The organism is Martelella alba, assembly GCF_005217455.1.
Taxonomy (GTDB): Bacteria; Pseudomonadota; Gammaproteobacteria; order Enterobacterales; family Enterobacteriaceae; genus Acerihabitans.
This window is the reverse complement of the sequence record NZ_SZPQ01000015.1, coordinates 57,672-115,342: the sequence shown is the minus strand read 5'-3', so window position 1 is coordinate 115,342 and position 57,671 is coordinate 57,672. Positions and strand designations below refer to the sequence as shown.

The 57,671-nt window shown below is 58.0% G+C and carries 44 protein-coding genes (2 of these 44 cut by a window edge); 23 read left to right on the top strand and 21 right to left on the bottom strand.

The features are described 5' to 3' along the window. A protein-coding gene (gene dalD, locus FCN80_RS11475; protein WP_136990298.1) for a D-arabinitol 4-dehydrogenase crosses the window boundary here: on the bottom strand, positions 1-188 show its 5' portion. It extends 1,213 nt beyond the left edge of the window; the window shows 188 of its 1,401 coding nt (coding positions 1-188); its start codon is at positions 186-188; its stop codon lies off the left edge, out of view. Positions 189-373: 185 nt separating this feature from the next. Here dalD and FCN80_RS11470 point away from each other — a divergent pair, with 185 nt between their 5' ends. The 3 genes from FCN80_RS11470 to surE all read left to right on the top strand — a co-directional run bounded on the left by FCN80_RS11470 (position 374) and on the right by surE (position 3,437). Next, positions 374-1,321: a sugar-binding transcriptional regulator gene (locus FCN80_RS11470; protein WP_136990297.1), complete on the top strand. Its 948-nt coding sequence runs from the start codon at positions 374-376 to the stop codon at positions 1,319-1,321. Between the two features lie 180 nt (positions 1,322-1,501). After that, positions 1,502-2,470, top strand: coding sequence for a helix-turn-helix domain-containing GNAT family N-acetyltransferase (locus FCN80_RS11465; protein ID WP_136990296.1), 969 nt, complete (start codon positions 1,502-1,504; stop codon positions 2,468-2,470). Positions 2,471-2,660: 190 nt separating this feature from the next. Then, on the top strand, positions 2,661-3,437 hold the full coding sequence (surE, locus tag FCN80_RS11460) for a 5'/3'-nucleotidase SurE (protein WP_136990295.1): 777 nt from the start codon (positions 2,661-2,663) through the stop codon (positions 3,435-3,437). 115 nt (positions 3,438-3,552) lie between these two features. On the opposite strand, the gene FCN80_RS11455 is transcribed toward surE, so the two are convergent. After that, complete coding sequence (locus FCN80_RS11455) at positions 3,553-4,305, bottom strand: glutamine amidotransferase (RefSeq protein ID WP_230492619.1); 753 nt, start codon at positions 4,303-4,305, stop codon at positions 3,553-3,555. 994 nt (positions 4,306-5,299) lie between these two features. On the opposite strand from FCN80_RS11455, the gene FCN80_RS11450 reads away from it, so the two are divergent. Further along, a complete protein-coding gene (locus FCN80_RS11450; RefSeq protein WP_136990294.1) occupies positions 5,300-6,172 on the top strand; it encodes an SIS domain-containing protein in 873 nt (290 codons plus the stop codon). Positions 6,173-7,097: 925 nt separating this feature from the next. After that, complete coding sequence (locus FCN80_RS11445; RefSeq protein ID WP_136990293.1) at positions 7,098-10,496, top strand: hypothetical protein; 3,399 nt, start codon at positions 7,098-7,100, stop codon at positions 10,494-10,496. Between the two features lie 229 nt (positions 10,497-10,725). On the opposite strand, the gene bhsA is transcribed toward FCN80_RS11445, so the two are convergent. Together bhsA and FCN80_RS11435 are read right to left on the bottom strand one after the other, a co-directional pair. Continuing rightward, entirely contained in the window at positions 10,726-10,983 is a 258-nt protein-coding gene (gene bhsA, locus FCN80_RS11440; RefSeq protein WP_136990292.1) for a multiple stress resistance protein BhsA, read from the bottom strand. Positions 10,984-11,254: 271 nt separating this feature from the next. Next, entirely contained in the window at positions 11,255-11,704 is a 450-nt protein-coding gene (locus tag FCN80_RS11435; RefSeq protein WP_136990291.1) for a MarR family winged helix-turn-helix transcriptional regulator, read from the bottom strand. 184 nt (positions 11,705-11,888) lie between these two features. Between FCN80_RS11435 and fepB the strand changes: the two genes are divergently transcribed. Genes fepB through FCN80_RS11415 form a run of 4 tightly spaced genes read left to right on the top strand, consistent with a single transcriptional unit; the run spans position 11,889 to position 15,704 of the window. Beyond that, a complete protein-coding gene (gene fepB / locus FCN80_RS11430; RefSeq protein WP_136990290.1) occupies positions 11,889-12,860 on the top strand; it encodes a Fe2+-enterobactin ABC transporter substrate-binding protein in 972 nt (323 codons plus the stop codon). Further along, positions 12,857-13,855 (top strand): Fe(3+)-siderophore ABC transporter permease, encoded by a 999-nt coding sequence (fepD, locus tag FCN80_RS11425; protein WP_136990289.1) that lies wholly within the window; start codon positions 12,857-12,859, stop codon positions 13,853-13,855. Before fepB ends, fepD begins: the two co-directional genes overlap by 4 nt. Then, positions 13,852-14,853, top strand: coding sequence for an iron-enterobactin ABC transporter permease (fepG, locus tag FCN80_RS26440; RefSeq protein ID WP_170975372.1), 1,002 nt, complete (start codon positions 13,852-13,854; stop codon positions 14,851-14,853). The genes fepD and fepG overlap by 4 nt, the downstream gene beginning before the upstream one ends. Further along, positions 14,850-15,704 carry an ATP-binding cassette domain-containing protein gene (locus FCN80_RS11415; RefSeq protein WP_170975371.1) on the top strand — a complete coding sequence of 285 codons (855 nt, stop codon included), beginning with the start codon at positions 14,850-14,852 and terminating at the stop codon, positions 15,702-15,704. Before fepG ends, FCN80_RS11415 begins: the two co-directional genes overlap by 4 nt. On the opposite strand, the gene fes is transcribed toward FCN80_RS11415, so the two are convergent. Next, entirely contained in the window at positions 15,656-16,972 is a 1,317-nt protein-coding gene (fes, locus tag FCN80_RS11410; RefSeq protein WP_136990286.1) for an enterochelin esterase, read from the bottom strand. The two genes, FCN80_RS11415 and fes, sit on opposite strands and share 49 nt — an antisense overlap. A gap of 265 nt (positions 16,973-17,237) precedes the next feature. On the opposite strand from fes, the gene FCN80_RS11405 reads away from it, so the two are divergent. Then, a complete protein-coding gene (locus FCN80_RS11405; protein ID WP_136990285.1) occupies positions 17,238-19,484 on the top strand; it encodes a TonB-dependent siderophore receptor in 2,247 nt (748 codons plus the stop codon). Between the two features lie 66 nt (positions 19,485-19,550). Here the strand turns inward: FCN80_RS11405 and ygjG are convergent, their stop codons facing one another. Further along, entirely contained in the window at positions 19,551-21,020 is a 1,470-nt protein-coding gene (gene ygjG / locus FCN80_RS11400) for a putrescine aminotransferase (RefSeq protein ID WP_136990284.1), read from the bottom strand. 1,048 nt (positions 21,021-22,068) lie between these two features. Between ygjG and FCN80_RS11395 the strand changes: the two genes are divergently transcribed. Next, on the top strand, positions 22,069-23,388 hold the full coding sequence (locus FCN80_RS11395) for a ferredoxin reductase family protein (RefSeq protein ID WP_136990283.1): 1,320 nt from the start codon (positions 22,069-22,071) through the stop codon (positions 23,386-23,388). A gap of 147 nt (positions 23,389-23,535) precedes the next feature. Here FCN80_RS11395 and FCN80_RS26785 read toward each other — a convergent pair whose 3' ends face one another. The 3 genes from FCN80_RS26785 to patD form a co-directional block, all read right to left on the bottom strand. Further along, positions 23,536-24,573 carry an HAD-IC family P-type ATPase gene (locus tag FCN80_RS26785; RefSeq protein ID WP_373880330.1) on the bottom strand — a complete coding sequence of 346 codons (1,038 nt, stop codon included), beginning with the start codon at positions 24,571-24,573 and terminating at the stop codon, positions 23,536-23,538. Beyond that, entirely contained in the window at positions 24,494-26,266 is a 1,773-nt protein-coding gene (locus FCN80_RS26780; RefSeq protein ID WP_230492617.1) for an HAD-IC family P-type ATPase, read from the bottom strand. Before FCN80_RS26780 ends, FCN80_RS26785 begins: the two co-directional genes overlap by 80 nt. A 748-nt stretch (positions 26,267-27,014) precedes the next feature. After that, positions 27,015-28,439 carry an aminobutyraldehyde dehydrogenase gene (patD, locus tag FCN80_RS11385; RefSeq protein WP_136990282.1) on the bottom strand — a complete coding sequence of 475 codons (1,425 nt, stop codon included), beginning with the start codon at positions 28,437-28,439 and terminating at the stop codon, positions 27,015-27,017. 501 nt (positions 28,440-28,940) lie between these two features. Between patD and FCN80_RS11380 the strand changes: the two genes are divergently transcribed. Further along, positions 28,941-29,438, top strand: coding sequence for a hypothetical protein (locus FCN80_RS11380; protein WP_136990281.1), 498 nt, complete (start codon positions 28,941-28,943; stop codon positions 29,436-29,438). 86 nt (positions 29,439-29,524) lie between these two features. Here the strand turns inward: FCN80_RS11380 and FCN80_RS11375 are convergent, their stop codons facing one another. Continuing rightward, positions 29,525-30,277: an AraC family transcriptional regulator gene (locus tag FCN80_RS11375; RefSeq protein WP_136990280.1), complete on the bottom strand. Its 753-nt coding sequence runs from the start codon at positions 30,275-30,277 to the stop codon at positions 29,525-29,527. Positions 30,278-30,437: 160 nt separating this feature from the next. Between FCN80_RS11375 and FCN80_RS11370 the strand changes: the two genes are divergently transcribed. The 6 genes from FCN80_RS11370 (at position 30,438) to FCN80_RS11345 (ending at position 33,941) form a co-directional block, all read left to right on the top strand. Next, a complete protein-coding gene (locus tag FCN80_RS11370) occupies positions 30,438-30,986 on the top strand; it encodes an NADPH-dependent FMN reductase (protein WP_136990279.1) in 549 nt (182 codons plus the stop codon). Between the two features lie 12 nt (positions 30,987-30,998). Beyond that, entirely contained in the window at positions 30,999-31,166 is a 168-nt protein-coding gene (locus FCN80_RS11365; RefSeq protein ID WP_136990278.1) for a XapX domain-containing protein, read from the top strand. 166 nt (positions 31,167-31,332) lie between these two features. Next, positions 31,333-32,202, top strand: a complete 870-nt coding sequence (locus tag FCN80_RS11360) for an aldo/keto reductase (protein ID WP_136990277.1) — start codon at positions 31,333-31,335, stop codon at positions 32,200-32,202. A 228-nt stretch (positions 32,203-32,430) separates the two neighbouring features. Continuing rightward, complete coding sequence (locus FCN80_RS26775) at positions 32,431-32,811, top strand: DUF2933 domain-containing protein (RefSeq protein ID WP_230492616.1); 381 nt, start codon at positions 32,431-32,433, stop codon at positions 32,809-32,811. A 209-nt stretch (positions 32,812-33,020) separates the two neighbouring features. Further along, positions 33,021-33,356, top strand: coding sequence for a hypothetical protein (locus FCN80_RS11350; protein WP_196239157.1), 336 nt, complete (start codon positions 33,021-33,023; stop codon positions 33,354-33,356). 42 nt (positions 33,357-33,398) lie between these two features. Continuing rightward, entirely contained in the window at positions 33,399-33,941 is a 543-nt protein-coding gene (locus FCN80_RS11345) for a glycine zipper family protein (protein WP_136990276.1), read from the top strand. Positions 33,942-33,984: 43 nt separating this feature from the next. Here FCN80_RS11345 and FCN80_RS11340 read toward each other — a convergent pair whose 3' ends face one another. From FCN80_RS11340 to FCN80_RS11325, 4 genes are read right to left on the bottom strand one after another with little or no spacing between them, the layout of a single operon-like run. Then, positions 33,985-37,146 (bottom strand): efflux RND transporter permease subunit, encoded by a 3,162-nt coding sequence (locus tag FCN80_RS11340; protein WP_136990275.1) that lies wholly within the window; start codon positions 37,144-37,146, stop codon positions 33,985-33,987. Then, on the bottom strand, positions 37,143-40,211 hold the full coding sequence (locus FCN80_RS11335) for an efflux RND transporter permease subunit (RefSeq protein WP_136990274.1): 3,069 nt from the start codon (positions 40,209-40,211) through the stop codon (positions 37,143-37,145). The genes FCN80_RS11340 and FCN80_RS11335 overlap by 4 nt, the downstream gene beginning before the upstream one ends. Further along, positions 40,208-41,344: an efflux RND transporter periplasmic adaptor subunit gene (locus FCN80_RS11330; protein ID WP_136990273.1), complete on the bottom strand. Its 1,137-nt coding sequence runs from the start codon at positions 41,342-41,344 to the stop codon at positions 40,208-40,210. Before FCN80_RS11330 ends, FCN80_RS11335 begins: the two co-directional genes overlap by 4 nt. 48 nt (positions 41,345-41,392) lie before the next feature. Then, positions 41,393-41,647 (bottom strand): EF-hand domain-containing protein, encoded by a 255-nt coding sequence (locus FCN80_RS11325; RefSeq protein WP_136990272.1) that lies wholly within the window; start codon positions 41,645-41,647, stop codon positions 41,393-41,395. A gap of 292 nt (positions 41,648-41,939) precedes the next feature. On the opposite strand from FCN80_RS11325, the gene FCN80_RS11320 reads away from it, so the two are divergent. Together FCN80_RS11320 and FCN80_RS11315 are read left to right on the top strand one after the other, a co-directional pair. After that, positions 41,940-42,659, top strand: a complete 720-nt coding sequence (locus FCN80_RS11320) for a response regulator (RefSeq protein ID WP_136990271.1) — start codon at positions 41,940-41,942, stop codon at positions 42,657-42,659. Further along, a complete protein-coding gene (locus FCN80_RS11315; protein ID WP_136990270.1) occupies positions 42,656-43,960 on the top strand; it encodes an ATP-binding protein in 1,305 nt (434 codons plus the stop codon). Before FCN80_RS11320 ends, FCN80_RS11315 begins: the two co-directional genes overlap by 4 nt. Before the next feature lie 132 nt (positions 43,961-44,092). Here FCN80_RS11315 and FCN80_RS11310 read toward each other — a convergent pair whose 3' ends face one another. The 3 genes from FCN80_RS11310 to xylA all read right to left on the bottom strand — a co-directional run bounded on the left by FCN80_RS11310 (position 44,093) and on the right by xylA (position 48,211). Beyond that, on the bottom strand, positions 44,093-45,298 hold the full coding sequence (locus FCN80_RS11310; protein WP_230492615.1) for a XylR family transcriptional regulator: 1,206 nt from the start codon (positions 45,296-45,298) through the stop codon (positions 44,093-44,095). Positions 45,299-45,420: 122 nt separating this feature from the next. Beyond that, entirely contained in the window at positions 45,421-46,875 is a 1,455-nt protein-coding gene (xylB, locus tag FCN80_RS11305; protein WP_136990269.1) for a xylulokinase, read from the bottom strand. Positions 46,876-46,888: 13 nt separating this feature from the next. Then, positions 46,889-48,211: a xylose isomerase gene (xylA, locus tag FCN80_RS11300; RefSeq protein WP_373880329.1), complete on the bottom strand. Its 1,323-nt coding sequence runs from the start codon at positions 48,209-48,211 to the stop codon at positions 46,889-46,891. Positions 48,212-48,632: 421 nt separating this feature from the next. Here xylA and xylE point away from each other — a divergent pair, with 421 nt between their 5' ends. Then, entirely contained in the window at positions 48,633-50,123 is a 1,491-nt protein-coding gene (gene xylE / locus FCN80_RS11295; RefSeq protein WP_136990267.1) for a D-xylose transporter XylE, read from the top strand. 117 nt (positions 50,124-50,240) lie between these two features. On the opposite strand, the gene FCN80_RS11290 is transcribed toward xylE, so the two are convergent. The 3 genes from FCN80_RS11290 to rhaT are packed head-to-tail and all read right to left on the bottom strand — an operon-like array spanning position 50,241 to position 54,023. Further along, entirely contained in the window at positions 50,241-51,503 is a 1,263-nt protein-coding gene (locus FCN80_RS11290; RefSeq protein ID WP_136990266.1) for an L-rhamnose isomerase, read from the bottom strand. Further along, positions 51,500-52,972, bottom strand: coding sequence for a rhamnulokinase (gene rhaB, locus FCN80_RS11285; protein ID WP_136990265.1), 1,473 nt, complete (start codon positions 52,970-52,972; stop codon positions 51,500-51,502). Before rhaB ends, FCN80_RS11290 begins: the two co-directional genes overlap by 4 nt. Positions 52,973-52,988: 16 nt before the next feature. Continuing rightward, positions 52,989-54,023 carry an L-rhamnose/proton symporter RhaT gene (gene rhaT / locus FCN80_RS11280; protein ID WP_136990264.1) on the bottom strand — a complete coding sequence of 345 codons (1,035 nt, stop codon included), beginning with the start codon at positions 54,021-54,023 and terminating at the stop codon, positions 52,989-52,991. A gap of 619 nt (positions 54,024-54,642) precedes the next feature. Between rhaT and fucO the strand changes: the two genes are divergently transcribed. Continuing rightward, complete coding sequence (fucO, locus tag FCN80_RS11275; RefSeq protein WP_136990263.1) at positions 54,643-55,794, top strand: lactaldehyde reductase; 1,152 nt, start codon at positions 54,643-54,645, stop codon at positions 55,792-55,794. Positions 55,795-56,000: 206 nt separating this feature from the next. Beyond that, positions 56,001-56,492, top strand: a complete 492-nt coding sequence (locus FCN80_RS11270; protein WP_136990262.1) for an Hsp20 family protein — start codon at positions 56,001-56,003, stop codon at positions 56,490-56,492. Positions 56,493-56,698: 206 nt separating this feature from the next. Here the strand turns inward: FCN80_RS11270 and FCN80_RS11265 are convergent, their stop codons facing one another. Next, on the bottom strand, positions 56,699-57,671 hold the 3' portion of the coding sequence (locus FCN80_RS11265; RefSeq protein WP_306767871.1) for an EmmdR/YeeO family multidrug/toxin efflux MATE transporter. It continues 461 nt past the right edge of the window; 973 of the gene's 1,434 nt are visible here — the last part of the coding sequence; the start codon falls outside the window, past its right edge; its stop codon occupies positions 56,699-56,701.

Below are 57,671 nucleotides of genomic sequence, written 5' to 3'. Positions count from 1 at the left end.
GCGTACTCGCCCTTTTGCGCCGCCAGCGCCTCCAAAAGCGGATTGGCGTCGTCGCGGATATTGCCCAGGGCGATGCCCCAGCGTGGGTCCCCTTGCTTGAGCAACCGATGCAGATACCAGGCCTGGTGCGCGCGATGAAATGAGCCAGCGCCGATATGCATCCAGATAAGAGGGTTTGGGGTGGACATAGTCTATCGTACCTCGCTTGCGGTAAATGAGCATAAGCCCAAAAAATGAGTAATTGCCTAGATGGAAAGCTTAATTGAATAATAGCCCACTTAATGAGCTTTAGCTCACATATCAAAAATGACCGATTTACGCGACGCGCCGCCGCCGCTATATTTCATTCACAGCTAAATATTGAGTATGATCAATGAGTAAAAGCTATCGAAAACTGGATCAGGCCGCACGGGCCGCCTGGATGTATTACGTCGCGGGCAAAACGCAACATGAAATCGCCGATGTGCTCGGGGTATCCCGCCAGGCGGCCCAGCGGTTGGTGGCCCTGGCGTCGGAAAGCGGCCTGGTGCGGGTGAATATCACCCATCCGGTGGCCGACTGCACCGCGTTGTCGGCGCGGCTGGCAAAGCGATTCGACTTAACGGTATGCCAGGTCGTGCCGTCCGGCGGCATGGACACGGCCAGCATAAACAGCATGATCGCGGTGGCCGGCGCCGAGGTGATGATGCAATTTATTGAGCAGGAGAGTCCGCAGATTATCGCGCTGGGGTCCGGACGGGCGCTGCGTTCCACCATCAATAAGCTGCCGCCGGTGGACCGTCCCCAGCACAGTTGCGTATCCATGATCGGCGCCATCGCCTCAGACGGTTCCTGCACCCGTTACGACGTGCCGTTATGGATGGCGGAAAAGACCCAGGGCCGCTATTTTATCCTGCCGGCCCCCTTGTTCGCCGACAGTCTGGCCGACCGGGATTTGTGGTGCAACCATCGCATTTACCGCATGGTGACCGAAAAGGCCGCGCAGGCCGACGTCACGTTTATCGGCATCGGCCAGATGAACGATCAGGGTCCGCTGCTTACCGACGGGTTTATCACCGCCGAGGATGTGGCCAGGCTGACCGAAGCCGGGGTGGTGGCGGAGATCACCGGCCATTTTATCGGCCGGGACGGCGCCCGGGTTATCAGCGATTTGGACGGTCGCCTGACCAGCGTCGATATTCGGCCGCGCCCTGAAAAACCGGTTATCGCCTTTGCCGGCGGCCGAGAGAAATTCCAGTCCGTCCAGGCGGTCCTCGCCGGCGGCTGGATCAATGGTCTGGTGACCGATGAAGACACCGCCGTGGGGCTACTTAGCGAATGATCCCGGGGGTGGGGCCAGCGGGTAACGGACCGGCCGCGCCTTCACGCGGGTCAACGTCGGCGGGCCCGCTTGCTCAACGTCCTTTGGATAACTTATTAACATGGCGAAAATGGCGGATGAATTGATTGGCGAATCATGGTGTGATACAACCCTTTTTCTTTACTTATCCGGACTCGACCCATGTCAGATATGATGCTTGATTCCGTTTGCGCCGCTTCCCGCCGTCTGGTTAGGGAAATGGATATGATCAGCACGGCCAAGACTTTTATGGGCCTTAGCCCTTATGTCGTTCGTAATCTTAATGAAATCGGCAACTATCATGAAATCACATCTGCGGCCTTGAGCGATACGCTGGGGCTGGATAAATCCAGCGCCAGCCGAATGGTGAGAAAATATTTGTCCGCCGGCCTGTTGTGTCAGGCGGGCAGCGGCAAGGATAAACGCGCCAGACCCATCTGTTTGTCCACCAAGAGCCGGCGCGCCTTGGCGTCCATTAATGCTTATACCCGCAGCCAGATGGCCGGCGCCCTGAAAAAATTATCCGCCGGGGATCAGATACGGGTACGCAACGGCCTGTCGCTCTGCGCCGCCGCGTTACAGGCCCATCGCATTAACCGGGTCTCGGCCGCCATTCCGGCTTCCAACATTGTCTTCGGCTATCGGCCGGGCGCGTTGGGCCGGATAGTCGCCCTGCACGCCGATTATTACGCCCGGGCCTTTAATTTTGGCGCTTTTTTTGAAAGCCGGATGGCCAACGACATTGCGGCGTTCGTCAACCGCCTTACCCATCCCCGTAATGGATTATGGCTGGCGCTGGAGTCGGGGGATGTCATCGGCGCCATCGCCATTGATAGCCAGGATCTGACCTCCGGCCGCGCCCATTTGCGTTGGTTCATTGTGGCGGACGGCCGGCGCGGCTTCGGCATCGGCAGACAATTGCTCGCCGCCGCCTTGACGTTTTGCGACAGAATGGGGTTCGCCGAAACCGAATTATGGACGTATCGGGGATTGGAAGCCGCGCGCCGACTGTATGAAGAGGCCGGCTACGTTCTTGTCAAAGAGTGCGTCAACTGGCAGGGAGGCCAGGAAATGCTGGAACAGTGCTATATCCGTTCCATTGCGCCGCTGGCGACCAACGTGGCAAAGTGAAACGGTGGATCCCGGTCAGCGCCGGACGTGCATTTCCCTCCACGCCCATCGCGGGGATGCGGCGCCGGCGCCAAAATTTTCCCCTTCCGGACCACATTTTCCCCTTGCCTATTTGCCTTTCCGGTCCGCCAAAGAGTATAAAATCAAGCATTGATCACATTTTGACACCATCAACCGAAAAGGTCTGAGTATGAAAATAGTGAATCGAGTCTTGCTGACCAACGATGACGGTTTCGACGCGCCCGGTCTGGAACTGCTGGCCGAAGCCGCGCATGAGATTGCCGAAGAGGTATGGATTGTGGCGCCGTCCCAAGATAAAAGCGGCGTCGCTAATTCCTTGAGCATGCGCGAACCGGTACGCGTGGTCAAAAAAGGCCAGCGCCGCTACGCGGTTTACGGCACGCCGGCGGACTGCGCGGCTTACGCCATTCGTCAGGCGTTGGCGGATATGCCGCCGGATCTGGTGCTCTCGGGCATCAACAACGGCTCGAACTTGGGGTTCGAAACCCTGCTGTCCGGCACGGTGGGCGCGGCCACCACGGGTATGTTGCTCGGTATTCCCTCCATCGCCCTTAGCCAAAATCATGACCCGGACGTGCCGGTCAATTGGGACTGCGCCCGTCGCCATACGGTCGGCACCCTGCGCCATCTGTTGCAGCACCGCTGGGATCCCCAGGTATGCCTCAACGTGAATTTTCCCGATGTGGCGGCCGACAAAGTCAAGGGAATCCGCGTTACCGCGCAGGGTATGGGCAAAGTGGACGGATTAACCGTCGACGCCACCCGCGATCCCCACGGCGAGGATTATTTTTGGGTCCGGGTGCAACACGGCAGACTGGATCGGCCGTCCAATAGCGAACTTAAATATAACGAAGAAGGCTATATCACTGTCACGCCGCTGACGTTTGAACGCACCCATCCGCGCGAATATCAACGTTTGAGCAGTCTTTACGGCGAAGATTATTAAAGAGTTGCAACATCGCAACATACCGTCCGGCGGCGGATTCGCCGGCGGCCATGCCGCGGACCTTTAGCCATTCCCCGCGCCATCGCCCAGCGAAATGCAGCGACCCATGGCCCGCTCAGGCGGCGTCGCCGGCTTCCAGCGTCCGTCCGCGGTGGCGCCACACATCCTGGAAACGCCGCAAGATCAATGCCGGCCACTCCGGTTCGGCGGCGGCGCTCACCGCCGGCAGCCGTTCCCGCGCCCCTGGATGGCGGCTGTGGCGCAGGCAACTGACCATCAGCGCCTGGTTGAACTCGGGGTGGAATTGCAGGGAATAGGCGTAGGGACCATAGCGCAGAATTTGACACGCATCCTGCGATGAGCAGGCAAGCACCCGCGCCTGTGCCGGTGGGCACACAACGGTCTGCCGATGAGACAACCAGGCGGTGAATTGCCTGGGCAAGCCGAAAAACAAGGGGTCGGCTTCCTCCTGGCCAATCATCTGGACCTGCTGCAACCCGCCTTCCCAGCCATGCGGGTTATCCGCCACCGTGCCGCCGAGGGCATAGGCGATCAATTGATGTCCGTAGCAAACCCCCAGCAGGGGAATGGCCCGCTGGTGAATCTCGCGGACCCAGACGGCGGTCATTTCGCTCCACGGCGCATGATCAGTGACCATCGACCAGGAGCCGGTAATAATGACGGCCGACAGGTTGCCGGGATCGGGCAGGGCATCGCCGCGATACGGGCGAATTAAAATAAACTCCCGCATTTGCAGGCCCAATTTACTGACAAACCACTGATATTGTTTCCCCACTTCGGCGGCGACGGCGGCCGGGGGCTCCCCCATCTGGACAATGACCAGCGGCGAGTCAATGGGTATATCCATTATTGCATCAATTCCCGTTTCCCTATTAATTGGCCGGACTATTATGCTCGCGCCGCGGACTTTTCGTCCAGCGCGAACCGATTTTTTTCATTCAATTTTCCTCTACTCTAAATAATTCAAGTCGCATCGCGGCGGCAAGTAAGTGTGCCCCGGAAGCATGGCTGGCGAGGTGACTGGGATGAGCGAATGCAGCCAACAAAGGGGCAACGTGAAGTATGGCGAGTATAAATAACACATGCCGGGGACACGCCGCCGCCATTGGTATTATGCCGATACCATTTACCCGAGTGATAACGGTGCCTATTGCATCCGGGGGTAGTTTGCATTTTTTGCGCTGTCGGCGCATATTTTCAATGAGACAGTTTTTGTCGGAATTCATTAAAGAGTAAAATAAGCTTAAGGGAATCCGACAGGCCAGACATTGCCTGGCGGTCGCCGCGACCGGCGTCACCCTGTTTCGCCATACGGCGCGCAGTGCCACGGGGGCGAAACAGGGCGCTCGATCGGGAATGTTCCCGCTGTATTCACGCGGCTCCGCGTGCCTCCTTTGCCGGCCGCGGCCGCGTTCGCCGTCCCAGTCGCACCGCGGGCGATCAGCGGCTCGAAAAACCTTATGAAAAATAGTGAAATCACAAGGGTTGCATACGCTGGATAATTCACGCTGCATCGCAAAGGGCATCACCAAGAGACAACGCGATGTATACGCTAAATACGTCAAGTCGCATCGCGACGGCAAGTGAGCGACAAATTCGTCGGGAACGAATTTGAACCGCCTACGGCGAGCCTCCGGTGAGAGACAGGATGTCTCTCATGCCTCCCCAGGCGCAGTGATCACTATGTGACCGGGGCGGGTGAACGCAGCCAACAAAGAGGCAGCTTGATGTATGACGGGTATATACCCGCGGGCATAGCATTTATGCACTAAGGCATCAGGACCCGATTGCCGATAGGTTCGCTATAGATGCCCTCCATTTAAGAAACGGGTAACGATATAATGACAAATTTATTCAATCAGGAAAACGCGCTGGCGATCGGGGCGAAGATAAAGATGTCTTTATCATTGCTGAATACCACCGAGCGGGGAATTGCCGAGTGGCTTATCACTAAAGGCAATGTCGGCCGGGAAACCAGCATCAGATATGTCGCGCTGTCGCTGAATGTCTCGGAACCCTTGATAGTAAAGGTCGCCAAAAAACTGGGTTATACGGGATTTCGGGAGTTACGCCAGGCATTGTGGTCGTATTTTCTGTCGCTGCCTTTCGATAAAGAACAGGAAATCGCCGAGCATGACAGTATCGAAACGGTTATGGACAAAATATTTAACAACGCCATCCATTCCCTAAAAGAGGCTCGCTCCATCGCCGATCCGGCGGTAATAAACCAGGCGTCCCGCTGGATATATTCGGCCCGACAGGTATTGATATTCGGCATTGGCGGATCGGCCGCCGTGGGTATGGATTTTGAGCAGAAGCTGTTGCAGATCGGTATCCAGGGCCATACTTATAATGATTATCATTTGATGTTGATGGCCGCTTGCCAGGTTTCAGACCAAGACGTGATCATCGTGATTTCCCAATCCGGCGATACGCCTGAACTTTTACAAGGGGTGGAAGTGGCTAAAAATCGCGGAGCCAAAATCATTTGCATTACCAACGATAATGTTTCTCCTCTCTCGCAAAAGGCCGATCTTTCCATATTCAGCCCGACCCGCAGCGGTACCTTGCTCGAACAAAACGCTGTGGCGCGCATAATTCAGCTCAATTTGCTGGATACCTTGTTTATCGCGACCGTTTTACAGGACTTTCATGGCGCCACGGAAAAACTGGAACGCAGTATCGAGACGGTCAAGTCTTTCCAGAGTAAATAATTCTCCCTTGGCGGCGGGACGGGCGCCAGGAAATTACCGGCGTTGCGTTTTTAGCGCAGCGTTTAGGCGGACTATCATTGCATTGCAATGACATGCATTTGCATCGCGTTGCCAAGAGATGAGGCACCGCCGGTTAATCCGTTTAATACCGTCTATTTCCGTCGAGGCTCCTTGGAATTTGCATGACTGTTCCTATTATATTCCAAATAATTCAGGTCATATCGTGGCGACGGGAGGCGACAAATTCACCGGGAACGAATTTACATCGCCCATGGCGGATCTTTGGTAAGAAACTGGATGTTCTTCATACCCATCCGGTGGTATGGATAACTCGGTGACTGGGGCAAGCGCGCGCGGCCAATAAACAGGCAATTTGAAGTTAGTTTAGAGTATAGCTAAATGTAGGGTCATTTCAATACTGCTTGATAATTGATTTGCGCGTAAGTTAGAAGTACCATGTCGGCTGAACGGAATATCTTTTTTCTAAATTCATTGGAGGAATATGCCAATATCATCATTATGCCAGCAACGATTGGCTATCGGTAATCATGCAAATGTTAAATATAAGAAAAATAATAACGACTGCCAACCAATATCATATTTGACAAGGGAATGCCGCGCGCAAAAAAAAGGAAAACAACTCTATCAATTATGCCAGGCCGCCAATATTTCCCCCTCGGTCGAGAAAAACAAACCACTTCCCCCCAAAGCGGCGGCCGTACTCTCCGCGCTTACGCTTCTTTCCGCGTTCGCGCCGGCGCGTGGCGCCATAAACCCGACCGGCGGCAAAACTTTCGCGGGGGCGACGCATGTAGAGGGGAACGCTACCCGTGTCGCCGGCGGATATCCGCCGGCGGCATTCTGGGCCGATAACGGCATTACCGCGCCGCCTGATCCATGCGGCTTTCCAAGACGGCGGGATCGAATGGCGCTCTGTCCGCTTTCCGGCCATGGCGCCGGCCGGCCGCCTCTACGGCCAGTGAGAACGGCCGCGTCCCATCCCTCGGCCGGGAAATCCGGGCTTTCCGCCGCCGCCGCCAAACGCGCGCGACGCCACGAACCCGCGCTGGCGGCCGCGGAACGGGACACAACTGACGCCTTCGCCGGCGTCAATGGCAAAGTGGCCCGTTTTTTTTTCAATCGCACCGGCGATGACCGCTATCGCATCGACCCCTCGCCTTCCCTATTGGTGAAATCGACTCTCCGTCTTCTGCGGGAAGAAAACGCGGACATCGACAGCCTGGCGGAAACCCTCACGTCGCCGGAAACCCGCCAGCCCGGAGTCGCCATGCCGTATTCGCGGCCGGCGGGTAAAGTGGCCGTATACCGCTGGCTAAACGTCAATATCTTCGGCGAAAGTCTCTCGGATTTCATCATCATGACCATCGCCCGGCATCAGTACCAAAACCCGGATGTGCTGGCCTTTCTTGCAGGACGCGTCCAGATCGCCCTGCTCCAATTTTTCGGCGAAGACACACCACAGGACGGACAGGATGATATCCGGTTCGTCAAAGAACATGTCGTTACGATGGAATATCCCTTGCTGGCCGCCACCGCGCATTGGCCGGTCGACACCCATGATCTGGAATGGATGGATGTCCACGCCGGTCTCGCGTTCGCCAATGTCCTGGGCGGTCTGCAACCGCCGCCCACCGATCAGGAGGCCGCCGCGCTGGGACGCATGATCTTTCTGCAATGGAAAGAACAGGCGGTGCCGGTACACTGGATCAGCTTTTTTTATCTACCCGCCATGATCCGCCATGCCATGCAAAACCCGCATGCCCTGTTGGAATGGCGCGTCACCAGGAACGCCACTCTTGAAGTCAAGGCCATGCGGGAATTGCAGGCGATAAAAGACCGGTACGAAGAAGAACGCGATCCATTAATGATATTCAACCGATCTTTGCAGTATTACCGCACGCGAACCGAATTTTGCAAAACACTGGCGGTGTGCCCCAGCGCGTATCTCGACAAACTCTTTTTCGAACAGAACCGTAAAATCGCCGCCCAGTTTTTTACCGTCGACCATATGTTACTGACGTTGCTGGCGGAGGCGCTTCCAACCATGGAACAGGATTTCATTCGTCACGCGTCCTTGGAGTTATTATCCTTCATTTTTCAAAAGGGCGGCGCGCGGCCCTATCTACCGGCTATCCTGCCCGCGGTCGACACGCACGATCACCTGGATATCATCGCCCCTTCGCCGCAGACCAATGTATTCAAAGCGTCGCAAGGCAATCAGGTCCGTATTTACGCTATCTCCGTCCAGGAAAACCAGTACCGCCTCCAGCGGATCGATGAAAATGCCGATTATTATCGCACCTTGGTCGGCGAGGCGGATAAAGCGCGTCTGGATGAGACTTATGCGCTGAAACTGTTGCCGCACGACGATACGCTGCCGCCGGCGCAAACCGACCGGCTTGCGGATCTCATCACCTTCCTCGCCACGCGAAATCGGGACAGGCTGCTCCATCAATTGAACGAGTATGGCTACCAGCGAACCTCGGCGGAAAAAATTGAAGATTTCTTCTTGTCCGTCATTCCCTTTTACAGTTGCGTCACCGCATCGCGACAAGGCCGTAAAGCAGAAGCGGCATTGACCTGCACGGCTGATGCCCTGGCGTTCGTTCCGTTATTGGGGCACAGCTTCCGGCTGTCTTTGCAAATGAGCCGCGCGCTGGCGACGGGGGGCAAGGTGGCGCTCGCCGGCATGCGCGGGGCGATGCTGGCCGAACTGCCGCTGAGAAAAGCCATCGCCGACGCGGGCAGGCAATTCATCCGCTACGGTATTGCGCGGGCGGCGGATGAGATGAGCCTCAGGGAATGGCTGCGTTTTGGCCTGGGGCTGCGCCAGGCGCTCGATCCCGGCATTGAATCGATGTATACCCTTGGCCGATCGTCCGCGACCCAGGCCCTTGCCCTGGGACAGGCCCTGTTCCATCGTCTGCCGGCGTTGAAAACCGCGCTGCCCAAGCTGAGCAAGCCGGAACTGTTCGCCAGGCTGCCGGCCGAGCGCCAGGGCGATATCATTATCGCGGCAACGGGGAAAAGACGGTTGCTGGCGATAAAACTGGACGGCGATCGCTGGCGGGAACAAAACGTCTATATGGCGCTGACGCCGGAACACACGGGTGTTTACGGTCCTAAATATATCCTTGAGGAAAACCGCCTGGTCAGGGTACCGACCGATATTGCCGCCGGATTGCGCCTGTCCTGGCCGCCGCATCGCCACGACCCGTCGGATATTAGAAGAATGTATGCGGTTTATCCCCGCTCGGACAGCCGTAGCGCGGCGCCACCGGTACCCATGGCCGTGGGTTTGGCCAGTGACTGGCAACCGTTCACCGATTTCATGCCGATATACCTGAAGTTGTATCAACCTCATCGTAAGATCGCCATAATGGTGGAATATGAGTTGTTCGAGGCTTTTTACGGCAAACCTTACATCAAGGTTCGCGGTCTGAACAAAAACCGCGCCATCGTGAGCTACCCCTACCTGGCCGATGCCCAGGTTAAGGTTACGCAAGCTTTTACGGCCGGCTTGGCTATCATGGAAACGGCGTTGGATTATCTGCGGGGCGCCGCCCAGCAAGCCGGTCGAAAGTTCTGGCTTGACGCCTATTTCGCCGAGGCGCTGGGCATCTCGAACCTGGAGATCATCGATAAAGCCACCACGAGACTTGCCCATGTGCTGGAAAGAGCCATAGCGCTACAGGAGCACCTGCATCGTAATACTGTTATCGTGTCCTCTCTAAGGACCGCCGACAGCGCCGGCAATTATCCGTCCACATTGAACGGGCATGAACTGTGTTATGGCGATTTGGGATTCGTGATCCCCGGCGATCCCCAACAAAGGATTTTCATCATTGCCGATCGGGTGGAACGGGGCTACACGCTACATCAGGACGAACTGGTTCATACCGTGTTGCATGAAATCTCCCATCTGGCCGCCGGCACGGACGATACAATGCTGATTGATACCATCACCTTAAGTCATGGCAGTCCGCAAACCCCTTTGATGCAATTTGAAAATGCCATGGCGAACCGTATTCTTGATCTGGCGCATGTGAAAAAAAACCTCAATACCCTGTTGTTACGGCCCGCCGGCAATATTATCGACGACGAGACCATTTACCGGGCGCTGGCGAACGACGATATGTTCAAAGCGAACGTCATGATGATGAATGCGGACAATGTCGTTAAATACATCCTGGATATTGCCGCCGAACGGCGCGGACGTCTCAAACGCGCCACAACCGCCGGGCCAAAGGACGCCCTGCTCATCCAACTGCTGTTGACGCTTATCTTTGATCAGAAGTCCTAGGCGCCCCGACGGACCATGCCCGATCTGTTTTTTCGATCGTATTGGCGTATGACATCATGCGCCATCCGGGGCCGGCGCTCGGCAAAACTGCCTGGGCTTCCCTTGTGTGGCGAAAACAGCCGGCGCGGATGCCATAAAAAAACGCCGACGGAACAGTCAAATTCCGTCGGCGTTTTTCAATGCATGCCCGCCAGGGCGGCTATCATGCCGGGCCTTACGGCGAATACGCTTATTGGTAGAGTTCCGCCGTGCCGTGCATCAGGTTATTTCCCGTGATGGAAGTGACACGGAAAGATTTGGCGCCGGACTGGCTGGCTTTTTCCGCCAACTGGTTTTCCACGGAGGTGATATCGTGGCCGCCGCTGGTGCTGATAACGCCGACCTGCCGTTGGTTGGCCGGGGCGGCGTTTACTTGCAGGGCGGCAAAGCTCCCGAATGGCAAAGTGGTCAGTGCGATGGCGGCGATGGTATATTTCAGGTTTTTCATAACAAATACGCTCTTTAGGTTATTATTCATAGAGATTATTAATTTATTAACGATCGATAAACAAATGATAGACACCTTGACCGCCAGGGTCAAGAATTTTTATTAATCATCGTTAATTAAATAATTAACCTGTTGTCATTCCTGAATAAATGACCCCCAAATTTTTTGGTCCGCTGGCGGGGCGCTGCCCAAGCTAACCCGGGCAGCGTTATGGGCGGGGCAAGACGCCGGCAACCCGTCTCAAGCGGCGGCGCTAATAAAGGCCGGTACGTCAGGGGCGGGTCAACCGCTTGAGCAAGTCGATGGCGGTGGCCAACTGTTCGCGCTCATGGGGGGCGAAACGCTCGATAACGGCATGATACAACCAGTCTTCCCTCGCTTCCCGGCTCGACTTCAGTAACGCGCGGCAGCCCTCGGTCAGAAAGAGCAAAGTCTGGCGGCCGTCGGACGGATCCGGCGCGCCGGCAATCAGGCCCGCCGCTTCCAGGGACGCCACGGTGGCGCCCATCGACTGCGGACGCATGCCTTCGGCGCGGGCCAGGGCGGTCACTGTGGCCGGTCCTTCCCGTTCAAGACGTAAAATTACCGCTTTTTGCGACAAGGTATAATCACCGGGATGGGATTGTTCCCGCAGCCGCCGTCCCAGATTGCCGATAAGCAAGCGTAGCTCTACCGCCATGGCGAAAAGACCCGCATCCGGGTCGCGCTGGGAATCGTTCATAGCATGCCTGTATGCCTTTGGCTCAATATAGCGGCACTTTAGCAAATTACCGCCGCCGCGCAAAACATCGTCCCGCTGACGCGGCGGGCCGCCATGACAAGTATTGCCGCGAATGTCTGGACTTTTGTCTCTTGAGCAATGAAAATGATACGCATTTATAATTAATAATAGGGATGCTGATGATATGTTCGGCGCGACGTTTCGCAGTAGGGTCTTGTTTTCTCTGGGCGCGATTGTCCTGCTAACGCTATCTCACAGAGGCAACGCCGCTGATTGGCCCCGCCGGATCGCCGGCACGCGCGGCGATATCGTTTTGCAACAGGCGCCGAAACGCATCCTGTCCACCAGCGTGACGCTCACGGGGACCTTGCTGGCCATTGATGCGCCGGTCATCGCCAGCGGCGCCACCACCCCGAACAATGCCGTTGCCGACCAGCTGGGTTTTTTACGTCAATGGGGAGATGTGGCGCGTCAGCGCGGCGTTAAGCGGCTTTATATCGGCGAACCGGACGCCGAGGCCATTGCCGGCGAAGCGCCTGATCTGATTGTCATGTCGGCCACCGGCGGTGATTCCGCCCTGCGTCTTTACCCTCAACTGTCGGCCATCGCGCCGGTGCTGGTGCTGAATTACGACAACCAGAGCTGGCAGCAGTTAGCGGTCGTGCTGGGACGGGCCACCGGCCACGAAACGCAGGCGGCGCACATCGTCGATGCGTTCGATGTCCGTGTGCGGACGCTCGGCCAACGGTTGGCGTCGCCGCCGCAACCCGTGTCCGCACTGGTCTATTTGCGCGATGGCAAAGGCGCCAATCTTTGGACCGCCGACTCGCCCCAGGGGCGTTTGCTGGCGCAACTGGGCTTTTCCCTGGCCAAACCCCCCGCGAATCTGTCAACCGGACACAGCATGGGGCAACGCCGGGATATTCTGCAATTGTCCGGCGAGAATCTGGCCGACGGGCTAAACGGCCGCACATTGCTGTTGTTCGCCGCTGAAAAGGCGGATGCGGACGCGCTGCGGGCCAACCCGTTCCTGGCCCATTTGCCGGCAGTACGCGACGGACAGGTCTTCGCCCTGGGTCGGGATACTTTCCGGCTCGATTACTTTAGTGCGTCCAATGTGTTGACGCGTCTGGAAAAATTGTTCTCGCGCCCATGATCGCCCGCTACCCGCTAGTGAAAATCGGTCTGTTATGCCTGCTGCTCGCCTTGCTGCTGGCCTTAAGCCTGCTGGTGGGCGCAAAAAACCTGCCCGCCGCCACGGTTATCCATGCGCTGTCGCATACCTGCCGCGATGCGGATTGCGTTATCGTCCTTGACGCCCGTCTGCCCAGGACCCTGGCCGGCTTACTGGCCGGCGTCGCGCTGGGATTGGCCGGCTCGCTGATGCAAACGCTGACCGGCAACCCCCTGGCGGATCCCGGTATTCTTGGCGTCAATGCCGGCGCCGGTTTCGCCATGGTGCTGGGTACCGCCTTTTTCGGCGCCGTTACAGCCACTGATTTCCTCTGGTTCGCCTTAATCGGCGCGCTAATCGCGGCATTTTTGGTGACGGTGATAGGCGCGGCGGGCGGCGGACGGGTGAATCCCGTGCGACTGACCTTGGCGGGCATAGCCCTGGGCGCGGTGCTGGAAGGCGTCGCCTCGGGCATCGCCCTGCTTAATCCGCTGATTTATGACAGCTTGCGTTTCTGGCAGGCCGGCTCGCTGGATATTCGCAGCATGGCGGCGGTAAAAACCGCCGCTGGCCCAATTTTGCTTGGAACACTGCTGGCCTTGGGATTGGCCCGCGGATTGAATACTCTGGCCATGGGCCACGAGACGGCCGCCGGACTCGGCTCCCGGGTGGGGATGACGCAAATCGCCGGCGTGGCGGCCATTACGCTATTATGCGGCGGCGCCACCGCCCTGGCGGGACCCATCGCGTTTATCGGTTTGATGATGCCTCCCGTGGCGCGCCGGCTGGTCGGCAGTGATCACCGGCGGCAATTGCCCTGTGTCTTATTGTTAACGCCGTCGCTGTTGCTGGCCGGCGATATCGCCGGTCGCGTGATGGTGCCGGGAGAACTGCGCGTATCGGTGGTGACGGCGTTTTTGGGCGCGCCATTTGTGATCATCCTGATGCGCCGTCACCGGAGCCTGCAAGCCTTATGAACCGACCGTCCCCCTTACGGATACGGCGGCCATTGGCCGGCGGTTTTTTGGCGCTCTGCTGCCTGGCGATGGCGGTGACGGCGCTCGGCACCGGCTCGCTTTCCCTTGACGCCGCGCATGTTCTCGCGGCGCTAAGCGGGTTGGCGCCGGAGCCGATCCAGACCGTGGTCGTTCAGTGGCGGCTGCCGCGCGTGGCCGCCGCGCTCATGTTGGGCGCCGCCCTTGGCGTCAGCGGCGGCATATTTCAATCCCTGCTGCGCAATCCCCTCGGTAGCCCGGACGTGCTGGGCTTCAACACCGGCGCCCACAGCGGTGTGTTGTTGGCCATCGTGGCGTTGGGCGGCGATGACGCCGCGCTCCCGCCGGCCGCGCTGGCCGGCGGCGGCCTGACCGCCCTCGCCGTCTTTCTGCTGGCCTGGCGCGACGGTATCCACACCTTGCGGTTGATTATCGTCGGCATCGCCGTGCGCGCGTTGCTGGTCGCCCTGAATACCTGGCTCATCATCAGCGCGTCGCTGGAATCGGCGATGACCGCCGGCTTGTGGAGCGCCGGCTCGCTTAACGGCATGACCTGGGCCAAATGCCTGCCGGCGGCGCTCATGATCCTGCCGGCGCTGCTGCTGACATCCTGGCTGGTCCGGCCTATGCGGCTTATGGAAATGGGCGAGGACGCCGCCCGCGCCCTGGGCGTTTCCGTGGAGCGTTCGCGTTTTGGCCTGATTCTGGCGGCCGTGGCGCTAACGGCCGCGGCTACCGCCGCCGCCGGTCCGATATCCTTTGTCGCCCTGGCGGCGCCCCAGATCGCCCGTCGTCTGTCGGCCAGCCAAACCCCCTCGCTGACATTGGCCGCCCTGACCGGAGCGCTGGTGCTCCTGGCGGCCGATCTGGCGTCCCGGCGGTTATTTACGCCCTATCAGCTCCCTGTGGGGGTCGTTACCGTGTCTCTCGGCGGCCTCTATCTCATTGCCCTGCTCATACGGGAGACCCGCGCGAGATGAGTCCTGAAAACACGCCACCCTCCCGCCTGGGCGCGGAACATGTCACTCTCGGCTACGCAAAAAAGATTATTGCCCGAGATTTGTCATTGTCCATTCCCGACGGGGAACTGACCGTCATCATCGGTCCCAACGCCTGTGGCAAATCCACTTTATTGCGTGCGCTCGCCCGGCTGCTGCGCCCCGAGCAGGGACAAGTAAGGCTTGATGGCCGGGAGATCAGCCATTATCGCACCAAGGAAGTGGCCCGCAGGCTGGGTCTGTTGCCGCAGAACCCCACCGCGCCGGGAGATATTTTGGTGGGAGACTTGGTGGCGCGGGGACGTTATCCCCACCAGTCGCCATTGGGTCGTTGGAATGCCCGGGACGAAGCGGCGGTTCGCCATGCGATGCGCGCCACCGGTATCGAGGCGCTGGAACGGTTGCCGGTGGATACCCTTTCCGGCGGCCAGCGCCAGCGGGTCTGGATCGCCATGGCGCTGGCCCAGCAAACCCCGCTACTGTTGCTGGATGAACCCACTACATGGCTGGATATCGCCCATCAAATCGACTTACTGGAGTTGTTGCGGCATCTCAACCGCCGCGACGGCCATACGCTGGTGGTGGTTTTGCACGACTTGAACCATGCCTGCCGCTACGCCACCCATTTGGTGGCCATGCGCGAGGGCGCCATTGTCGCGCAAGGCGCGCCGGCGGATATCGTCACCGCCGAGCTGGTGGAGCAGGTATTCGGATTGCGCTGCGTGATCATTGAGGATCCGGTGGCGCATACCCCCATGGTCGTACCGCTGGGCCGCGAAAAATATCAGCCGCTTGTTTTCCCCGTTGACGGGGCGCCGAAGGGCGCCGGATAACAGCAGGCGCCCTTCGGCGTCACGCCGGTCCATAGCGCGACCAGTCCGTCCAGCAGCCCGCCACGCCAGCATAAAGCGTCATGGCCGCCCTCTATGCGCCGATAGACGATACGCCGGGCATAAGGCGCCAGCAACGCCACCAGCCGTTGATTGACGCCATCGATCAACGGCTCGCGGATGCCGGCTTCAATATACAAATGCAAGGCGCGGCCGGCGGCCGGGTCCCTTTCCAGTTGCCGCAACAGTTCGCCGCCATGGCCCGGCCGCGGGTCGGAAAGCGGGTCGCGATCAGGCCACCAGAACGATCCTGATTGGCTTAGGGCCAGACCGAACGTCCGCGGCCACTGCAAAGCGGCGTATACCGCCGACAAGCCGCCGAAACTCTGGCCGGCCACCACCGTGGCGGCGGGATCGGCGTGGTAGGGCGCCCAGACCGCCAGCCGTGGCAGCAGTTCCTCCTGCACCGCCAGCCAGAAATCGGCATTACAGGGCAATTCCCGGCCGCGCCGTTCGTTATCAAGACTGTCTATCAAAAGATACACCGCCTCCGGTAGCCGCCCCTGTCGGGTCAAAGCGGCGAGCGGCGCGGCAATGGGCATCTGCTCGCGCCAGAACCGTCCATCCAGCAATAGGGCCAGCGGCCGGCGTTCAGGTCGGTTTGCGCCGGTGACCAGAACCCAGACATCCCGGCTGTTGCCCAGACGCCGGCTGCGCCAGCGAAACCGCCGCACTGCGGTTGGCGGCGGCGGATCCTTTATCACGCCTTGCGCCATATCGACTTCGCGCCAGGGGGTTTGCGGCGGCGCCAGCGGCATATGCAACCCGGACAGGGCATGTCCGCGCGCGCCAATCCAGGGGCGTAACGGATTAACAGGATCGTGAACCGCGCCGGCCAGTCTCGCCCGCCACCATTCCCGCCCGGCGGCGGGCGACGTGACGACCGGATCCCCCCGCTCGGGGATAAAACAATAGCTGCCGCGCCAGGCGGGGTTTAGCGCCACGCCTCCATGCCAAACATCACTGCCCGGCAAACGCGCCAGACTTTGCGGCGCGCCGCCCTGGTGATGGTCGGTCAGACCATTGATGTTCAGCCATACCCGGCGGACATCCGAAGTGTGTTCGTTCCCCCGCGGGTCGCGCCAAAGAAACGTCGCCCGGTAGCCGCCCTCCCGGTTTTCGCTGAGCAAAGGGGTGCCTTGCCGGGCGACCTCGCGCCACCATTCCGGACTGCCCGCATCCGCTCGCGACATCAGATCTGGCTCGCTCATTTTGCCTCGCAAAAGATAAAAACAAATAATATTGATAATTATTTCTATTTGCAATAATGTGTAAAGCTTCTCGCGCGCTGACGTCTTTTTATCGTCAAGACGGCAGATTGCCCATGAGAAAAATTTTTTCGGCCATGAGGGCCGCTATGGGGCTGAGTCAGCTTATTTTGCTGATTTTCAAGACTTATTAACAATAAAAAAGCCGCATCGCCACCGCGCACGCCAGCATTGTGCGGCGAAAGCGACGGCGAAACCGGGATGCAACATGACGAAATTATCACACTATTCTTCAGCGATCCTGCTGGGTTTGGCATTGACCGCCGCCGCCAAGGCCGCTTCTGACACTACCGCAGACACTGAACACGCCGGGCGACAGAATGCGGCAGGCGAAACCATTGTGGTGACCGCCGCACAACAAAACCTCCAGGCGCCCGGGGTTTCCACCATCAGCGCCGATGAAATCCGTAAACGGCCGCCGGCCCGGGATTTGTCCGAAATTATCCGCACCATGCCCGGCGTCAACCTCACCGGCAACTCCACCAGCGGTCAGCGCGGCAATAATCGGCAAATCGATATCCGCGGCATGGGACCGGAAAACACCCTGGTGCTTATCGACGGCCTGCCCGTCACCAGCCGTAACTCGGTGCGCCAGGGCTGGCGCGGGGAGCGGGATACCCGCGGCGATACCGCCTGGGTGCCGCCGGAAATGATCGATCATATCGATGTGCTGCGCGGCCCGGCCGCCGCGCGCTACGGCAACGGCGCCGCCGGCGGGGTGATCAACATCATCACCAAAAAAGACACCCGGCAATGGCACGGGTCATGGAACACCTATTTCAATGCGCCGCAGCACAAAGATGAAGGCGCCACTAAACGCACCAATTTCAGCCTTGAGGGGCCGCTTAACGACCTGTTCAGCTTCCGTTTGTTCGGCGGTCTGAGCAAGACCCAGGCCGACGCCTGGGACATCAACCAAGGCCATCAGTCGCTGCGAACCGGCACATATGCCGACACCCTGCCGGCCGGCCGTGAAGGCGTTATCGATAAAAATATCGACGCCCTGCTGAAATGGAATGTCGCGCCGGGACAAACCCTGGAGTTTGAAACCGCCTACTCGCGCCAGGGGAACCTCTACGCGGGCGATACCCAGAACACCAACACCAGCCAGCTGGTACGGGATAACTACGGCAAGGAAACCAATGTCATCTATCGGCAGACACAGGCAATGACTTACCGCGGCTACTGGGACAACGGCGTCAGCACGCTCAATTACCTGCAACTGGAACGCACTCGCAATAGCCGCATGGACGAAGGGCTGGCCGGCGGCACCGAGGGGATATTTTCCGACGAAAATTTTTCCACCATTACGCTAGACAGTCTGTTGGCGCACAGCGAAATCAGCGTGCCGTTCGATCTGTGGGTCAACCAGACCGCCACTTTCGGCGCCGAATGGAATCAACAGAAAATGAAAGATCCGGCATCCAACACCCAAACTTTCCTGGGCGGAAGCGTGCCGGGCCTGGAAAGCACCGGCCGTAGCCCGTATGCGTCGGCGGAAATTTTTTCGCTGTTTACCGACGATAATATCGAATTGACCGAGACCACCATGCTGGTGCCGGGCCTGCGTTTCGACCACCATTCCATCGTTGGCGACAACTGGAGCCCGTCGCTGAACCTGTCTCAGGGATTATGGGACGATTTCACATTGAAAATGGGCATCGCGCGCGCCTACAAGGCGCCGAGCCTGTACCAGACCAACCCCAACTACCTGCTCTACAGCCGCGGCCAGGGCTGCGCGGCCAGCACCGGCGGCTGTTATCTGCTGGGCAACCGCGATCTGAAAGCGGAAACCAGCATCAACAAGGAAATCGGTTTGGAATACAAGCACGATGGCTATCAGGCGGGCGTGACGTATTTTCGCAATGACTACCGCAACAAGATTGAAGCGGGTTACCTACCCACCGGCACGACCACCAACGGCGCTTCCGATATCTATCAATGGGAGAACGTACCCAAAGCCGTGGTTCAGGGATTGGAGGGGACGCTGAATATACCGGTGACCCGGACGGTGACCTGGAGTAACAACGTGACATACATGATTGAAAGTAAAAACAAGGAAACCGGCGACTACCTGTCTATCATTCCCAAGTATACCCTGAACTCCACCCTGAGCTGGCAAGCGCGGGATAACCTGTCGCTGCAATCCACGTTAGCCTGGTATGGGCGACAGAAACCGAAAAAGTACAATTATAAAGGCGAGCCGGCCACCGGCAGTGAAACCCGGCAAGTCAGTCCCTATGCCGTGGTCGGCCTGAGCGGCACCTACGACATCAACACATACGCCAGCGTCACGCTGGGCATTGATAACCTGTTCGACAAGCGCCAGTTCCGGGCGGGCAATGCGCAAACCACCGGCAACGCGACCACCGGCGCCTACATGTATGGCGCCGGCGCCGCCACCTATAACGAACCGGGCCGGACATTCTATATGAGCCTGAATACCCACTTCTGACATCCCGGTGGGGCCAGGGGACTTATCCAAAGCGACGACGGGCGCGCCGCCGCTTTTCAGCCTGCCTTACCGGGGCGTCTCCCAAGGGGCGGCGGCCATGGCCGCCACCGTGACCGACTCGCCGCCGCAGGCCCGCGTTTGGACGGGGTCGCGCAACTTGTGCGCCATAGGGCCTTGCCCCCGCATCGCGGCCAACACCTGTTCCGCAACGGCCAGTACCCGATGGCATTGTTCAAGCGTGATGGTCAGCGGCGGCTCTATGCGGATGGTTTTGGCATTGTTCAGCGTGCCGGCCACCAAAACATGCTGCCGAAACATTCCCTGGGCGAAGGCATAACCGATATCGTTGCGCCGGAACGCCAACGCCTGCATCAATCCCTTGCCGCGCGCTTCCACCAACAATTCCGGATAGGCGGCGGCCAGCCGAACCAGTCCCGCCAGCAAGACCTGGCCTTTCCGGGCGGCCTGGGCCGGCAGATTTTCCTTGAGCAGCACATTGAGCGTCGCCAGCGCCGCGGCGCAGGCCAGCGGATTGCCGCCAAAGGTGGTGGTGTGCAGGAACGGATTATCGAACAGCACGGAAAAGACCTCTTCGGTGGCCACCGCCGCGCCGATGGGCATGACGCCGCCGCCCAAGGCTTTGGCGAGACACAGGATATCCGGCCGCACGTCCTCGTGCTCACAGGCGAACATTTTACCGGTGCGGCCCAGCCCGGTCTGAACCTCATCCAGGATCAATAAGGCGCCCACTTCGTCGCACAACGCCCGGACGGACGGCAGATAGCCCTCGGGCGGCAAGATGACGCCGCCTTCCCCTTGGATGGGTTCCAGGATCACCGCCGCCACACCGTCGTTGTCGCGCCGCCGGTAAAGGGCTTCGCGCAACGCGGCGATATCGCCGAACGGCACATGTTCGAACCCCGGCAGCATCGGCATAAAGGGCCGGCGGAAGGCGGCCTTGGCGGTAGCCGCCAGAGCGCCCAGGGTTTTACCGTGAAAAGCGCCGGACGCGGCGATAAACGCGAATTTTCCTTTTGGCCCCTGATAGGCCTTGGCCAGTTTCAGGGCGGCTTCCACCGCTTCGGTGCCGCTGTTGGTAAAAAAGGAATATTTGAGTTCCCCCGGCGTGATAGCGGCCAGGGTTTTCGCCAGCAAGGCTCTTAAGGGATCCAGCAGTTCCTGGCTGTGCAGGGGTTGTTTCGCCAATTGGCGAGTAACGGCGGAAATAACGCTTGGATTACGGTGCCCCACGTTGAATATACCGAAACCGCCCAGGCAATCGATGTATTCCCGGCCCTGGGTATCGACCAGCGTATTCGGCCCGCTGGCCCGCCATTCTACGGCCCCGTAATCCCCGCCTACCGTGACTGATTTGCGATATGCCAAAAAGCCCGGGTTGACATGGTCCCTGAACGCATTTTTTACTTGTTCGTTCAGGTCAATCATTTCCTCTTGGCTGAGGGAGGTTTTTTCAATCCATTTTAAAGCCTGCTGAGTACACTCTAGCGGGGTGAGATGTTCGGCTGTTCTGGACAAAACGGACTCCTTGGAAGGGGATATCACATGATACCGTTCTGATCCTTGCAGTCGCCGGGCCAACGGTGACCCAAGACGATAATTTGACAGATTATGTCAATGGCCGGAGATAGAACAAAATAGAATAGGATAAAAACGGAATTTAAAAGAATTAAATTTTACCGCGAGGAAATAGCATTGGATATAAAAAAAACACGCACCAAACCGGGGCAATAAAATCCCTATTTTGGTGCGATTTGGCGGCGGGAAGCCGTTTTTTTCGCGATGATTTTATATCAGATAAGAGGCCGGCTAACAATATTTTTTTTGCCTTCACGGCCCAAACCTTGATGAAAAAGCATGTGAGCCGCCAACAACGAGGCAACGTGAAGTATGACGAGTCTATATGCATGGGGTGACCGCACGGATCCTCAATGGAAAAACATTTATCCAGAATTATGCATGGTTTGACGTGGTGCCCTTTATTTACCAGGTTACTGTTGTTTAAGCCAATGGGGGGGAATCACTTTACTCATGACACAGTGCGCGGATCTCGCCGCCGCGTTGCCCCGCGGTGTTCAGTTAGGCTTCCGGCAACAATACCGGACATCCCACTGACGACATAAAGCAGACTTCAGCGCTACGCGCGGACATCCGTTCCCCCGTTATTAAACATCAAATTCTATCATATATTATTCCGGTATTTTTCTTTTGCAGCCATAATAACTTTAACAACACTGATTAAAAATAGCCGGGGATAACGCGGTCGGAAAGTTTATTTGCCACGGCAATTTATTTCTTCTTTATTTTTTTCACAAAAGTCTTTATATACTTTGAATACGTCAAGTCGCCTGGCGAACACGGCCAACTCAGCGGCGGCTTGAATGATGACGGGTATCGCTAAGAACCAATCCCAGCAGGCGTAATCAGCGCGGCCAATTTGGACATGAACAGCGCGCGAAAACCGACGCGTATGTGGATTAAATAAGAATATCGAGTACTGCCCAAGTCCAAAATGGCAAATAGCCCTAATGGGATAGGCTCTACATAATCCAGGCAGGGAGATAACATGGTTACCTTTGCACTGCGCAATATCGTTTGGTTAATGACGTATATCTTTTTTATTTTCGCCCCGCTGTTCGCTTTGCTATTCGGTACGTTGCCTCCCGCCAGAGACGTTTGGACCGAGCTGTCCATTGCCCTCGGGTATGCCGGTCTGGCAATGATGGGTTTGCAGTTCGGCCTTACGGCCCGCTTTAGATGGGTGACCCAACCCTGGGGCGAGGATATTATTTACCATTTTCACCGACAATTATCTTATATTGCCCTTGCGTTGATTCTGGCCCACCCGCTATTGCTATTTGTCGTGCGGCCGGAACGGCTGGCGCTGCTCAATATTTTTCATGCTCCCTGGCGCGCCCGATGGGCATCGGTCTCCACATATTCGCTTATTGTCATCATCGTCATGGCGGTGTGGCGGACGAAACTGAAGATACGCTATGAAGTCTGGCACGCCACACACATCATCCTGGCGATAGCGGCTGTGACGGCCGGGCTTTTACATATGGCCGCCTGGGGCCGGTATTTGGTGGATCCGGTCAAAAAAACCTTGTGGATCGGATTGACGCTGTTTTGGCTGGCGCTGCTGGCGTATGTCCGCCTGATAAAACCGCTGTTCAAACTGCGCCGGCCTTATCATGTGGCGGAAATCATCAAGGAGCGCGGCGATACCACGACGCTGGTCATGAAACCGGAAGGACATGCGGGCCTGCGGTTTTCCCCCGGCCAGTTCGGTTGGCTGACCGTGTGGGGGGGCCCGTTTAGCATTACCGCCCATCCCTTTTCGTTTTCCTCCAGCGCTGAAGCCGCTGATGGCGGCGTTGCCATGTCCATACGCAACCTCGGCGATTTTACCGCCGCCATTGCCCATGTCCGCGAAGGGCAACGGGTTTATCTCGACGGCCCTTACGGAACGTTCACTCTCAGCGAGCCGGCCGACTTGTATGTGCTGGTGGCCGGCGGTATCGGCATAACGCCCATGATGAGTATCCTGCGCACCTTCGCCGATCGCGGCGACCCGCGCCCGATACTCTTGCTTTACGGCAACCAGGACTGGGAAAGCGTGATCTTTCGTGAGGAATTGGACATGCTGCGGTCCCGGCTCAACCTGAACGTGGTGCATGTGCTATCCAGGCCGCACGAAAGCTGGACCGGGGAACGGGGCTTCATCAATGCCGAACTGTTCAGACGCCACCTGCCGCCGCCTTTCGATAAACATGAATACTTTATCTGCGGTCCTGACCCCATGATGGACGCCATTGAACTGGCATTGGCGGATCTGGCCGTTCCCATGTCAAGGTACCATACCGAACGTTATCATTTCGCATAAGGAGGCTGGCCATGTTGAGACGCTTTGCCGAACGGTTGGCATGGTCAACCGCGCTGCTGATTCTTTTGCTGGCATTGTTGTTCGCCGTTATCCGGGTTTACGGGTAAGGACGGCCCCGGCGGGAACCGTCCGGGCCAGGCTGCCGCGTCAAGCGCCATGGGGGGTCGATCGCCACCGCGCGACCAGCCATTTCTCGATTTCGACAATGATGAAGATGACGATGCTGGCCAACAGCGATAACGCCCAAGCCCAGGCCGGCAGCGGTTCGGTGCCGAATGCCCGGTTCATGAAGGGCAGATAAATGATGGCCAGTTGCAATAGAATGAGCGCGCCGGTAACCAGCCACAACCCCTTGTTGGCGAATACGTCCCGGCTAAGCGGGAACCGATCCTTCACCCGGCAGTTGAACATATAAATCCATTGCGCCGAAACCAGCGTTTGCATCACCAGCGTTCGGATAAACTCGCTGCCATAGCCCCCCGGCAGCAAGAGCGATTCCAATAGAAAGGCGCTACAGGCGATAAGCACGCCGACAAAGCCGATGCGCCAGTAGGCATGCCGGTCCAGTATATGCCGGCCCGGTTCGCGCGGCGGTCGTCTCATGACGCCCCTTTCCGCCGGTTCGAAAGCCAGACCGAATGACAAGGTGGTGGAGGTCGCCATATTCACCCACAGGATTTGCAAGGCGGTTAACGGGACTATGGCGCCGGCCAGAATGGCGAAGATGATCAGCAGCCCCTGGGCAAGGTTGGTAGGCAGCATGAACAAAATGGTTTTCCGCAAATTGTCATAGACGCGCCGCCCTTCCCGAACCGCGTTGGCGATGGTCGCGAAGTTATCGTCCGTTAGCACCATATCCGCCGCTTCCTTGGTCACCTCGGTGCCTTTGATGCCCATGGCGATGCCCACATCGGCCTGTCTCAAGGCCGGCGCGTCATTCACGCCGTCCCCGGTCATCCCCACGATATCACCGTTATGTTGCAGCGCTTTCACCAGCCGCAACTTATGTTCCGGGCTGGTTCGGGCGAAGATGTCATACTGCGCCGCGACGGTATGGAGTTCCTCGTCGGTCAAATGCTCCAACTGATTGCCGGTCATGGCGCGCTCACTGGTGTCGATCCCGAGCATGGCGCCGATGGCCATGGCGGTTTCCCGGTGATCGCCGGTGATCATTTTGACGCGAATACCGGCCTGCCGGCAGCGGGCTATGGCCGTTATGGCCTCCGGCCGGGGGGGGATCCATCATGCCGGCGATCCCGACCAATACCATGTCCTGACGCAGCGTGTCATGGTCGAGGGGCGCGCTGTCCGGCGCAATGTTTTTATACGCGGCGGCCACCATGCGTAATCCCTGCCGGGCATGGCGCGCCACTTCCCCTTCCCAAAAAGCGAGATTGAACGGCCGTACGCCCGCCTCCGTCATTTCCTGCCGGCAAAACGCAAACAGGACATCCGGTGCGCCGGTAACGAAAACCCGGTGTTCCGCGCCTATCCGATGGCGGGTCGCCATATATTTATAGGCTGAATCAAAGGGGATTTTTTCTATTAGCGCCGCGTCGTTGAGTTGTAAGCCGGATTTGACCGCCAATACCTTTAACGCGCCTTCCGTCGGACCGCCGGTTATCGCCCAGCGCCCCTGTTCATCTTGCCGGATTCCACTGTCATTGCACAAATCGATGACGGTAATAAAGTGGCCCAAAACATTGCCCGCCTCAATAACCGCCTCGCCTTCGCCATTGTCTTCCGGTCGGATTTTCCCCACCGGCGCGTAGCTTTCGCCGTCCACCCGATAATTGCCATTGGCGGTAATCACCGCCTTGACCGTCATTTCATTCATGGTCAGTGTGCCGGTCTTATCGGAACAGATAACGGTCATGGCCCCCAGGGTTTCCACCGTCGACAACCGGCGAATGATGGCCCGAATCCGCGCCATGGACTGCACGCCCAGCGACAGGATAATCGAAATGATGGCCGGCAAGCCTTCAGGAACCGATGCGACGGCCAGGCTTATCAGCGCCAGCAGCAATTCCGCGAAGGGGATATCGCGCAAAAAGAAAGCGAACAGGAACAACACCGCCACCATCGCCAATATCAGCAAGGAGATCAACTTGCCCAGGCTGTCCATCTGTTTTAGCAACGGGGTGGGATGCGGGTCGATATCGGCCATCATCTGATTGATATGGCCCAGTTCGGTGTCGGCGCCGGTGGCGAAGACCACGCCTTTGGCCGTCCCCGCGCTGATAGTGGTGCCGGAAAACAGGATATTCAGCCGATCCCCAAGGATCGCCTCGCCCTCAATGGGCGCCACCTGTTTGGCCACGACCGTCGATTCCCCGGTGAGAATCGCTTCTTCCACCAACAGATTATGCGCGTCCAGCAAGCGCAGATCAGCGGGAATCCTGTCCCCGGGCCGCAAGGCGACGACATCGCCCGGCACCAGGCTGCGCGCATCGACGGTTTGGGTCTCGCCGTCGCGAATGACCACCGCGTTATTGGACAACATGCCCTGAATGCTTTTGAGCGATTTTGCGGCGTTATGTTCCTGGACAAAGCCAATTAACGCATTGATGACCGCCACCGCCAAGATAATGAACATATCCACCCACTGGGTCATGAAGCCTTTGATGACGGCCGCCAATAACAGAATGTAGATAAGAACATCATTAAAATAAGCGATGAATTGCAGCAAGGGATGCTTTTTTTTCGGCTCAGGCAAAGCATTGGCGCCATAAAGCTGCAACCGCTCCTCGGCCTCCTGGCGCCGCAACCCGGTCTCGGCGCTGTCGAGCCGGCGGAGCGCTTCGGCGGCGTCCAGTCTGTACCAGTCATCAACCGGATGTGATGGTGTTATTGCGTTTTCCTTCGATGCGACATTCATTAGCGGCCCCTCCAGGTGGCGACTGCTTTTATTAATCAGAAAGAATTACGGGTCCGATATTTTGCATGGAGAAACAGATACCCATTGAAGTCCGTCTCCCTTGCCGATAGTTTTCTGAAAATGATATGGCCAATGCGTCTTGATAGACTTTATACTCGTCAGACTTTGCGTTGCCTCTTTGTTGGCTGCGTTCACTTACCGTCGCGATGCAACGTAAATTATTCAGAGTGACACCCGTCATACGCCAAATGGCGTTGCGGCGGGCCGCATGGGTTAAATTTCGCCGCAATGCGATGCGAAATATTTAATGTATAGGAATCTTGATGTCTCTCCTATTCTCTTGCCCGTGAGTTCCGGCGAAGCGCCAATTACCGGCGACGCCTATAGGCCGCCAGCAAGGAGGCAACGTCAAGTGATGACGGGTATAATATGCTCAACCATGGTTTAATGGCAATACTCTCTATTTACAGACCGTGATACAGGCGCGATATTGACATCCACGCCACGAGGAAATATTAAATTTTTTAAATTGATTACGGGTTATCATCTAATAAGCATCTCGCCGATTTAATTTACTTTTCGGGAGTGGCTTAACCGAGTTGCTTTATTTTAGCGACGCGTCGTCTGGCATTGGTTATTATTTAACGGCGGGTACGCCAACATAATATAGGCTACATACTTCGAGTCGCATCGCGACGGAAACCGTCCCGGCGCGTTGCCGGCAAGGGGCAGGCGCGGGACAGAACCGTTATTGCCGGATCATGATATGGCGAACAACGGTATAATCTTCCAGGCCGTATAAGGAAAGGTCTTTGCCGTAACCGGACAGCTTTTGCCCGCCGTGGGGCATTTCGCTCACCAGCATAAAGTGGGTATTCACCCAGGTGCAGCCATAATGCAGGCGGGCGCTGATCCGGTGGGCACGGCCGATATCGCGGGTCCACACCGAAGAGGCCAGTCCGTAATCGGAGTCATTGGCCCAGCGCAGCGCCTGCGCCTCGTCGTCGAAAACCGTTACCGTCACGACCGGCCCGAACACTTCCCGCCGGACAATTTCATCCTCTTGCCGCGCGTCCGCCAGTACCGTGGGGGCGAAGTAAAACCCCTTGCCTTCCAGCGGCACGCCGCCGGTGATGACCCGGATATGCGGCAGAGCCTTGGCCCGCTCGACAAAACCCGTGACCCGCTCCAGGTGGGCGCGGGTAATCAACGGCCCCAGCTCGGTGGCGTTATCATCGGGAGCGCCCGTCTTGAGGGTGGCGACCCGATGGCCCAGCGCCTCGACCATTTGTTCATAAATACCGCGCTGCACATACAGTCGGCAGGCGGCGGTGCAATCCTGACCGGCATTATAAAAACCGAAGGTTCTGACCCCCTCCACCACCTGATCGATGTCGGCATCGTCGAAGACAATGACCGGCGCCTTGCCGCCCAGTTCCATATGGGTTTTCTTGATGCCGCCGGCGGTATGGGCCAGGATATGGGCGCCAGTGGCGATGGAGCCGGTGAGCGAGACCATGCGCACCCGTTCGTGGCCGGTCAGCCGGTCGCCTATTTCACCGCCGGTGCAAAACAGCACGTTGACCACGCCGGCAGGGAAGATGGCCGCCATCAGTTCCGCCAGATACAACGCCGTCAGCGGCGTTTGTTCCGCCGGCTTGAAAACGACGCAGTTGCCCGCCGCCAGCGCCGGCGCCAACTTCCAGGCCGCCATCATCAAGGGATAATTCCAAGGCGCGATAGAGGCTATTACGCCAATGGGATCGCGGCGGATAAACGAGGTATGTTCCTCCAAATACTCCCCGGCGGCGCTGCCGCCCAGACACCGGCAGGCGCCGGCGAAAAAGCGAAAGACGTCGGCGATTGCCGGTATTTCGTCGTTGATGACGCAATGATAGGGTTTACCGCAATTCAGAGACTCCAGCCGCGCCAGCACCTCGCCATGTTGTTCGATGGCGTCGGCCAGTCGCAGCAGCGCCGCGGAGCGGGTTTTCGGCGTGGTCTGTCCCCAGCCGTCAAAGGCCGCGTCCGCCGCCAGAACAGCGGCGTCCACCTGCTCGGGGCCGGCTTCGCGCAAGGTAACGATCACGTCGCCGTCGGCCGGATTGATGATACTCGTCGCTTTGCCGGTTCCCGTCTCGGCATGGCCGTTTATCAAAAGTTTATCATGCATAGGCTTTCTCCTGTTTCTGATTTCGCCACGCCCGCATTGCGTTGGCCCTCGCCCGTTGCCCGTCCTCGGGTTTTGCATCGGCGCCGGAAGGGAAAGCGGTGAGTCGATTCGGTCATGATGCCAGAGTGCTGCAATTTCGATGCCAGATGAAATGGCGGGTTCACGCCCGCCCCTTATCCGGGGCGCCGGCCAGGAAATTCATTGCGCGCCGCGAGCATAACCGCCGGCAAATCTTCCAGCATAACCGCGTAAGACGCCCCCGGCATATGGACCGTGGCTTAGCAATTAATTGACGCTAAACATGGGGGAGCGTTCCGGCGGTGGGCGGCATGGCCTGTGATACACTCTGCCGACGCCGGCTTTGGACGGCGACTCACCCACCGATTACCCTTAATACGTCGAGCGGCATGACGGCGGCGCGTGAATGAACGCCGTCAGCAAAGAGACGGCTTGAAGTATAACGGGGATCTTTACCCATTCATTGACATGAAGGAACGATTGATGGAAACAGGCCACAGGTTACAACTTGGACCCAGCGTGCCTTTTAGGGATGAACCATTACGCAATTGCGCGCCGCCATCCAGTCTCAGAGGCAATTTCGCCGGCGCGGCGAACTGTTGCCTAAAGCGGGCCGCCGGACTGATTGCGAGTATATCAGTGCTGTCCGCCGCGCTCTATGTCACCAAGGAGGCCGTCGTTTGGTCGGTCGGCAAGACGCAATCATCGTCAACCGCCCCGGAGGGCGATTTTTATCGAATGTCCCGGGAAAGCCTGCATCGGGGCATAGGCTCGGGCGCGGCCGGCGGCGTGCTCTGCGGGTTGGCGTTAGCCGAATTGGTCAGAAGATGCATCGGCGTCGGTTATCGCCATGACCATACCGGAACGACGCTCATCAGTTTTTACTGCCTCGGGGCGACGTTGGGGCTTTGTTTCGGCAGCCTGGCCGGCGCGCTTTACAGCATGATGCCCGAGTACACCTATCCCGAGTCGTCCGCCTAGCCGCCCCGGCGGGCCATAGGGTTCAACCGCCGATTATCGCGCGGGGCGCGAGAGACCCCACCGAAAAAGTCCCCCGCAGCCGATGGTCAGGTCCGGATGGCGTCCATATAGCGCCGGGGGGGCATGCCGGTGACCCGGGCGAACATGGTGGAAAAATTGTTCGCCCCGCCATAGCCCATATCCAGCGCCACCTGTGTAATGCTAAAACCGCGGGATAAGCGTTCTACCGCGCACATCACCCGGTAATGATCGCGCCAGTGCAGATAGTTCATGCCGGTTTCCCGGATAAATAACCGCGCAAGGGTGCGCTCGCTACAGCCCGCCCGGGCCGCCAGCTGCCGCAGCGGAGTGTTTTCAGCGGGCTGGCGGCTGATGGCATCTATGGCGGTTCTTAAACGTCTATCCTGACCATAGGCGATAAACCAATCCCGGCGTGTGTCGGCCGTATTAAGCTGGTGAATCAATAACGACAGGATTAAGCCGGCATCGCTGTTATCCCGGCCGGGGCGGGCGAAGTCCGCGACTTCATCCAGCAGGGCTTTTAACAACGGCGTCACGGCGAATGTCCGGCAAGGGGTTCTTACCCGCGCGGCCTCATCCGCCGCGACAAAAACATTCAGGATCTTGGCGGACTCGCTGTAATACACGCTATGGGGTAAACCGCAGGCAATCCAGATTGCCCGTCCGGGCGGCACCAGACGCAGGCCTTCCGCGGTCCGAACCGATAATGTCCCTTGCCGCATCATCGTAAGCTGCGCGTCGGTATGCCGATGATCAGCCAGCCGGGTCCCTTTTTCATGAACAACATATTCCCCGCGTATTGGCAGGCATGCGGACATTGTCGTCACCTCAAACACTTTTGTCTTTTTGGCAGAAGTCAAGCCGTGTATTTCTGCAATAATGCCATATCTTGTCTGTTTATGCCCTGGGTAACTGACACTGCGGCGTCCTGTATCTCGGGCATAGGCGCGGCCTCACTTCAGAAACGGGAGAATATCCATGACGCGGTCTTTTCGTATCCTCGGGATGGCGGGCAGTTTACGGCAACGGTCTTACAGCAAAATCGTGTTGAACGCCCTGGCGGAAATGCTGCCGGAAGGCAGCCGGTTGCTGGCCGGCGATATCGGCGGTTTGCCGTTTTATGATTGCGATCTCGAAACCGGCCTACTGCCCGAGTCGGTGGTCCAGTTACGGCGCGAGGCCGCCGCCAGCGACGCCGTGATCATCGTCTCGCCGGAATATAATCACGGCATACCCGGCGTATTGAAAAACGCCCTGGACTGGCTGTCCCGTCCAGCATTCAAGAGCTGCATGGCCAACAAACCGGTCTTCTTCACCACCTTGTCCGAAGGAATGCTCGGGGGGGTGCGGGCGCAATCGCAACTCAGGGAAACATTGGCGTCCATGCTGTGCGTGATGCAACCGTTGCCCGAAATCGCCATGACCCATATCAGCGCCAAAATTCACGAGGGCGAACTCACCGATGAGGCAACGCTGAAACTCACCGGCCAGGTTTTGCATGATTTCCTGCTGGGCATCGACGCCTAAACGGAGGCGCGCATGCAACTTCTCTACGCTCTGGCTTGCGGCGTCTCGGTGGGCATGCTGTTTGGCTGGCTGAAATTGCCGCTGCCCGCGCCGCCGACCTTGACAGGCATCGTGGGCGCGGCCGGCGTCTTCCTCGGCAGCGTGATCATTAATGTGATTCGGGCCCGCCTGGCGGGCTAACCGGCGCCTGGCAGGCGTCCCGCCCCCGGCGACAGGCCGCCCGCTATTTTTTGCAACGATGACACATGCTGTATAGACAGCGCCCGCCAGGAAAGCCCACTATCGCATACACTAATGACTGAAGCTTTTGTCGATCCTGTCTCATTTTCATGAAAAGGAACCCGCTATGAGTACGATTAACGCAGCCGCATCCGGCCAGTTCACGCTCGGCGATATCACAGTCAACCGTTTGGGCTTTGGCGCCATGCGTCTGACCGGCAACGGCATATGGGGCGAGCCGGCGGATCGGGAGGCGTGTCTGGCCACCTTGCGCCGGCTGCCGGAATTGGGCGTCAACTTTATCGATACCGCCGACAGCTATGGCCCGGACATCAGCGAGCAATTGATCCGCCAGGCCCTTCATCCCTATCACGATTTGCTTATCGCCACCAAAGGCGGACTGACCCGGCACGGTCCCAACATCTGGCAACCCGTGGGCCGTCCGGAATATCTGCGCCAGGCGGTGTTGATGAGTCTGCGTAAACTGGGCATTGAGCAAATCGGACTGTGGCAATTACATCGCGTCGACCCCAAAGTACCGGCGGACGAGCAGTTCGGCGCCATCGCGCAAATGCAAAAAGAGGGCCTTATCCGCCATGTGGGGCTCAGCGAAGTCAGCGTTGAGCAAATCAAGGCGGCGCAGAAACATTTCCCCGTGGTATCCGTGCAGAATCTTTATAATCTGGTGACCCGCCAACATGAACCGGTGCTGGATTATTGCGCTGAACACCATATCGGCTTTATCCCCTGGTTTCCTCTGGCCTCGGGTGATTTGGCCAAACCGGGATCGCTGCTTGATACGCTGGCCAGACAGAAAAATGCCACGCCCAGCCAAATAGCCCTGGCCTGGATCCTGAAACGCAGCCCGGTCATGCTGCCGATACCCGGCACCAGTAGCGTAAAACATCTGGAAGAAAACGTCGCGGCCGCCGGCATTACGCTCACCGACGAGGAATTCCGGCAACTGGATCAGCAAGGCCGCCAACACCACAAGTAACCCGCTTTCGCCCGTTTTCCGCCCGGCTTTCGCCGGGCGTTCCGGTGGAAGCCGGGTCGCCCGCCCTTCCGGCAGGACTTTACTTTTCTATGCAATTCATGCTTTGACCCTCCCCCAAAGGGAAGGTTTAGTCTGTGGTGCGATGTCGGCGCGGCCTATGGCGCATGTATCGGCATCATGACATCCACCCTTCATGACGGCGCGTTAAGCGCGGGAGACAAATAAGATATGTGTTGCTCGAATCATCGCGGACAGAGGGCAGTCCGTACCGGCGCCAGCGCCGTCCCTCAAGCCATACCCTTGCAAGAGCATGAACAAGACGGCGGCCGGCGCGGTGGTTTACCCGCCGTTGCGATGCGGCAACCGGCGGAAAATGGGCGCGATAGCGGAATGGGACAGAGAATGTTCGGCGACGGGAAAGGGTTGCACTGGCTGGCGGGTCTGGCCGGACTCGTCGGCGCCGGCGTGTTGCTGCAACGTTCCGGGCATTTATCCCCTGTGCTGAGTTACTGGCCTTACGCGTTATTCCTGCTGTGCCCGCTGATGCATCTCATGCACGGGCACGGCAACCACAACGCGCACGACGATCACGGCAAGTCCGGGCATTGATACCTGGCGGCCTCGCCCATGGGCGTGCGGGACGACGTCAGCCGGGGATATGTCGTTTCGCCGTCGCAGGCAACCCCTCGGACCCGGGCGGCAGTTGGGGTCGTCCGTGTAATGTAGTGATATATCTTGCTCATAGATTGTCATGCCGCGTTCGCATAGAGTGAATCCGCCGCCCGGGTCGGGCGGTGCATTCATTCTGCGAGGCTGTTATGAAATCTCATCCCATCGCCAGACTGGCTATCGGCGCAATCTGCCTGTCCGCGTCCTCGGCCCCCCTTGCCGCCGTCGTTGTCGCGGTGGCGCCGCCGGTCTATGTGGCCGCGCCGCCGGTGGTTGCGCCCGCGCCGGTCTATGTCGCTCCCCCGGTCGCCGTCCCGCCCCCGGTCTATGTCGCCCCGCCGGTGGCCGTCGCCGTGGCGCCCCGCCCGGTCTTTGTCGGACCACCGGTGGCCGTCGCCGTGGCGCCTCATCCCGTGTATGTCGCCCCTCGTCCGGTCCATGTCGGACCGCCGGGAGTGGTGGTGGTTCACCGGGGATGGCGCTGATGACGGCGCCGGGATTTCGGACTGTTGCCGCGGGAGTGTCTTATGCGCGTTAACAACGCTCCGGCCGCAACCTCCCTTGCGCTCTCTTTCGTTATCCTGCTAAACCTGACGGGATGCGGGACAACGCCGCCCTCTTACCCCACCCTGACGGCGCTACCGGGTAAAAACAAAGATCTCAATCACTTTCAGCAAGATGATTACCGTTGTCGCAACTACGCCGCGCAAATGCTGGCCTCTCGACCGGGTGTGGACGGGGTAGGCCAAAGCGCCGGCGCCGTTGCCGTAGGGACGGCCGGCGGGGCCGCCGCCGGCGCGCTGATCGGCGCCGCGTCAAATAATGCCGGACCTGGCGCGTTAATAGGCGCTGGAAGCGGCATGCTGTTGGGCGGTATGGCGGCGGCGAGCGGAAGGCATCAGTCCGCCGCCGCGGCGCAGCAGCAATACGACAACTATTACGGGCAATGTATCACTGCCCGTGGCGATACCATTATGCAACCCCAGCCAAGTACGGTAATGGTTGCCCAGCCGGCCTATTATGCGCCCCCCGTCTATTATTACGCGCCCGGCGGTTATTACCGGTACTGATTTCCATCGATTTTCCGTTTGCGCGCCGTAGCGTCCCAGACCGTTAACGAGTGCGTTTCCTCCCGCGCCGCGCCCCGGCGCGTTCAAGCCACAGGTAAATAACCGGCGTGGTATACAGCGTCAGCACCTGGCTGACCGCCAATCCGCCAATGATCGCGATGCCGAGCGGCCGACGGTATTCCGCGCCGTAACCGCCGCCCAGCACCAGTGGCAACGCGCCGAGCATGGCGGCGGCGGTCGTCATCATGATGGGACGGAAACGTATCAGGCAGGCCGCCATCACGGCGTCCTGGGCCGATATACCCGATACCCGCTGCGCGTTCAGGGAGAAATCGATCATGATGATGGCATTTTTTTTCACGATGCCGATCAGTAATAACATGCCGATCAAGGCGATAATCGACAGCTCGGTACCGGTCAGCATCAAGGCGATCAACGCGCCGATCCCGGCCGAAGGCAAGGTGGAGAGAATAGTCAAGGGATGGCGCAGGTTTTCATACAGGATCCCCAGCACCAGATAGACCGAGATCAGCGCCGCCAGGATCAACAGCGGCTCGCTGGCCAACGATTGACGGAAAGCCGCCGCCGTGCCGGCGAAATTGCCGACGACGGTCGACGGCATAGCGAGTCCGGCCGCCGCCTGGCTTATTTGCGTGGCGGCCTGGCCGATGGAGATGCCCGGTTTCAGGTTAAAGGAGACCGTCGCCGCCGGGAAAGCGCCCTGGTGATTGACCATGATGGCGGTCGGCCTTATGGCGAAACGCGCCATCGCCGCCAACGGCACCTCTTGCGGACTGATCGCGTCCGCCGCGCCGACCGGGACGTAAAGATCGGCCAGCGTTCGCGGGGTATGCCAGTACTCGGGCGCCACTTCCATAACCACATGATACTGGTTGGCGTCCCGGTAGAGGGTGGAAACCAGTCGCTGGCCGAACGCATCATACAACGTCTGGTCCAGGGTATTCATCTGCACGCCAAGGCGGGCGGCGAGATCGCGATTGACCGTGACCGCGGCCTGCATACTGTCGTTCTGTTGGTCGATATTCACGTCGGTCAGGATAGGCAGCCGTTTTAGCGCCGCTGCCAGTTTCGGTCCCCAGACGGCCAGTTCGGCCGGATTGGCGGAAGTCAGGGTATATTGATATTGCGCGTTGCTTTGGCGCCCGCCCACCGCCAGATCCTGAACCGATTGCAAATAGAGCGTCGCCTGGGCGTAATGCGCCAGCGATTGCCGAATCTGCCCCATAACCTGCTCGGCGCTGTCCCGGCGTTGCGACAGCGGTTTAAGGCTGATGAAAATCAGGGCGTTGTTCAGCGCGCTGGCGCCGCCGACGATCCCGCCGACCTCGGCGACGTTGGGGTTGCGCAGGATAATCCGGTTGACTTCGCTAAATTGCCGCTGCATCGACCGATAGGAAACGGTTTGCGCCGCCTGAAGATTGCCCAGCAGCAACCCGGTATCCTCTTCGGGGAAAAAACCTTTGGGGATCACGATATACAGCACGATATTCAAGATCAGCACGCCGAGCACTACCGCGCCCATCACGGCCGGGTGCCGGATAACCCATCCCAGGGATTGCCGGTAGCGCCGCAGGATGGCCGATGGCCGGGCGCCAACGTCGGCCATATCCGCAACGAAATCCTGTTGGTCGATTGGCGCCCCCGAGGCGCTATCGGCCTTATCGTTATCCCCGGCGGGCGCACTGTTTCGCGCCGCGCCGCCCACCTCGTTTTTGATAAGCAGGCCGGCGAGCATCGGGCTGACCGTCAGCGAGACCAGCATCGAAATAATGATGGCGACGGCCAGTGTGATGGAAAATTCGCGCAGTAAGCGCCCGACCAATCCGCCCATAAACAACAGCGGCACAAAGACCGCCACCAGCGAGATACTGATGGACAGTACCGTGAAACCCACCTCGTTCGCCCCCGCCAAAGCCGCCGCCACGGGCGATTTTCCCGCCTCCCGGTGACGCATGATGTTTTCCACCACCACAATGGCGTCATCCACCACGAACCCCACCGAAATGGTCAGCGCCATCAATGACAGATTATTCAGGCTGTAATTGAGAAAAAACATGACGGCGAACGTGCCGAGCAATGAAAGCGGCACCACAATCGCCGGGATCACTGTGGCTCGCCACTGGCGCAGGAACAGGAATGTCACCAGCGTGACCAGCAATACCGACGCCACCAGACTGATTTCCACATCCCGCAACGAGGCTCGGATGGTCGTGGTGCGATCCACCAGCTCATGGACGCGGATAGTGGGTGAAATCGCGGCGGACAGCATAGGCAGCGCGGCATTGACGCGATCAACGGTATCGATGATATTGGCGCCGGGCTGTTTGTAGAGAATCAGCAATACCGCGGGAACGCCGTTGGACATGCCGAAATTCTGGCTGTTTTCCAGGCCTTCCTCCACCCGGCCGATATCGGCGATATGGACGATGGCCCCATCGTGTTGCCTGACTATCAACTTATCGTAGTCCGCCGGCGACAATAGCATGTCGTTGGCGCCGATATCGTAGCGCTTGCCGCCGGCGGAGAACTGGCCTTTGGCCCGGTTGACGTTGGCTTCGGCGAGCGCGGAGCGGATCTGTTCCAGACTAAGACCGAAATGATTGACCCGCATCGGATTTAGCGCTATCCGTATCGCCGGCAGCGCGGCGCCGCCCACCACCACGTTGCCCACTCCCGGCGTGCGCAACAGTTTTTGCGCCAATACCGTTGACGCGGCGTCGAACAGTTCGCCAGGCGTGGCGGAATCCGATGTCAGGCTCAACACCATGACGGGCGAATCGGCGGGATTGACTTTACGGTAAGTGGGGTTGCCGTTGAGATTATCCGGCAAATCGGCCCGCGCGGCATTGATGGCGGCTTGTACATCACGGGCGGCGCCGTCGATATCCCGATCAAGATTGAATTGCAGGGTAATCTGGGTCTCGCCCGGCGTGCTGCGCGAGGTCATCTCGCTGATGCCGGCGATATGCCCGAACTGCTTTTCCAGCGGCGTGGCCACCGTCGATGCCATGGTGGCCGGATCCGCGCCGGGCAATTGGGCCTGAACGTTGATTGTGGGAAAGTCGATTTCCGGCAGCGCGCCCACCGGCAGCAGCTTGAAGGCCAAAATACCGGCGAACGCCAGCGCCACGGCCAATAGCAGCGTGGCCACCGGACGGCGGATAAAAGGCTCGGATAGCGTCATCGGCCGTGACCTCCTGTAAAACGCCGGCCGATGGGCGTGGACAGGCGGCTCAATGCCAGATAAATCACCGGAGTGGAAAACAGCGTCAACACCTGACTGACGAAGAGACCGCCGATAATGGCAATCCCCAGCGGATGGCGTAACTCCGAGCCCTCGCCCCGCCCAAGCGCCAGGGGGATGGCGCTAAACAGCGACGCCGCGGTGGTCATGAGAATGGGCCGAAACCGCAGTTCGGCGGCGCGCCGAATGGCGTTTACCGGCGACAATCCCTCCCGGCGTTCGGCTTCCAAGGCGAAATCGATCATCATGATGGCGTTTTTCATGACGATCCCGATAAGCAGCACAATGCCGATAATGGCCATAATATCGAACTGGGTACCGGTCAGCCACAGGGCCAATACTGCGCCGAACGCCGCCGACGGTAGCGTCGAAAGGAGAGTAAGCGGGTGGGCGAAGCTTTCATACAGCATACCCAGCAGCAGATACACCGCCAGGATGGCCGCCGCCACCAGATAGGCCTCGCCGGCCAGTGAATCCTGGAAAGTCGCCGCCGCGCCCTCCAGGGAAACCTGCACCGCCGCCGGCAGGCTGATATCCCGTTGCGCCCGCCGCAAGTGCGCCAAGGCCTGGCCGAGATCGACGCCGGGCGCGAGATTGAAAGCGATATCGGCATAGGGGAATTGCCCCTGGCGCTCGATCATCAGCGGCGCCGGCCGCACCCGCAACGTGGCCATCGGCGCCAATGGCGCCAATGCGCCGCTGGCGCCGGCGACGTACAATGTGGATAGCAGATGGCCGACATCATCGGGACGTCGCTGGGCGTCGAGCACCACATGGTACTGGTTGGACTGATCGTAAACAGTGGAGATCTGTCTTTGGCCGAACGCGTCATAAAGCACATCATCGATCTGTTGCGGTGTGACGCCGAGGCGGGCCAGCGTATCCCGGTTAAAGGTGATCTGTATTTGGTTTCCCTGCTGCAACGCGTCGCTGTGCGGATCGGCGAAGACCGGATCCTTTTTGAGCGCGGCCAACAGCATCCGGGTCCAGTGCCCGAGCGTTCCGGCATCCACCGCCGTCAGGCCGACACGGTAATCGGTGGCTGACGGGGCATCATCAAAGGTCAGATCCTGCACCGGCCGCAAATACAGGCGCATGCCGGCCGAGCCGGCCGCCGCCGCGGAAAGCCGCCGCAATACCGAATCCATATCGCCGCGCCGGCCTTTGTCTTTCAGCGTCAACAGCAGCACGCCCTGGTTCATGACCGGGTTGGTCTGGTCGATACCGATAAAAGAAGACAGGCTTTTCACGGCCGGGTCCCGGTTCAGCGTGACGACCAGCCACCGCTGCAATGCCGCCATGCGATCGAATGAAACCGTCGGCGCCGCTCGCGATATGCCCTGGATTAATCCCGTATCCTGCCGGGGGAAAAAGCCCTTTGGCATCCAGTACAACACGAGGAAAGTCAGCACCGTGGCCGCGGCCACGGTTGATAACGTCAGCAGGCGATGGTTCAACACCCGCTCGAGCGCGCGCAAATAAGCCCCATTGAGGCCGTCCAGCCAATCCATCCGCCGGGTTGCCTGGTCCGCGCCGAACAGATGCGCGCAGAGCATTGGCGTCAGGGTCAGGGATACGGCGGCCGAAATCACGATAGCCGCCACCAGCGTCAGTGCGAATTCGCGAAACAGCCGGCCGACCACATCCCCCATCAGCAACAGCGGGATCATGACCGCCGTCAGGGCGATGGACAAAGAGACAATAGTGAAGCCGACTTGCCTGGCGCCTTTTAGCGCCGCGTTCATCGGCGTCTCGCCGGACTCCCGATAGCGGGTGATGTTTTCAATCATCACAATGGCATCGTCCACCACGAAACCGGTGGCGATGGTCAGCGACATTAAGGTCAGATTGTTCAGGGAAAACCCCAGCGCGTAAATACAGGCCAGAGTACCGAGCAGCGACAGCGGTAGGGTAATGGCCGGTATCAACGTCGCCGGCAATCGGCGCAAAAACAGAAAGATGACCATCACCACCAGAACCACCGCCGTCGTCAGTTCCCACTGCACATCACGGACCGATGCGCGGATCGTCTGGGTGCGATCGGCGAGTACCGCGATATCCACCGTGGCCGGCAAACCGGCGCGCAATTGCGGCAACAACGCCTCAATAGCGTCCACCGCCTTGATGACATTAAATCCGGGCTGACGCTGAATGTTCATGATAATGGCCGGGGCATCGCCGTCCCAGGCCGCCTGTCTCCGGTTTTCCGCGCCTTCATGGACATCGGCTATTTGCGATAACCGTACCGGCGCGCCATTTTTATAGGCGATCGGCAAGTTCCGGTAATCGTCGACATTGCCCAACTGATCGTTGGCGCCGATGGCATAGGATTGATAATCGCCGTTCAAGCTGCCTTTGGGCAAATCCACATTGGCCGACGACAGCACGGTACGCAAATCATCAATGGACATGCCCAGCCCGTTGAGGACATCGGTATGGGCGGACACCCGTATCGCCGGACGCTGTCCGCCGCTTAGCGTGACCAGGCCCACTCCGGAGATTTGCGCGATTTTTTGCGCCAGCCGGGTTTCAGCAAGATCCTCCACCCGGGTCAAGGGCAGGACATTTGATGACAGGGCGAGGGTCAGGATCGGCGCATCGCCGGGATTGACCTTGCTGTAGACTGGCGGGTAAGGCAGCGTGGACGGCAGATAATTGGCCGAGGCGTTAATGGCCGCCTGTACCTCTTGTTCGGCCACATCCAACGATAACGCCAGCTCAAACTGCAGGGTAATGGTGGAAACGCCGTCCGAGCTGGAGGAGTGCAGGGTTTTCAAGCCGGACATCTGGCCCAGTTGGCGTTCCAAAGGCGCGGTCACGGTGGCGCTGATGACCTCCGGACTGGCGCCGGGATAGCGGGTGTATACCTGGATGGTGGGAAAGTCCACCTCCGGCAGCGCCGATACCGGGATCAACCGGTAACCGAGCAATCCCGCCAACAACAACGCCGTCATCAGCAAAACGGTGGCGATAGGCCGTTCGATAAAGACACGTGAAATATTCATGGCGCGGCGTTTACCGGCTTCGCCGCAAAGCGGATGGCCGAGCCCTGGTCGAGCTTGTCGGCGCCGTCGGTCACCACCTCTTCACCGGCTTTGACGCCGTGATCCAGGATGGCGGTGACATCTTTGTCGGCCGGACCGGTGATGACGTTGCGCAGCCGGGCCTTGCCGTCGGCGCCGGCGATAAACAGGAAATCGCCCCGCGCGCCGTGCTGTATGGCGCGGGTCGGCACCACGGCCACATCTTTGAGCGTATCGGTATAAACCCTGACGTTGACGAATTGATTGGGAAAGAGCGCGCCGCCGGCGTCATCGAATATCGCCTGCATCTTGACCGCGCCGGTGGTGGTATCGATCTGGTTATCCAGCGCCGCTTTACCGGTCACGCCCAGCAGCGTTGTCATATCGTGATCATACGCCCGCACGGCAAGACGGCCGCTGGCCAGGGCGCGGCTGACCTGGGCGATGTCATCCTCCGCGATAGTGAAGATGACGGTGGCCGGCCGCATCCGGGTCACCACCGCGATTGGCGCGGCACTGTCGGGCGTGACGTAATTGCCCGGGTCGATGAGATGCAAACCGATGATGCCGTCCTCTGGCGAACGGATGGTGCAATAATCCAGTTGTACCTTGAGGTAGGCTACGTTGCCTTGATCGGCCTGAACCGTCGCGGCCTGTTCCGACACCGTCGCCTGTTGGGTATCGAAAGTTTGCCGCGCCACCAGCCCCGTTTTGACCAGCGGCCGATAACGGGAAAGATCCCGCCGGGCGTTGTCCAGCGCGGCGCGGTCGTGGGCGAGAACACCCTCGGCCTGATCCAGTTGCGCCTGTAATGCCCGCGAATCAAGATGGGCGATGATTTGCCCGCGACGGACCGCCTGCCCATCGTGAAAATCGACAGTGTCCAGGATGCCGCTGATTTGCGGCACGACGGCCACTTTGCGCACCGGCGTTACCGTGCCCAGGGCATTCAGATAAACGGGAACATCCGCCAGTTTTACCCCGACGACGCTTACCGGTATGGCTTGCGGGCTGGTTTTCTCCGGCGAACGGCCATGGTGTCTGAAATAAACCGCCGCTGAAATTAGGCAAAACAGCGTAAGCAACACGCCAAGCATGCCGGTGCGTCTTTTCATGTCTATCCTGTTATTTTGGCGAAGAAGTTGAAGCGACTCTATTGGCCATCATTGACGCTGATGGCTCGCCATAAACTGTTCAAGCTGGGGCAGGGTCACATAACCGGTGTGGCCGGCATCGATTTCGCTAAAGTATTTGGCAACCATGGGCATGCCGGATTTGGCTTCATCCAGTGTCAATTTGCCGTCATGATTGGTGTCGGCACGGGTGAAACGGGATTGTAGGCGGGAATATTGCTGCTCCGCGGCATGAACCGACACCGCCGTCAGCATGACCAGCACGGGAATAAGATAGGCTTTCATGTCTCTCTCCATTAAGCGTTTTTGGAAGGAACGGTCGAGGCGCTACTATAAACAAATGCTTTCTGTTTGAGGTTTCCCGGCTGTAATAGCTCATGTCAGGGAATGTCATATGCATAAAAATGCCATTAATACAGCGCATTAGATTTATTCGCGGAATATTTCCACCCGGCGGGATAAGCGAGACATGCCGTGACATAATTTATTTTCACTTTATTTCAGTCGCGACATACGGCGCTTATTATAATCATTTTACTGTCTCTTTTATTATGTTCCGGCAAACCAGGCGTCCCCGATGGCACAAATTATCTACAACAAAATTATCATCCTGGATGATGAGAATGAGCTGAGGGCCATGCTGAAGCGCTACCTGACATCACAGGGATTCGAGGTCCGCACCGTTGCCAACAGCGCCGCCCTCGACCGCTATCTGCAACGGGAGCACTATGATCTGCTGATACTGGATTTGATGATGGAACCGGAAGACGGTTTGTCGGTTTGCCGGCGTTTGCGCGGCGAGGGACAGAACATTCCCATCTTGATGCTGACCGCCCGCGGCGATCCCATCGACCGGGTGATTGGGCTGGAAACCGGCGCTGACGACTATCTGAGTAAGCCTTTTTTGCCTCAGGAACTGGTGGCCCGCATCCGCGCCATGTTGCGTCGGGAACACATCGCCCGGGGCGAGATATCCCAGGTGCCAAGACAAGTGGGCTTCGGCCCTTTTCTGCTGGATATTCCGCACCGTACCCTGTTTAAAAATGGCGAAATCGTGGCGATTAACTCCGCGGAAACCAGCCTGTTGGTGGCGTTGGCCAGTACGCCCAATCGGCCGGTTAGCCGCGAAAATTTGCTGACCCGCGCACGGGGTCGGGAGTACAAAGCGCTGGATCGCAGCGTTGATGTACAGGTTTTGCGCCTGCGCCAGATACTGGAAACCGATCCGTCCCGTCCCCGTTGGGTAAAGACCATCTGGGGCATGGGTTATATTCTGCTGGCGGATAGCGAACAATGACGCGACCCTGGCCCCGTTCGCTTTTGGCCCGCAACAGTCTGCTGCTGGTCTTGCTGGTGTTTATCACCACTGTCTCGTCCATTACGGTGTTTGTGCTGTTTGTTGAAAAACCCCGCATCGACGGGGTCGCCCAGCTTATCGCCGCCCAAATCAGTACCCTGGATAATGTGCTGTCCCAGGTGCCGTTGGCGGAACGGGCGAAATTTGTGGCTCAGATCAATGGACGGGCCGTTTTGCCGCAAAGCACCACCCCTTTCCCGCCCACCCATTTCCTGCGCGGCTATGAAGCGACCTATTTTCTGAAACGTTTCTATTCCTATCTGCCGGACAATACGCTGATACGTTGGCAAGCCACGCCGAACCGACAACTTTGGGTGAAAGTCAACGTTGCCGGCCAGCCTTACTGGATCACGCTGCCCAGTCTGCCGGCGGCGCGCGGCATCGGCATTATCAGTACGCTCTTGCTTATCAGCGGGCTGTCCCTGCTGGCGCTGATAGTGGTTTATGTCATCCACCGGCGGGTAAACCGCCCCCTGACCTTGCTGGTCCAGGCCGCGCAATGGGTGGGACGCGGCCGCTGGCCCGCGCCGCTGGCGGTGGACGGTCCCAGTGAGACGGCGGCGGTCAGCGCGACCTTCAATACCATGATCGAGCGGCTTAAGGAATATGAAGCCCATCGCGCCACCATCCTGGCGGGCATTTCCCATGACATACGCACCCCGCTGACCAAACTGCGGTTGGCCCTGGCCATGAACGCGGCCCCTGATGACGAAGGCGATGCGGCGGGCCGCTATCTGGACGACATAGATGTCATCTTGCAGCAGTTTATCGATTTCGCCCGAGGCAGCGCCGACGAGCCTTGTAGCCGGGGGGACATCAACCAGCTTATCACTGAGCTGGCCCAGGATTTCGCCGGACTCGGCCAGACGTTTACGCTCAAACTGGCGCCCGTGACGCCTTTCTTTTACCGTCCCATTGCGGTGATGCGTTTACTGATGAATTTGATGGGCAATGCGGCGAAATACGGCCAGCGCGAATTGGAAGTGGCGACGTGGCAAGCCGGCCAGCAGTTGTTTATCGCTGTGCGCGATCGCGGCCCGGCGGTGTCCGACGCGGAGTTGGAACAGCTCAAGTTCCCCTTCAGACGGGGTAGCCACTCCGGCCATAGCCAGAACGGCTCGGGCCTGGGGCTGGCCATCGCCGAACAGATAGCGCAACAACACAACGGCGGTCTGACCCTCCGCCGTCGCGCCGGCGGCGGATTCGAGGCGCTGGCGGTGCTGGATATGCGCGCCCCTTAAGCGCCCGCTCCCGGTTAACCGGGTAACGCGGCGGCATGGCATTTAACGTCGATGGGTTAATGATTCAAGCGACATCGCGGCGGTAAGACAACACACGACAACGCAAAGAAAGGCGAATCCCTTTCCCGCGTCTCATTGCATACCGTGATTGCCATAAAGTCTGTCGATACGGTACTTTAACGGCGTTACCCCGGTTTTACGGCGAAAAATAGCATAAAAATACTGTGGCGTGTTATAGCTGCACAGTCGGCTGATCTCCGTTATGGGTATGGATGTGGTCGCCAGCAAATCCATCGCTTTACCCAGCCGTTCCTCCTGGATGGCCTTATGGAGCGTCATGCCGGTTTCCGCGATGAACTTTTGCTCAATATTGGAACGGGATACCCCCAGTACGCCCAGCACATGTTCCACCTTAATCCCTTTACAGGCATTGCCGCGGATAAAATGCATCGCGCGGATGACCATGGGATCGATCAGGGAACGATAATCCGTGGAACGCCGGCCGATCACTCCCTCGGGGGGGATAATGATGGGCGAAGCGGGCACATCCTGGCGCCACAATAACCGATCAAGCAATCTTGCCGCTTCATAGCCCATTTTTCTCGCGCCCTGTACCACAGAGGATAACGAAATGCGCGACAGGCAACGAGTCAATACCTCATCATCAATACCGACAACACAAAGGTTCTCCGGCACGGCGATATTGATTTGCTCGCAAACCTGCAAGATATGCCGGGCGCGGGCATCGGTTACCGCGATAATACCGGTGTTGACGGGTAGCGACATCAACCATTCGGCCAGGTTACGCTGCGCGGTATCCCATACGCCCGATTGCGTCACCAATCCTTCGTAGGTGAACGCGGTATAACCCCGGCCATCGGTCAGTCGGCGGAAGGCGGACAAGCGTTCCCTCGCCCAGTTTTTTCCCGCGGTATCCGGCAAACCGTAAAACGCAAATCGGCTTAATCCCTTGCCGACCAGATGATCCAGCGCGCTTGATACCAACGCCTCGTTGTCGGTGGCCACATAATGTACCGAGGGGTAATCCGCGGGATTGTGATAAGAGCCCCCCACGCCCACCACGGGAATGGGCAGCCGGCTTAAATGCCGCGCCAGTTCGCCATCGTCGAAATCGGCAATGATACCCCGGCTGGAAAGCATATCCTGATCGAATGCATGAACGCTGAAATCCTCCTCGATATAGATATCCCAGTTACATTGCGATACCTGGAAGTACTCCCCTATGCCTTCTATGACCTGCCGGTCATAGGTTTTGTTGGCGTTGAACAGCAGCGAGATGCGGACGCGATTTTCCTGAATGGTATGTTGAAAAGGCATGGTCAATGTCCTCGCACGTCCCTTCCCCCCGATCTCATACTGAATAACCCGCTTTCGCGGCCCCGTCCGACTCAAAAGGGTTGCCCTGACGGGCAACCCGACACATTAATGCGATAAGGTCATCAAGCCAATGGCGCCACTTGCTGATAGAGCCGATGGAATAATTCCCGTTTTTCGCTGAACCCCTGGTGCCGGGCATTATCCGGACAATAGCGGGACTCGACAGGCAGCTCGGGCAGCAGCTCGCCCGGCGATACGCCGGGGAAACAGCTCAATTGGGCAAGCCGGGCGGCGCCAAGCGCCGGTCCGACATCCCCGCCGCGACGATAATCAAGGGTTTCGCCGCTGACGTCGGCCAAAAGTTGCCGCCAGTAGTGACTGCGCGCGCCGCCGCCGATCAAGGCGATGCTCTCGGGTTTCACCCCTGACGCATGCACGACATCCATACCGTCGGCTAGGCCGAAACTGACCCCTTCCAGGACCGCCTGCGCCAATTCCGCCGGGCCGTGCTGGTGCGTCAGCCCCCAGAACGCCCCCGTCGCCTTGGGATTATTATGCGGAGTGCGTTCGCCCGAAAGATAGGGCAAAAACAGCGGGGCGTCGACATCAGAACGGCTATGTTCCGCCAACGCCAGCAAAGCGGGCACCGAAGGCTGGCCAGTGAGGCGCGCGGCCCAATCCAGGCAGGATGCCGCACTGAGCATAACCGACATCAGATGCCATTTGCCCGGCAATGCATGGCAAAAACTGTGCACGGCTTTCTCCGGATTGCTGAGAAACCCGTCGCTCACCGCGAAATAAACCCCAGACGTGCCTAATGATAACATGGCCTGCCCCTGGCGCCAGATACCCACGCCAATCGCTCCGGCGGCGTTGTCGCCGCCGCCGGCCACCACGGGCACCCCGGCCGGCAGCCCCCAGCGCGACGCCAGGCCGGCGGACAGTTCGCCCGTCGTCTGGTTGCCTTCAAACAGCGCCGGCATATGATCCGGGGTTAAATCGCATGCGGCCAGCATCGCGTCGCTCCAATGCCGGCCGCCGACATCCAGCCACATGGTGCCGGCGGCGTCGGACATATCGCTGGCGAAATCCCCCGTCATCCGCCAGCGGAGATAATCCTTCGGCAAGACTATCTTGGCTGTCCGCCGAAAGATATCCGGCTCGTTATCCCGCACCCAAAGAAGCTTTGGCGCGGTAAAACCCGGCATGATCAGATTGCCCGTGATCCGGCGAGAGTCCCCGACCTGTTGTTCAAGTTGCCGGCATTGCCTGTAGCTGCGGCCGTCATTCCAGAGGATTGCCGGACGAAGCACGTTCTGTCGCCGGTCAAGAAGCACGGCGCCGTGCATCTGTCCGGTCAGGCCCAGCGCTTTTACCCCGCGCAGGTCGTGTTGCCCGGACAATGATTGCATCGCCCGGTCTGTCGCTTGCCACCAGTCTTGCGGATCCTGTTCCGACCACAACGGATGGGGCCGCGAAACAGACAATTTTTCCGTATGGCTGGCGAGCAACACATTATCCTCGCCCAACAGCAGGGCTTTCACGCCCGACGTACCGAGGTCGATACCGATATACATAAGTTCAGGCGCCTCAACGGTACAGATAGTGATTAACGATGTTTTCCAGACGTTCCTGGTGGCCGCTTTGGTGTACCGGCGACAGCCCATGATCCGCGGCATACCGGGCCACATCATCCAGGGTCATTTTACCCGTCAGGATGTCCCGGCCCAATGACTGGTTCCAGCCGGCGTAACGCGCTTCCACGGCCTGCGCCAGACGACCGTCTTCAATCATTCTGGCGGCGACCCTCAGAGCCTGGGCCATCACATCCATGCCGCCGATATGCCCATGGAAGAGATCATAGCGATCGGTACTCTGCCGGCGGACTTTGGCATCGAAATTCAACCCTCCGGTCGTGAAGCCGCCCGCGTTGAGAATTTCGTACATGACCAGGGCGTTCTCTTCCACGCTATTGGGGAATTGATCAGTGTCCCAGCCCAGTTGTAAATCACCGCGATTGGCATCGACGGAGCCGAAAATTCCCAGCGCGATGGCGGTGGCGATTTCGTGGTGGAACGAATGCCCGGCCAGTGTGGCGTGGTTGGCCTCAATATTGACCTTAATGTCCTTTTCCAGACCGAATTGCTTCAGAAAACCGTATACCGTCGCCACATCATAGTCGTATTGGTGTTTCGTGGGCTCCTGGGGTTTCGGTTCTATAAGCAACGTGCCTTTAAAGCCGATGCGGTGTTTGTTTTCAACGACCAATTGCATGAAACGGCCGATTTGCTCTCTTTCCCGGCGTAGATCGGTATTGAGCAGGGTTTCATATCCTTCCCGTCCGCCCCATAGCACGTAGTTTTCTCCCCCCAGCTTTTGCGTGGCGGCCATGGCGGCATTGACCTGGGTAGCCGCCCAGGCAAAGATTTCCGGGTCCGGGTTGGTCGCGGCGCCGGCGCCATAGCGGGGATGGGAAAAACAATTCGCGGTACCCCAAAGCAATTTGACGCCCGTCTGCTGCTGTTTTTCCGCCAGGATATCGGTGATAACCGCGAAGTTATGCAGATAATCCTTAACGGAATGTCCTTGGGGAGCCACATCCGCATCGTGGAAACAATAATAAGGGACGTTCAGTTTTTTGAAAAATTCAAACGCCACATCGGCCTTGGCTTTCGCCTGCTCCATGTCGTCGGCATTTTTCTGCCAGGGCCTGTCGAAAGCGCCGACGCCAAACATATCAACCCCCGCCCAACAAAAGGTATGCCAATAACAGGCGGCAAAACGAAGATGATCCGCCATTCGTTTACCCAAGATAATCTCATCCGGATTATAATAGTGGAAAGCGAAGTCATTATTACTTTCAGACCCTTCGTAACGAATCTCTTCAATTTTTGTAAAATAAGGTGACATAATGTTTCCCTCAAATAGATAAATTCTTTCCCGAACGTTGGGAAAATCACACAATCACTATGCGAATAATTTAGAGAAATTATCTATTATAAATTTTCACAACCCCGCCAAAGAATATATTAATTGCGATCCAGATCACAAAATCTCAACAGGGACATAATAATGCCTGATAATTAACTACATGAATTGTATAAATTTTATTTTTTGACTGAAAGAAAATTGTGATCGGTATCAAGAAAAACAAATTATATAACCGCGAAGTAAGATATTGCAATTCCCAATTTTTTCATAAGGAATATTGTTGATACATTGGAATAAAACCAGAGATAAACATATCAGTCGAGAATACTCACTTTTGAGTGACACCACATTGAAACGTGGATGATTCAAGTGGGATAGGCTCTATAAAAGAGGTAAATTCGAGATGACAGTTTCAGGGTTGGATAAAAACAATAACGCCTATATAGTCTCTATTACGTTGGTAGCGACGCTAGGAGGGTTATTATTTGGTTATGATACCGCAGTAATTTCAGGTACTGTTGCTTCACTTAATACCGTGTTTATCGCCCCCAGGGGGCTAGATGAGGCCGCCGCGAATTCGTTGCTGGGCTTTTGCGTCGCCAGCGCGTTGATAGGTTGCATCATTGGCGGGGCATTGGGCGGCTTACTGAGTAACCGTCTGGGTCGCAAAAAAACATTAATGGTTGCCGCCGTGCTCTTTTTTCTATCGGCCATAGGATCCGCGTTCCCGGAAATAGGCCATCATGTCATCAGTTCCACCAAGGGCATTCCTTATTACCTGACCGGTTATATACCGGAATTTGTCCTATACCGAATTATCGGCGGTATTGGCGTCGGCATCGCCTCAATGGTATCGCCCATGTACATAGCGGAAATCACGCCGGCGCATATTCGCGGGCGGCTGGTGGCTTTTAATCAGTTCGCCATCATTTTTGGGCAACTGTTGGTCTATTGCGTCAACTATGCCATTGCAACATCCGGCAGCGCCGACTGGCTGAATATCATGGGTTGGCGTTTTATGTTTTTATCCGGCGCGATTCCTTCGCTGTTGTTTTTTGTCCTGCTGTTTACCGTACCGGAAAGCCCGCGCTGGCTGGCCAGTCGGGGGCTATCGCAGCAAGCGGCACGGATTCTCGAAAGGCTTTTCGGTCAGCGCCAGGCAAAAACGGAACTCAACAATATTCTCGTTTCTTTCAACGCTAACAAGGCAAAAAATACACCGTTGTTCGCCTTCGGCGCGGGGGTCGTGGTGATCGGTATCCTATTGTCGGTCTTCCAGCAATTCGTGGGGATCAATGTCGTGCTCTACTACGCGCCGGAAGTTTTCCGTTCGATTGGTTCGAGCACCGATGTCGCCTTGTTGCAAACCATCATTGTCGGCGCGATCAATTTATTGTTCACCACCATCGCCATTATGACCGTCGACAATTTCGGGCGCAAACCGCTGCAAATTATCGGCGCGCTGGGCATGGCTATCGGGATGTTTACCCTGGGCACGGCTTTTTATGCAAAACTGTCGGGGCCCGTCGCCCTGGGCGCGATGCTGTTTTATGTCGCTTCGTTCGCCGTGTCATGGGGGCCGGTATGCTGGGTCTTATTAGCGGAAATCTTCCCTAACGCCGTTCGCAGCAAAGCCATGGCCATCGCGGTCGCCGCGCAGTGGCTGGCCAACTATCTGGTCTCCTGGACGTTCCCCATGATGCAGAAAAGCAGTTATCTGTCGGCCCATTTCAACAACGGTTTCGCCTATTGGCTGTACGGTATAATGGGCGTGCTGGCGGCGTTGTTCATGTGGAAATACGTACCGGAAACCAAAGGGAAGTCATTGGAAGAGCTTGAATCGTTATGGCATAAACCGGTTAATGGCCAGTTGAATGAGGAAACCCAGCCATAACCCCTGCCCGACCCGCCGATATCACCGACGGCGCCGGGGAATCGGCGCCGATTTGTCGGGACGCGGGGCAGGACGAAACCGAAACCGGCCGCCAGGCGGCCGGTTTCGGCGCGCGCTTTAGCCCGCGCGCCGGGACAATACCGAATGCTCGTAATCGTGGACCGACGACAGCCAGTCGCCCCCCAGCGGGGTGTCGTGCAATTGGCAATAACGATCCCAAACCGCTTGCCAAGGCAGCGATTTTTGCTCTTCCAGCAGCGCCAGGCGATCGGTATAGTTGCCCTGCTGTTCCAACCGGCGCAGATAGTCGGTGGGTTCCAGTAAAGCGCGCAGCAACGCCTTCTTCATATTCCGGGTGCCGATTACCCAGGCGGCGATACGGTTGATTGAGGCGTCGAAGAAATCCAGGCCGATGTGTACCCGACTGAACAGATCATTACGGACGATTTCGTTGGCGATGGCCTGGGTTTCGTCATCCAGTAAGACCACATGATCGCTGTCCCAGCGCACCGGCCGGCTGACATGCAGCAGAAGCCGGGGCACATAGAGCATCACGCTGGAAATCTTGTCGGAAATGACCTCGGTGGGATGAAAGTGACCCGCATCCAGACATAGCGCGGTCTGCCGGCTGGCGGCGTAGCCCATGAAAAATTCGCTGGAGCCGACGGTATAGCTTTCGGCGCCGATGCCGAACAATTTACTTTCCACCGCGTCGATATGATATTGGCTGTCCAGTTTTTCCGCGATGACGCTATCCAGCGCCTCCATCAAACGCCGGCGCGGCGCCAGTCTGTCCACCGTTAAATCCTTCATGCCGTCCGGCACCCAGATATTCATCACCGACGCCGTGCCCAGCTCGCGGCCGAAATAAGCCGAAATCCGGCGGCTGGCCTGGCAATGCTCAATCCAGAACCGACGGATGCCCTCATCGGCGTGCGACAAGGTAAAGCCGTCGGCGCTTAAGGGGTGTGAAAAGCACGTGGGGTTAAAATCCAGCCCGAGACGATGCTGGCGCGCCCATTGTACCCAACCGCTGAAATGCTTCGGTTCGATAGCGTTACGTTCCACGGGTCCGTCGGCTTCCAGATAAATGGCGTGCAGATTCAGCCGTTTCGGCCCCGGGATCAGTTTGAAAGCCTGTTCCAAATCCGCCCGCAGTTCGGCGGCGTTACGCGCCTTCCCCGGATAATTGCCAGTGGCCTGGATGCCGCCGGTCAGCGAGCCGCCCGTATTTTCAAAGCCCGCGACATCGTCACCCTGCCAGCAATGCATGGAAATGGGTAAGGTATCCAATCGTTGCAATGCCGCGTCGGCATCGACATTCACATCGGCAAAGCGCTGTTTGGCCAGTTGCCAGGCTTGTTCGGAAGAATCGTTCATTTGGCTGTTTCCTGTTGAGAATGGCAGATTTCCTGAAAACGTCGCCAAACTGCGGCAATTCCGGAAACCCGCTGGGGAAGATAATGACGCGGCGGAAAGCTGCGCTCGACGATACGACGCCAGGCGGCGAGACAGTCCACCTCGCCCAGGGTCATCAATTGGCAGCCCACATTGCCGAGGGTGGTCGCCTCCACCGGACCGGCGGTTACCGGGACCTGGCAAATATCCGCGCACAGCTGATTAAGCAGTTGGTTCTGACAACCGCCGCCGACGATATACAACTGATTAAGCGGCGTGCCGCGCAACGCGCCGAGTTCTTGCAGAACCTGGCGATAACACAACGCCAGGCTGTCGAGAATGGTCCGCGCCAGCGCCGCATCGCTGTGGGGCGCCGGCTGACCACTTTCCCGGCAGGCCTCGCGGATAGCCTCCACCATGGAAGGCGGGTTAAGGAACCGTTCGTCATTGGGATTAATCAGGCTGACGAACGCCGGCTGCGCCGCCGCCGCGGTAATCAGGGCAGGCAAATTGGCAATCTGTCTCTCCCGGCAAACGGATTGCAGCAGCCAGAGACCCATGATGTTTTTCAACACCCGGTAGGTGCCGCTGACGCCGCCCTCGTTAGTGATGTTGGCGGCCAGGGCGCGATCGTCGTTATAAGGCACATCGCTTTCGAAACCCATCAGCGACCAGGTGCCGGAGCTCAAATACGCGCTATGCGCGTCTTTAAGCGGCGACGCCACCACCGCGCTGGCGGTATCGTGGCTGGCGACGGCGATAACCGGTACCGCGCGTTTGGCGCTCCCTTGCCACTCGCCCACGGTGTTGCCCGGCAGGCGCGGCGTGCCGAACCAACTGCGCGGAACGCCGAGGTAATCCAATAGCGTTTGATCCCAATCGCCGGTCCGCAGGTTCAGCATCTGGGTGGTGCTGGCATTGGTGTATTCCCGGTTAAGCTTGCCGGTCAGACGATAGGCGAAGTAATCGGGAATCATCAGAAAGTGCGCCGCGCGCGCAATCAGTTCCGGTTGCTGTAGGCTCATCGCCTTGAGCTGATAAAGCGTATTGAAAGGCAGGAACTGTATGCCGGTCGCGCGATAGAGGTTTTTTTGCCCCAGGTCGGCGATCACGTCCGCCATAACGCCGTCGGTACGGTGATCGCGGTAACTGACCGCACCGCCTACCCGTTCACCCTGTTCGTCCAGCAGGACATAATCCACGCCCCAGGTATCGATGCCGACGCCATCAAGGGCGCAGCCGGATTTATCAAGCATGTCCAGGCCGGCGCGGATCTCCGTTTCCAGCGCATCCAGGTTCCAGCAATCATGACCACCCCGGAGGGTAAAGCCATTGGTGAATCTGTGTATTTCCCGAATGTCCAACATCTGCGAATCGGACCGCCATGTCGCCTGCATCACGCGCCCGCTTGAGGCGCCGAGATCGATTGCGGCAAGATTTCGTATGGTCATTAGTATGTTCCTTGATTCAGGAGGCAATGCCAAGGCCGACGATATTGGCGGCCAGGATGATTACCAGCCCGCCGATGCAAAGCACCCGCACGGGTTTGCGGCCCACGCCGCGCCATTCCTTGAGAACCAGGCCGACGATGCCGCCGCACAGCACGTAGAAACTCATATGCAGCATCCAACTGACATAGTGGTATTGCGTCGGGATATTGGCCTGCCCCCAGGCATAGAAGAAGAATTGCAGGTACCACATCACGCCGCCGATAATGGAAAACAGCGCATTGGCCAGCAGCAAAGGTTTGGCTACGTGAAGATCCGCCTTGAGCGATAACTCGGGTTTGACGGCCAGCCGGATAAAACAGTAAGCCAGATTGATAAGCGCGCCGCCGCCCATGATCACCACATAACTGGGCAAGGCCACGTACAACGGGCTGATGCCGAGTTTCGCCGCCGCGTCATGCATCGGCTGCGCGGCATCCATGGCGAAGGACATGCCGGCGGAAAATATTCCGCAGAGAATGGCCAGGGTCAGGCCCTTCTTCAAATTGAATTCCTCGGTGCGAATACCCAGCGCCCGTTCCTTCAAGACCCCGGCATAGGTCACGATACCCACACCCACCAAAGCGACCAGCACGCCCAGCAAAGTAATGCGGCCGCCGGAGGACGCCACCAGTTCGCCGAACCGGCCATGGATGATGGGCGTCATCAAGGTCCCGACAATCAGCGTGATGCCGATGGCGATCCCTATGCCCATAGACATGCCGAGAAAGCGCATCGTCAGGCCATAATTGACGTTGCCTATCCCCCACATGGCGCCGAACAAAAAGACCGGCAGCAGGGTTGAGAAAGAGAAAGAGCCGTAATAACCCCAGAAATCAGGCAGCAAGATGGCACTGACCGCCCAGGGTAATACCAGCCAGGAAAAGAACCCGCCCAGCGACCACATGGTTTCCCAGCTCCAGTTCTTGACTTTCTTGAACGGCGCATAAAAACAGGCGGCGGAGGCGGCACCGATAAAGTGCCAAAAAATGCCCAGTAGAATTGAACTGCCCATTGAGTCTTTCCTATTAGATTAAATATCTCTGTTTAAAAGAACTGAAGAGATAAAATTAAGGCCAGGTTTACAGAAGTGTCTTTATAATAATTATTTCGCCAATCCATACCTTCTTAACAATGCCATCTTTGTCATGGCCATGGCAAAATGCGCTAGAGCCGGGTGATCTGAATCACATTTTGACGAGATATTGTAGTATCTCTATTCATACATTCGCTCTCCGCAACCAACCGGATATGGGCTGAATAATGCAGGTCGCCGCGGCAAGGCAGGCCGAATGCGCCGGGAGCGCATATATACTCTAATTATCGCGACGGCAAGTGAGCCCGCTCCGGGCGCATAGCCGACTATCTAAATGACTGGGGAGGACGAATGCAGCCAACAATGAGGCAACGTGAAGTATGGCGAGTATAAATAGCAAAATATTTTCTTGAAATGATTGCCAGTCTATCAGCAGACATGGCAATAAATGGAAGGTAATAACCTTATTGTGGAAATAGACTGGAGTCCATTAGCCTAATTGGCGACGACGATTAAAATTTCGAGCCGGAGCACAAACAGCCAAAGGCGATGGCGTTATTTTTCCGGAGAAAAGATCACTTTCATCAAGGTAATTATCATGACAAATCGAATGATTCTCAATCAAACTGCTTATTTCGGCAGAGGCGCTATTAGTCATATCATCGACGAAGCGAAAGCGCACGGTTATCGGAAAGCGTTGATCGTGACCGATGGGGAGCTACTGCGCGTCGGTATCGCCACGCGCGTGACAGCGTTGATGGACAGCGCCGGATTGGCGTTCTCCATGTTCGATGAAGTGGTACCCAACCCCACTATCAATGTGGTGAAACGCGGTGTCGCCGCGTTTCAGGCCGCGCAGGCGGATTATCTCATTGCCATCGGCGGCGGTTCGCCGCAGGATACCAGCAAAGCCATCGGCATCATCATCAATAATCCGGCCTTCGCCGACGTCCGCAGCCTGGAAGGGGTCGCGGCCACCGCCAAAGCCTGTGTGCCTATTATCGCCGTTCCCACCACCGCCGGCACCGCGGCTGAAGTCACCATCAACTACGTGATCACCGATGAGGAAAAACGCCGCAAGTTCGTCTGCGTCGATCCCCATGACATTCCGCTGGTCGCCATCATCGATCCGGATATGATGGCCAGTATGCCCCCCGCCCTCAAAGCAGCCACCGGCGTGGATGCGTTGACTCACGCCATTGAAGGCTTCACCACCCTGGCGGCCTGGGAACTGACCGATATGTTCCATCTCAAGGCCATTGAGATTATCGCCCGCTCCCTGCGTGCCTCGGTACAAGGCGAAGCGCAAGGCGTGGACGATATGGCGTTGGGTCAATACATCGCCGGCATGGGTTTTTCCAATGTGGGACTTGGTCTGGTACACGGCATGGCGCATCCGCTGGGGGCGTTTTACAATACGCCGCACGGGGTGGCCAACGCCGTACTGCTGCCGCATATCATGGAATACAACGCCGCCTACACGGGTGAAAAATTCCGCGCCATCGCCGCGGCCATGGGTTGCGAGGCCACAGCCGATTTGCCAATCGAACAGGCTCGGCAGGCGGCGGTGAACGCCGTGCGCGCCTTGTGCCGGGATGTGGGCATCCCGGCCCGTCTACGGGAAGTCGGCATGAAAGAGGGCGATATTCCCGCCCTGGCGCAGGCGGCGTTTGATGATGTCTGCACCGGCGGTAATCCGCGTCAGACCAATGTCGGCGATATTGCCCAGCTTTACCGGGCGATTTACTGACCATAAACGCTGCAATAAACATTGACCATCCCGCCGGGCAACCGGCGGGATGGTTCCGCAAAAAAATGTCATGCCCCCCTTGAAATCACGCCGCCCACCCCCATATTTTGTGCTGAGGATTGATAGAAGCCCGATAAATCTGGCGTGAAAGACGACGGGCATAATCCGGTTATAGGTTGAACTTTTGTTAACACAGGAGATTAGCCATGATCACTCATCCTTTTTCACTGATCCCTTCATTCAGCGATTCATTATTATCCGATCGTTTTAATCAGATCGACCGTCTGTTCAGCAGACTGACCGGCGATCAACCGGTGGCCGATTCCCCCTCTTACGACATCATTAAAAAAGCCGAAAACCGGTTTGCCATTACGGTCAGCGTACCCGGTTATACCGCTGACGAGCTTGATGTCAGCGCCCGGAATGGCCAGTTGGTTATTGAGGGCCGGCATCAGGAAGAACGCAAAACGGAAAAAGACGACTGGCTGCATCAGGGCATCAATCGCAGCAACTTCCAGTTGCAGTTCAATATCAGCCGGGGAACCAAGGTGACCGGCGCAAGCCTGGTCAACGGCCTGCTGGAAGTCAGCCTTGAACAGGAAATACCGGAAGACGAAAAATTGAAGAAGATCGCCATCCGGCAGCCGGCGGAAACCGCTGAGGGCGGCCGCGTCATTGAACATGCGGAACAAGCCTGACGCCGGACCGGGCGGCGTCTTTCGACAATAGCCCATGCGCTCGCCGCCGGCGCCGGCAGGACATGTTCGGCCGGGCATCCGTGACACTTTCCGTGGCGGCCGCCCGGCCCTTTTTTATAACGAGCGCGCATGCCGGTTATGATGGCCGTCCGGCCCTTTTTACAACGGGCGGGCATGACGGTCAGGTTACGTCGCGTCGCAAACCCCTACACAGCCTTCACCTTGCCCCGGGTGTTATAACGCCACAGCCAATGTCCGCTCGCCATGCGTCGATAAAACAGCGCGCCCCGCAAGATCCAGTCCAGGAACATACCCAACCAAACGCCGTAGACGCCCAAACCGGCGTAAATGCCCAGGGCGTAGCCTGAGACAATCCGGCAGCCCCACATGCTCACCATGGAGACCCACATGGTATAACGGGCGTCCCGCGCGCCTTTCAGACCCAGCGGCAACACCCAGGACGCCGCCCAAAACGGCATGAACAACGCATTAAGCCAGACCAGATACTTCACAACCTGGATAACATCGGGATCGTTGGTATAAAAGGCCGCCAGCAATCCCGCCATCGGCACCGAACAAAGGGCCAGCAGACACAGGCTGAAATTGGACAGCCCGAAAATGAATTTCAACTGACGTATCGGCTGGCGTATCTGCCCTTTACCCAACCGGGTGCCGACGATAATGGTCGAAGATGAGCCCAAGGCATTGCCAGGGAGATTAATCAGGGAAACGATGGAGAAGGCGATGAAATTGCCGGCAATCACATCCGTGCCCATCCCGGCCACAAAAATCTGCGTAACCAGTTTGCCGGCGTTGAACAGTACCGATTCCACGCTGGCGGGCAGGCCGATACTTAACACATCCAGCAACACGGTGGGATTCAGCGCGGTAAAATAACTCTTGAGCGGCAGCCGCAATGTATGGTTCATTTCCGAACGCAACACCATAAGCACCATGGCGGCGCCAATGTACCGGGAAACCGTCAAACCGATGCCGGCGCCGACAAACCCCAAACCGTGCCATCCCAGGCAGCCGTAGATAAGCACGGCGCTGATGACGATATTGAAGATATTCATGGCGATATTGATGACCATCGGCAACTTGGTATTGCCGGCGCCCCGCAACGCCCCGCAGCCGATCAAGGCCATGGCGGCGGGCGGATAACTCCATACGGTGACC

Excerpts from the sequence above, each read along its gene's own strand:
- FCN80_RS11290 (WP_136990266.1), bottom strand. The coding sequence starts at position 51,503 with ATGAACGATTCTTCCGAACAAGCCTGGCAACTGGCCAAACAGCGCTTT.
- FCN80_RS11415 (WP_170975371.1), top strand. The coding sequence starts at position 14,850 with ATGAGTCCTGAAAACACGCCACCCTCCCGCCTGGGCGCGGAACATGTC.
- FCN80_RS11320 (WP_136990271.1), top strand. The coding sequence starts at position 41,940 with ATGGCACAAATTATCTACAACAAAATTATCATCCTGGATGATGAGAAT.
- fepD (WP_136990289.1), top strand. The coding sequence starts at position 12,857 with ATGATCGCCCGCTACCCGCTAGTGAAAATCGGTCTGTTATGCCTGCTG.
- FCN80_RS11315 (WP_136990270.1), top strand. The coding sequence starts at position 42,656 with ATGACGCGACCCTGGCCCCGTTCGCTTTTGGCCCGCAACAGTCTGCTG.
- FCN80_RS11345 (WP_136990276.1), top strand. The coding sequence starts at position 33,399 with ATGCGCGTTAACAACGCTCCGGCCGCAACCTCCCTTGCGCTCTCTTTC.
- FCN80_RS11330 (WP_136990273.1), bottom strand. The coding sequence starts at position 41,344 with ATGAAAAGACGCACCGGCATGCTTGGCGTGTTGCTTACGCTGTTTTGC.
- fucO (WP_136990263.1), top strand. The coding sequence starts at position 54,643 with ATGACAAATCGAATGATTCTCAATCAAACTGCTTATTTCGGCAGAGGC.
- surE (WP_136990295.1), top strand. The coding sequence starts at position 2,661 with ATGAAAATAGTGAATCGAGTCTTGCTGACCAACGATGACGGTTTCGAC.
- fepG (WP_170975372.1), top strand. The coding sequence starts at position 13,852 with ATGAACCGACCGTCCCCCTTACGGATACGGCGGCCATTGGCCGGCGGT.
- xylB (WP_136990269.1), bottom strand. The coding sequence starts at position 46,875 with ATGTATATCGGTATCGACCTCGGTACGTCGGGCGTGAAAGCCCTGCTG.
- FCN80_RS11445 (WP_136990293.1), top strand. The coding sequence starts at position 7,098 with ATGGCGCTCTGTCCGCTTTCCGGCCATGGCGCCGGCCGGCCGCCTCTA.
- FCN80_RS11470 (WP_136990297.1), top strand. The coding sequence starts at position 374 with ATGAGTAAAAGCTATCGAAAACTGGATCAGGCCGCACGGGCCGCCTGG.
- FCN80_RS26780 (WP_230492617.1), bottom strand. The coding sequence starts at position 26,266 with ATGAATGTCGCATCGAAGGAAAACGCAATAACACCATCACATCCGGTT.
- bhsA (WP_136990292.1), bottom strand. The coding sequence starts at position 10,983 with ATGAAAAACCTGAAATATACCATCGCCGCCATCGCACTGACCACTTTG.
- FCN80_RS11455 (WP_230492619.1), bottom strand. The coding sequence starts at position 4,305 with ATGGATATACCCATTGACTCGCCGCTGGTCATTGTCCAGATGGGGGAG.
- FCN80_RS11375 (WP_136990280.1), bottom strand. The coding sequence starts at position 30,277 with ATGTCCGCATGCCTGCCAATACGCGGGGAATATGTTGTTCATGAAAAA.
- fepB (WP_136990290.1), top strand. The coding sequence starts at position 11,889 with ATGTTCGGCGCGACGTTTCGCAGTAGGGTCTTGTTTTCTCTGGGCGCG.
- FCN80_RS11310 (WP_230492615.1), bottom strand. The coding sequence starts at position 45,298 with ATGCCTTTTCAACATACCATTCAGGAAAATCGCGTCCGCATCTCGCTG.
- patD (WP_136990282.1), bottom strand. The coding sequence starts at position 28,439 with ATGCATGATAAACTTTTGATAAACGGCCATGCCGAGACGGGAACCGGC.
- FCN80_RS11465 (WP_136990296.1), top strand. The coding sequence starts at position 1,502 with ATGTCAGATATGATGCTTGATTCCGTTTGCGCCGCTTCCCGCCGTCTG.
- FCN80_RS11370 (WP_136990279.1), top strand. The coding sequence starts at position 30,438 with ATGACGCGGTCTTTTCGTATCCTCGGGATGGCGGGCAGTTTACGGCAA.
- FCN80_RS26775 (WP_230492616.1), top strand. The coding sequence starts at position 32,431 with ATGTGTTGCTCGAATCATCGCGGACAGAGGGCAGTCCGTACCGGCGCC.
- FCN80_RS11435 (WP_136990291.1), bottom strand. The coding sequence starts at position 11,704 with ATGAACGATTCCCAGCGCGACCCGGATGCGGGTCTTTTCGCCATGGCG.
- FCN80_RS11360 (WP_136990277.1), top strand. The coding sequence starts at position 31,333 with ATGAGTACGATTAACGCAGCCGCATCCGGCCAGTTCACGCTCGGCGAT.
- FCN80_RS11350 (WP_196239157.1), top strand. The coding sequence starts at position 33,021 with ATGAAATCTCATCCCATCGCCAGACTGGCTATCGGCGCAATCTGCCTG.
- FCN80_RS11450 (WP_136990294.1), top strand. The coding sequence starts at position 5,300 with ATGACAAATTTATTCAATCAGGAAAACGCGCTGGCGATCGGGGCGAAG.
- fes (WP_136990286.1), bottom strand. The coding sequence starts at position 16,972 with ATGAGCGAGCCAGATCTGATGTCGCGAGCGGATGCGGGCAGTCCGGAA.
- FCN80_RS11270 (WP_136990262.1), top strand. The coding sequence starts at position 56,001 with ATGATCACTCATCCTTTTTCACTGATCCCTTCATTCAGCGATTCATTA.
- FCN80_RS11405 (WP_136990285.1), top strand. The coding sequence starts at position 17,238 with ATGACGAAATTATCACACTATTCTTCAGCGATCCTGCTGGGTTTGGCA.
- rhaT (WP_136990264.1), bottom strand. The coding sequence starts at position 54,023 with ATGGGCAGTTCAATTCTACTGGGCATTTTTTGGCACTTTATCGGTGCC.
- FCN80_RS11335 (WP_136990274.1), bottom strand. The coding sequence starts at position 40,211 with ATGAATATTTCACGTGTCTTTATCGAACGGCCTATCGCCACCGTTTTG.
- rhaB (WP_136990265.1), bottom strand. The coding sequence starts at position 52,972 with ATGACCATACGAAATCTTGCCGCAATCGATCTCGGCGCCTCAAGCGGG.
- FCN80_RS11325 (WP_136990272.1), bottom strand. The coding sequence starts at position 41,647 with ATGAAAGCCTATCTTATTCCCGTGCTGGTCATGCTGACGGCGGTGTCG.
- FCN80_RS11340 (WP_136990275.1), bottom strand. The coding sequence starts at position 37,146 with ATGACGCTATCCGAGCCTTTTATCCGCCGTCCGGTGGCCACGCTGCTA.
- xylE (WP_136990267.1), top strand. The coding sequence starts at position 48,633 with ATGACAGTTTCAGGGTTGGATAAAAACAATAACGCCTATATAGTCTCT.
- FCN80_RS11365 (WP_136990278.1), top strand. The coding sequence starts at position 30,999 with ATGCAACTTCTCTACGCTCTGGCTTGCGGCGTCTCGGTGGGCATGCTG.
- FCN80_RS11395 (WP_136990283.1), top strand. The coding sequence starts at position 22,069 with ATGGTTACCTTTGCACTGCGCAATATCGTTTGGTTAATGACGTATATC.
- FCN80_RS11380 (WP_136990281.1), top strand. The coding sequence starts at position 28,941 with ATGGAAACAGGCCACAGGTTACAACTTGGACCCAGCGTGCCTTTTAGG.